Genomic DNA, 55,343 nt, shown 5'->3' on the forward strand with positions numbered 1-55,343 from the left:
TTTGGTCGGTAAAGCAGGGAGGGTACCGGCGCTGGCCCTCCTGCTTCTACCGGGTGGTCCAAAGTGCTGCGGTTATTCTATGAATCTAGGGATACAACTCTCACTAGATCATCAACCACACTCACAACTGTATGCTCTAGCTCACAATACACATCCTCATCAATACCATCTTTAGCTGAGCCGTGAGCAACATCATTTCTCCTACGGAGTAGGTGCTGAATAGTTCCAGTCCATGGATCAACTAGTGATGGCTCCAAACCCAGCCTAAACAAAATCTTTCTTAGCACCACAGGCTTAAGGTTAGACTCAGTATCAACTATTGAGTCAACATCAATTGAGACAGCACGTTGATAAAAGTCATGAAGTGAAACAAGAAACTCTTTATCACGTGCAAATCGATGGACCTTAGCATCATCCGGAAGGTCTTTCTTAAACACCCTACATTTTGAACTAGGATCTCTCAAAGCCTGAAAAACATCTGCCAGAGAAGCAGCTGATATTGCTTCATTAGCTTGCTCTACAAGCAGGCCAGAAGCATTAATAGAATTAACATAAGTAAACAAAATCGCTTTTGACACACCTTCAAAATGCGAATAGAGCATTACAACCAATGATTTTCTATATATTTTCCTGTCAGTCTCGCTATCGATATAGCTCAGACGATTCTTAAGAAACCTAAGCTCTGATTCACGCCACTCTCTTTCTACCTCTATCTGGGCTCGTATATCTTCAAGGTCTAACATAAGCACTCAGCGACCTTCCTTTCAACAAACTCGACCCTTTGATTTAGGGCAGCCGAATAGTTTTTCCCACCTCCTGTCGTCAACCTCTTAAACTCAGGGTCGCTTTTTATGGATCTCAGCCCTTCGAAGACCACTTCCCTCTCATCTTGATCTAGCGCACTTATTTCACCAAGATACTTCTGCAGACCTAAAGAAAACGCCTCGAAGTGTAATGATGAAAAGTATCCCATCGGATTCCCGCGACTATTATATCCAGAGAACGCGCCATTCCCAAACGCTTCATTAAGAAAGTCGAAGGTTGTTTCAAAGGCAGCTTTCTCAACCCTATAATCAAATGAAACTGACTTACTTGAGTCAGCAACAGACTCCATGTAAGACGTCAGAAACTCGCCAACCTCCTTTGAGTACCCTTCACGATTATTTTTTAATGCAAAAAACCTTAAAACATATTCTTCAAGGTACATTTGCTCTCGCTTTTCATCCGTTAGTTGTTCCATGCACTCTAGGTAACTTGGCAGTTTAGCCATATCCTTGAGAAAATCATTAAAAGTATTATCCAGAAGCCTGATAGTACAATTCCTAATCTCTTGAGGACTAAGTATCTCCCCCCCAGTATTGAGGCGCTTAAACATATGGTAACGGAACTGGTTTTCCGTTTCTCTACGAAGAACCTCCATTCTAATAAAATGCCGCTTTAGCTTTATCTGTATCGCTTGTGGAAGGCTTTCGTACGTGGAGCCATTCAAGTCAGGAAGCACATCACAACCAGTTAAAACCAGCCCCCCGCCCTCATCATCTGACTTATTTGGGTGAATACCCCTAAAATGAAAGTAAGAAGAGATCCTCTGCAAACCATCAATCAGCTCGTAAATCCCATCCTCAACCTCTATCAAATAAATAGGCGGTATAGGAAGCTCTAGGATAAGTGACTCTATAAATTGCGACTGCTTGCTTTCTGGCCAACGAAATAGCCTTTGGTATTCCGGAGATATGACAAGCTCGCCACTTCGGTACATATCAAAAAGTTCGTTGAATGAAACATCAAGAGCCCTTGTCCTGACACGCGTAACCGCAGAGTCCACGGCCGTTATAAGCTGCGCGGGAGTGGCTTTATCATCAGTCATATTGCCTCCATTATCACCACTGCTTCAGAATGTTTTGTTTTTTCCCTATACTTAGAAGACCGCGAGTTGATCTGGGACAAAAAGCGGCTAACATCATAACTCACTGCGATCTCAGAGTTTAAAGAAAGCGATTGGGCCATTTCGACATAAAGCTCTGGCAAGTTCACATAAACGTCCTTATAGTAGGAGCTTTGCACAACAAGCGCAGCAACACCCCCGGGTTTCAAGACTCTTCTCAATTCTTTTATCGAAAGCATTGAGTCAGAAAAATACTGAGCGTACGTCTTAAAGTAATAGCTTTCAGAAGACTTACTTGGGTGTCTTTTAATGCTCTCCAAAATGCTAGCAACACCATCTGGAAAAGATGCTAAGCTGGGAGAAACGCAACCCTTTCTTGCAAGCGGGGTCCCCATGCTTTTACGTCGCAACATGTCATAATCACTCTTATCACCATGAACTCCAAGAGCTGCCAGTTCAAAAGAGGTACTAACCACGTAATCAATCCTAGTACAATAAGGCGGCGAGGTAACAACCAGATCAATAGTGGAATCCTCTAAAGGTAGTAGCCTAGAATCGCCAAGGCTCACCTTTGAGCCTATAGAAGGCCTTTCTTCAACCTCTATAAGATTTTCACCCATTTCCCTGAGATTGGCGATCCACTTGACACATAGGTCTTCTGGCCTATATTTAGGAGGACGCTCTCGCTTCTTCATCCAAGTCGGATTAGATGTTTTTTGGACGCCAGAAAGCTCACGAGCAGAGCGCAGAAGAGCCAACATAAGAAACGAAGCTAACGGAGGCAGGGCAACTTCTGAAGGTTTAAGAGCCTTACCATCACGATCAGCCAGATTCTCTAGAACCCCACGCTCAATCGCACGATATGTGCGTATTACTGCAGGGCACAACCACCCCCTGAGGGGGTCATTGTTTTTCACTCTACCTTCTTCCAAAAAGCTGCCTTTTGCTAGCCGAGATGCTAGACCGATCACATATAGCGCATCGCTAGCTCGAGCAAGCTTTGCAGAGGCCACTAATGTAGCAACAGGGTTTATATCAAACCCTATTGCAGAATATCCCAAAGAGTCGGCCACCTTCGTTGTGGTACCACACCCATTCCATGGATCAAGGATTTTAGAGCCCACTGGAAGCTCAGCTGCTAAAATTGCAGACTTTGCAAAACCCTCAGTGAAACCTGCATAGTATGAGTACCAAGATTCAACCCCGACTTCCTTGCCTGGTCGCCTTTTTGCGTTAAATTCATGACTGGAAAACCCTCCAACCATTTTAGAAGATAAAGAGAGCGCACTACCTGCCTTTGTCAATTCCCGCATACCCATTGAGCTTTACTCATTAAATAATATTACAAATGCGCCCGACACGAACGCAAAGCCCCTACATTACACTTTCGCTCCAAAAATAACAAGCATAGATAAAGCATTATGTCAACAGATGATTAGCCAATACCTCTTGCACGATCAAGTCGTTCCGATATCGAAATTACCGCCTCGAGTTCCGAGCAGCCCTGCTCGCGCATCACCCGCATGCGCTCGGCCTTCTCCTCGCCCTCGGTGCCGGCCAGGGCCAGGTAGAGGCTGGGGGGCACCACCCGGAACAGTGCTTCCAGGCGCCCTGACAGCACCACCCCCTCGGTGTATTTCTTGGAGACCTTGGTGGCGGAAGCCATCAGCTTGCGCTGGGTGGCGGTGAGCTCCTTGAAGCGGCTGACCTGCTCGATCTCGTCCGGGGGCATGTAGAGGCACAGCCAGAACTCGATCATGTTGAGCAGCTTGCGGGCCGCGTCCGGGAAGTCCTCGAGGTTCTGGGTGGCCATCCAGATCCAGTGGGAGAGCTTGCGGCCCATCTTGCCCACCTTAACCAGATAGGGGCTGAGCAGCGGGTTGAAGGTGAGCAGGTGGCACTCGTCGATGACCTGGACGATGGGCCGCCCGCTGTACTGGTCGCGCTCGGCCAGGTTGGTGATCATGTTGGTCACGCTGATTACCGCCAGGGCGAGCTGGGCCTCGTAGCCCTCTCGGGCGAAGTGGGCCAGATCGATGATGGTCACGTCGCACTCGGGCCAGGCGGTACCGGGGCGGTTGAACACCTCGCCGTCGAAGCCGTCGCAGAACAGCCCCATGGCCTCGCCCATGTCATAGGCGCGGCGCTGCCGCTCCTCGGGAATCTCCGTATCGCATGAGATCGCATAGAGCGCCTCGCGCACGTCCTGGGTCATGCAGTCGCGGCCCTCTTCCCGGCAGCGCTCCGCCGCTCGGTAGATGGCGTCGCGCACCATGCGCCGGTCGGCGCGGCGAAACTCCCGCTCCTCCTTGGGGTCGCCGCCGGTGATCATCAGCCGGGCGGTGATCTCCATCTCGCCCAGCAGGTCGCGCTCCTCATCGGGCTGCTCCTCGTCCTCCTCCAGAGGCGCCTCCTCAAAGGGGTTGGCGTCCTCGGTATCCCGGGCCAGACGCCGCTCCTCCACCTCGTTTTCCAGCAGCCGCGTGGCCGCCGCGAACGGCGGCAGCCGGGCCCCGCAGCCCGGCGAGAGTTTGACCTGGTTGACGCTCATCCCCTTGCGCTCGAAATACTGGCCCAGCAGCCCGAAGCTGTTGCCCACCTCGATGATGAAAAGCCGCGGGCGATGCATGGCCATGACCTGGCTCAGCACGCCGTTCAGGGTGGCCGACTTGCCGGCCCCAGTAGGGCCGAACACCAGCATGTGGGCGTTGGCCGAGCGGTCCTCGAGGTTCAGCGGGTCGAAGCTGAAGGTCTCGCCACCGCGGTTGAAGAAGGTCATGCCGGGGTGGCCGGTCCCGCGGCCGCGCCCGAACACTGGCGCCAGGTTGGCCAGGTGGTGGACGTAATTGAACTGGGTATACCAGCGGTTCTTGCGATCCTGCTCCGGGTCGAAGTTCATCGGCAGCCAGCGCAGGTAGGTGTTCAGGCCGGCGACCTCGTCTTCCGGGTCCACCGGCGAGAGGTTCACCTGCAGCAGCTGAGTCGCCAGCTCCAGGCTGCGCTGCTGAAGATCCTGCTCGTCCTCGCCCATCAGGGTGAATGCCAGAGTGCTCTGGTAGAGCTTGTGGTTCTGTCCCAGGTAGCGACGGGCGGTGTCGCAGTCTTCGCGTACCTGGCGAGCCAGCACGCTGTCGCCCACCGCCTTGCTGTGTAGGCGGTTGATATGGTCCTCCAGGGGTTCCTGAGGCGTCGCCACGATGGTCAGCACCGCCTCGGTGCCCTCGGGCAGCTTGTCCATCAGGGCGTTGCTCGCCTGGCCATCGGAGCGGCGCACCTCGCCGGTGAGATGGCCCACCACCGGGGCCCGGCGCATCTCCTCCACCACCACGCAGCACTGGGGCAGCCCATCGAACCACCAGAGCCCGGTCTCCACATCGCCTCGGGGCGAGTTGAAGAGCATTCCCTCGGCCAGGTCGTAGTTCCAGGCCACGTCACCGGCGTACTCGGGGTAGTCGCACAGGACGTAGAAGCGCGCCGGGTCATCGGGGGCCAGCCGCGGCCGCGGGTTGAAGCGCGGCAGCAGCCAGCGGTGAAAGGCGCGCCCATCGTAGCGCTCCAGGCGCAGGCCCGCGCCGTGCAGCGCGGCGGCCAGCCGGTCGTAGACCTGATTGGCGGCCTGTTCGGGGGAAAGCCCCCGCTGACGCTCTCCCGCCTGGCGCTTCTTGCCGAGCCAGCTGTAGAGCACCAGGCGCGTGCGGCGGGTCTGGCCCCGCCAGCGGGTCTGGGTCACCCCGTCATCCTGGAACAGCCCGCCCGGCTTGGAGATCGCCTTGAGGTGGGCGCCCATGCTCGCCAGCCAGTCCTGGGTGAACTCGGTCTCCCGGGCCCGGGGGCGCACATAGTCGCGCATGCGCTCCAGGTCGGGGCGGGCGTCGACCTCATCCTTGACGAAGAGCTGCACCACCCAAGGATGCTGCTCATACTCCGGCAGGCTGTCCTGAAAGGCGGCCTCGATCTGGTCGCGAATCGCCTCCAGAGACTCCGGGGCGCGGCCCTCGGTGGCGATGGGGAAGACCTCGGCCACCACCCCCACTGAGACGCCGTCTTCCAGCAGAAAGCAGCCCGACTCGGGCAGGTACTCCACCCAGGGCAGGTAGTTGCTGAACGAGGGCGCCCGGCGGAAGTGCGCGCGCAGCTCGGCCACGGAAGGCGCCTTGCCCCGGGGCAGGGCCAGCGGCCGGCCGTGAACGTCGCTGCTGAGCGCGGCCAGCGCCTCCGGCTCGGCCGCTGGCGTATCGTACTGCTCGGCCTCATCCCGGCCTGAAAGCACGGTTTCCTGCGTCTGGCCGGGCTCGCTGTCGCCGGCCGGGGCGCTGCCAAACAGCCGGTTCATCAGGTCGTCGAACTTGGACATCAGCGCGCCCTCCCCTCGTCACCCTGGCTCTCAAGCGTTGCGCTTGGGCGGGCGCTCTCGCCGGGCATGGCGTACTGGGTGCGCTGGTAGAGGGGAAACACCGTGGAGTAGCCGGGTACCGGCACCTGCTCGGCCCCCGCTAGATGGGGAAAGACGTACATCACCAGATCCGGGTTGGGCAGGCGACGAAACTGGCTGTAGATCTCGTTGCTGGCGTCGCGGCTGTAGCGCAGCTGCTCGCTGACCAGCTCCGGGCTCTCCAGGGGCCGGCGCAGCTCGCTGCGCACGTCCAGCAGGCGGCGTTCGCCGGTGCTGTGGCCGGCCTGGTTCTGCCAGATCTCCATCATGGTGGTATCGCCCACCGGCATCAGCTCCTCCTGGGAGGTGGCGCAGCCCGCCACCAGCAGGGTGGCCATCAGCGCTGCCAGCGGCCTCGCGGCGCATTTTGCAGCACTTCTCGCAGCGCTATTTCCGGCGCTATATGCGACGCTATTTTCTGCACTACGGCAGATCGAGGACATCCGCGCCCGTGCGGTCATATCGCACCCTCCTTCCTTGTGTCTCGTAGTCGATGGGCAGCTCACGCTCGATATGGATGGCCACCGGCTGGCCGGGCGGCACGTACACGGCATCGAAGGTCTGGCCGAAGCGCTCCTGCACCCACTGGCGCACGTCGGAAACGCCGCCGGCCAGGGCCTGGCTGGCCGCATAGCGGCCGGAGCTGCCGGTGAGGCCGCTGACCACGCCGCCGCTGTCCACGCTGGTGGTGACCTCGCCCATGGCGACGGCATTGGCGCTCTGCTCGGCGGCGCCGAGGATGAAGCTAGTCAGCAGGAACTGCTGGGCATTGGTCTTACGCTCCCCGGGGATGCAGGGCAGGCCCCGCGGGTCGGAGAGCCAGCCGATGGTGGTGCGTCCGGAGCCGTCACCGGAATTGACGTCCTCAGGGGCCGGCAGGGTACGCACGGTGCCGTCCTCGAAGATGAAGGTCATCGAGTTGACCTGGCCGCGCACGCAGGAGAGCGTCCAATCCCCTGTCGCCGTACCGCTGACGATGGCGCTCTCCACCTCCGGCAGGGTGACGCCGTTGGCGGTGAGGTTCTCGCGGCCGATCACCACCTTGAACGGGTAGGGGTCGTTGACGGTGCCATCGATGGGCACCCGGCCCAGCAGCGCCGTCATGGCCACCGAGCCCATCAGGGTGGAGTTCTCCGGCAGCGTATAGACGGGCTCTACGCTGGCTTCATCGGGGCGGCCGGTCACCCGGCTCTCCACCGCACTGGAAGCGCGCTGGGCCGCTTCGCCCAGCTCACCGGCGGCATCACCGAAGCGGGTCGGGAAGGTGGTCTCGCCGCGCCCACGCTCATCCTCTTGGGCGTCCAGGGGCTCGACCCAGGTCAGCGCCTGCGCCGAGCCGGGGCCCGAGTAGGCCGTCCCATTCGGTCCACCGCCACCTTCCAGCCCTAAGCCAATGGGCAGGTCGTCGTCGCGCTGCCCATCCACCTGGCGGCGCAGCTGGTCCAGCTGACGCTGCAGGGTGCCAAGCATGGAGCTGTCCGGCTGGGACTGGCCGATCTCCTGACGCAGCCGTTCGCGCTCCCGGCGCAGCGCCTCGTCGATGGCGCCGTCCACGTCCTGGTTGCGGGTCATCAGCCGCTCGTTCTGGTCGCGCAGCGCCTGGGTTTCCGCCTGGGCCTGCTCCAGATCGCGACGCATGGCCTGCACGTGGCCAACCAACGTGGCCACGGTATCCCGCGGGGTATCCCCCTCGATGCCGAGCGCCTGCAGCTCGTCGTCGCTCAGGGTCAGCGTCGGATCTGCCTCCGCGGTCTCGGCGTCCGTGCCGGCATCGCCGCCGCCGCTCAGGCCGCGCACCACGATCAGCAGCACGATTACCAGCAGAGCCGGGACCAGCACCTTCAGCAGGGTGTTGCTGCGCAGGGTCATGAGGTGCCCTCCTCGGCCTGATTCATCTCCTCCAGCGGTATCAGTGCCCTGTCCAGACCGCCGCGCCGGGTGACCAGAAAGACCGTGGTGGTGTCCTCCACGGAGCCCCGCGGGGCCAGGTAGGGGTGCATGAAGGTCGCGGAGTAGAACTCCCCCTGCAGCCAGCGCGGGTCGAGCTCGAAGGCGCGTCGCCGGTCGTTGTTCTCGAGCTTCACCGCGGTGACCGTCCAGCCATCGAGCCGCCAGGCGCCCAGGGGCGTGGCGGTCACCGGCAGCGACGGCAGCAGGGTGCCAAGCGACTCGGGCAGCCGCATGGGCACGCGAGAGACGCCGCGCAGGGGCTCGATGGTCCGCTGCGGCGCATAGAGGGACTGGGCGGCATGCCGAGTGAGCAGCACGGGCACCGGCGTGGCGGTGGCCCGTTGGGCCTCACCGTCTGACGCCTGAGCAGAAGGCCAGGACGCCTCTGACGCCTGCGCCCCGCTGCTACCCGAGGACGAACCCGTCGAAGCACTTGCCCTGGCCGGCGACGCCTCGCGGCTGTCCACTACCAGGATCTCCTCGCTGCTGGCTCCCTCCCGGGCGGAGAGGTCCAGCAGCAGCACATCTCCGCTCTCCACGTCCTGCACCCGCACGCGCTGGGTCTCGAAGGCCTCGAAGGCCTTCAGGTAGAGCACGCCCCCGGCGCTCTGGACGCGCAGCACCTCGGGGTTGGCCAGGGCCGGCGGCAGCCCCACCCGCACGTTGCGGTCCAGGGTGACGATGCGCTCCTCATCCACCGGCAGCGGTATCTCCAGGGGGCGGCGCTCCCAGGGCATGACCTCCACCGCCAGGGCATCGCCGGCCAGCGCCGCGCTCGCCAGGCAGGCCAGTATCACGCACTTCATAGCAGGTCTCCTTCCTCCTCACGGCCGGGCACCGCCAGGCGCTGCGGAGTGCCCTCGAAGCAGTCCACCTGCAGGCCCCAGGGGTTGCGCTGGGGGTCCACGTCGGCGCGCACGATGCGTAGCGGATAGCGAATGAACAGATCACGCACAGGCGTGCCGGCGTACTGCTCGTCGATGGCCATATCCAGGGTCACCACCCAGGCATCGCGGCTCAGCACCTCGACGGCACTGGCGCGATAGCCGCGCCCGGGGATCTCGTAGATGCCGCGCACGCGCCCGGAGAGCTCCTGACGGCGGTTGCGGGTCTCGTAGTCGTTGTCCAGGTAGCGCTGGCAGGAGGGGGTGAGAAAGGGCGAGTAGGCCTGCAGGTTGCGTTGATAGTCGCTCTGGCCGTCGGAGGGCCAGCGGTTGATCTGCTGCCAGACGTAGAACCCGAAGGCGTAGACGCTCGAGGGGTCGACCTCCCACCAGGCGCGGGTGCTGCCGGAGCGCAGGTCGGGCGGATTGTGGATGGTCAGGTTCTCAGGGGCCGACTTCCAGCCCCACCACAGGCCGGCGCTCAGCAGGGCCAGCACCGCGATGACCAGGCGCAGGGTGGTGATATGGGCATCCCGGGCGCTCAGGGCGTGACGAAAGCGACTCATGGCCGTCCTCCCGGCTGGTAGCGCATCCGCCGCCGCGAGTAGGGGCCGGAGCGGGTGATCAGGGTATCGCCGCCCCACAGTCGGATGCCCTGCCGGGCCAGGCGAAACTGCAGGCTGCGATAGAGCCAGGAGGCGGGACGGCCGCGACGCAGCCGCCGCATGACGGCCCCACCGAAGTAGAGCGCCATGCCGGCACAGGCGAAGGCCACGGTGGGCACCATGGCGATGGCCCCCAGCAGCCAGGCGCCGATCGCGCCCGGCAGCAGGCCCACGGCCAGGCCGCCCAGGGCCATCATCCCAACCTCATGCCCGGTCATGCCCCGGAACACCACCGGCGCGGCGTTGAGGCGGGTCGGCAGAAAGTCGAGACGGTTGGCCATCAGAGGATCTCCGACGCCTTGGTGGCCAACCAGATGATGGCGATGATCAGCACCACCCCCACCACAACCACCACGCCGAACTTCGACCATTCGCCGCGCACCCGGGCCTCGTTGAAGGTGGCGATGGCAGCGATGGCCACGATCAGGAAGGCCACCGTGGCCAGGATCAGGCCGCCCAAGGCGCCGAAGTCGAACAGGTAGTTCTGCAGGGTGGTGAGCAGGCCATCCCCCTCCCCTCGCGACGGTGCCTCCATGGAGGGCAGCCCCTGCGCCATGGCCTGGGCCGGCAAGAGCCCCGCCGCAGCAAGCGCGGCAAAGCCCCGGGGCTGGGCATGAGCACGAGCACGAGCACGAGCACGAGCACGAGAGAAGAATGAACGCACGGCAGTCATAACGAGCTCCTTTTTGAATGACGAATTGCTGAATGACGAAGGTGCGAGGCCTGCGGCCTCAGAGGAAAATCCAGAACATCACCACGACCAGGAAGACGGCGCGCAGGGCGGCGAAGCCGAAGTCGTCGCCGCTGACGCGCCCCTTGGCGTAGCCTCGGTAGGAGGAGATGGCGCTCCAGCACGCCCAGAGCAGCACCACGGTGCAGCCCACCCCGGCAATCAGGACGCCCAGGGGTGGCGCCTCGAAGCCGGCACCGGCGGCGAAGGCCTCCATCAGTACCGCTCCCGCAGGTAGTCGCCGGCGAGCGGCGCCGGCTGCCGGGGCGGCAAGCGGGGAGGTTCGAGCACGTCATCGATGCCCTCGGCCACCGCCTCGAGGTCACGGCGCAGGCGCGGCACGTCCAGAAAGACGCGGGTGGTGTGGGGGTCGAACTCCCCGACGCGGCCCTCGAGCCGGTCCACAATGCGCTGGATCTGGGCCAGCTGGTCCTGGATCAGGGCCAGATCCTGGCGGGCGATCTCATCGCGCAGGCCGTCGCGCTCGGCGGCATGTGCAATACCGAAATGGGCGGTCAGCAGCGTCAGGAGCAGGGGCGTCAGGGCCCGTGGCAGGCGGCGAAGCGTCATGGCAAGACAGTCCATCCGTTGGCTGGCATTGCCGTCATCCTGTCGCCCGCCGGGGTGCAGCGCAGCAGGAAACCATAAGCGCCGCACACGACGTTTATCTCTGCCCGCTCAACACCCTGGACACGCAAGCACCGGAGCCCGTGCAGGCTCCGGACGATAGCCGCGAGGCCGCGGAAGGCCAGCGACGTGAGGCCTCAGAGGTACTTCTTGAAGCTCCCCGTGGCGATGCTGACCAGCAGGCCGAAGAGTGCCGCGCAGGGCAGCAGGAAGGCGTTGGGGTGAATGGCGAAGGGCACACTCAGGTAGAGCAGCCAGCCCACCACGAAGACCGGCGTGATGGCCCGCTTGGCATGGTGGTAGATGAAGGCGGACTCGCGCCCCGCGCCGAAGCGGCGCAGGTCACGGCGCACCAGACCGTCGACGAAGCCGACCAGGGCCGCCAGGGCGAAGAGCGGCGAGGTCAGCAGCAGGATGACCACCCGGGTCAGGGTCATCAGCGTGACGTAGAGCGCCGCCTGCACGTAGACGTGCAGGGTGCCGAGCCAGCCGCCGTGATGAGCGCTGGTCTCGAGCCAGGCCGAGATCCCGCTCCTCACGAACAGCCAGTCGTAGGCGCGACTGACCGCCCCCGTCGCCAGGGCGACCGGGTCCGAGACCAGCAGCGAGCGGGTGAAGGTGGTATCCAGCCGGGCCACCTCCGCTTCCAGGGTCTCCAGGGCGTGCTGGGCCCCGGGCTGGCTCCACCACTGCCAGTAGATCCCCGCCCACTCGATCAGCACCGACATCAGCAGCGAGACCACCAACACCGCCATGATCTGAAACGGAAGGCCGAACAGCGTGGAGAGCCAGCCGCGTCGGGTTTCCTGGGCGCGCTCCGCCGTGGCCATCTCAGTGCACCCTCACCGGCGTCAGCGAGCAGAGCAGCGACCAGCGGCGGTCGTGGTAGTGCAGGATCAGCCGCCCCTCATGGGGGTGCTCGCCCTGCTCCCACACCGGCGAGAGCCCCTTGCGGTAGGCGCGCTGGGTCAGCTCGACGCGGTCGATGCCGATGACCACGTAGTCAAGCAGTCCGTACAGGGCCGGCGGCAGCTCACTCAAAGAGCCGCTCTCCAGGGCGACGCTGGAGACGATGGCGGTTGCCGCAGTATCAGGCGTCATGGGCGTTGTCTCGGTGTTCATCACGGTTCTCCCTCTCTTGAGCCAGCGGCCACTCGTCGAGCAGCTGATCCTCGGCCTCCTCCCCCTGCCGGCGCGCTTTGGCCTCGTCCTTGTCCCGCACCTCCACTCGGGCTTCTGCCCGAGCAGGCGGCGGATCCTGGGCATCGCTGGCCCGCACCGGGAGCTCAGCCCCCAGGTCCCCCAGCTCCAGGTTCACCGGCGGCGGCATGACCGCGGTCCACCACTGCTCGCCGGTGGTGTAGTCGCGCTTCATGCGCTCGGCGAGCTCGGCGATGCTGCCGGGGATGTCCTCGTGCCTGTCGGGCAGCGGCAGCGGCATGCGCACCTTCCAGAGCTGGCCACCCTCGAGCAGGGCGAAGGCCTGCCCCTTGGGCAGCGAGACCACGTCCGCCGGCTCGATCATCGGCACCTGCACGGTGCTGATGCGGTCGCCGCCGGAGCTGGTGAAGTCGATATCGTTGGCGATGTCGCTGGAGTCGGAGGCCATGCTGACCAGCATGCGGGTGGCCACGTTGACCTGGCGCAGCTGTCGGGTCAGCAGCTCGGCGGTCTTCTCCTCGCGCACCCGCAGCATGACCAGGTTGTTGAAGTTGCCGACCACCTGGCCGGCCTTGGCGGCGTTGCCGATGCGCGCCTCGATGTCGGAGAGGGTCTGGGTGTAGGCGGTGACCTGGATGCCGGCACCGCCCCCCTTGTTGATCAGCGGGATGAACTCATCTCCCATCAGCTCGTTGAACTCGTCGCAGTGCAGGTTGATCGGCACCTTGCCCATGCGCTTGCCGTTCACCGCCGGCAGGCCGTCATCGATGCCGTGCTTGTAGATATGGCCGGCCACCGAGACCAGGTCGGCGAACATCGAATTGCCCACCGCCTGGGCCACCTCGAAATCAGACATGGCATCCAGGCCCACGTAGACGATGCCGCGCTTGCGGATGATCTGCTGCCAGTCGATGATCGGCCGGGGGTCTTCGATGTCGTCGTAGTCCGGCGAAAGCAGCTCGGCGATGCGCCCGGTGGTCAGCTTCTCCAGCAGCGGCAGCAGGCTCGCCACGATCTTGTCGAAGTAGGTCTTGTCGTAGCGCACGGCGCTGCGCAGCCCCTCGAGCACGGCGTCCACCACCTTGACCTGCTGCAGGTACTGCTCGATGGCCACCACCCGCTTGTCGCGGCCCTGAAACTGGCGGGGAATGTTCTTCTCGTTGAGCTTGCCCTCGATGGTGGTGATGCGCTCCCAGGCGTGCTGGTCGTGGCGGGTCAGGGTCTGCTGGGCGTACTCGATCATCAGGCCGTCGATGTTCACCACGTCCGAGAGGATCTGCTCGTAGGTGGGGCGCTGCCCCAGGGCATGACGGGCACGGGCCACGATGTTGACGAAGCGCCAGGCAAACTCGCGGAAGGCGGCGCTGTTGCCCTCACCGGAGAGCTGGCCGGCGAGCCGGGTGGCCACCTCGGAGATGCGCCCGAAGCGGCCCACGGCGTTGTAGCGGGCCGAGATATCCGGCCAGCCCAGGTGGAAGACGTAGAACGCATCCCCGCGGCCCGCCCGCTGCGCCTCGGCATACATGCGGATCATCAGGTCGGCGTCGCCCTTGGGGTCGAAGGCGATCACCACGTCGCCGCGATGAATGTCCTGAGTGATCAGGATCTCGGCGAGCCGGGTCTTGCCGACCCGGGTGGTACCCTCCACCAGGGTATGGCCGACCCGCTCCCCCAGGGGCAGGTAAACGTCGCGCTCCTTCCACTCCACGGCGTGCAGTGCCGCCATGCCACCCACCGGCGGCAGCGGGCGAACCGGGTTCCAGGGCACATCCGCGGCGAGCAGCTTCACCAGCGGCCGACCGGCGCCATAGCGCTCCAGCCGGTTCTCCAGCTCCCGGGCGACGCGGTAGGCGGGCCCCGGGCGCAGATAGCGCTGCACGTGGGGCTGCTGGCTCTCATGCAGCCGCTGGGTGTGGCGCGCCTCCCACTTGAAGCCCTTACCCATCCACAGCAGCCGCTGGCTGACCGGGATCTGCCGGCTGCGCATCGCGAAGCGCGGCAGGCGCTTCATGTTGCGGCGGTAGCGCAGCACCACCCAGGCCTGCCGCGCACGCCACAGCCCGAAGGCGGCAAAACCCGCCGCCATGCCGTAGCCCACGCTGGGCGACAGAGCCAGCGACCAGGGCGCCATGATGCAGAGCACCGCACAGGCCAGGCAGACCAGGGCAGTGTTGAGCTCTACCGCCGGGCGCAGCAGCGCCTCCAGGGGGTGTGTCTGGTTCATCGTGCGCTCCTACTGCTCCAGCCCCTGAGCCGTCACCAGCACCGGGTAGTGGGCCAGGCCCAGCCGGCCGGCCAGGTCGTCCCCCGGCGTGGGGCGCAGCTCGAGCCCCGGCGCCGCCTCGCGCAGGCGCTCAAGCCCCTCGGGTGTGGCCACCTCGACGATCAGCCCCACCGCGTTGAGCTCGCGCAGGGTCTCTCCGCGGGCCTCCAGCCAGCGCAGCGACAGCGCATCGTCGCCGACCAGGAAGAAAGGCGTCATGCGGCTCGGCAGCTCCAGCGGTCGAAAGCGCACCTCGCCGGGCGACAGCCGCTCGCTGGTCACCGGCAGCATATCCGCCTCGCTGAAAGGCACCGGCGCACGCGGGTCCGGCGCATAGCCCTCCTCCTCCGGTACGTCGGCCATGCCGATGGCGACGAAGTAGGGGCGTGCCGGCTCGCCGCCATGATCGGCAAGCACCTCCAGGGCAGGCCGCTCGGCCAGGGACATTGGGGGCATGGTCTCCGGCTGGGCGCCGGCGGCGTGCAGCGCGAAGAGCCCACTGATCACGGCGGGTAACATCCAGCGGCAGCGATTACGTTTCGCCATCGGTCGCATCTCCCTTAGTTGGCTGCCAGCTGCCGCTGGCGAGACGTGTTCAGCCGCTCGAGCTCGGCGGCGACGATGCGGCGATAGCGGGCCGCTGGCTCTCCGCCAGCGGGACGGTGGTAACGCCCAGCCGCCTGCACCCAGTCGCCGGTGGCTTCGAAGTGGCCGCGCAGCAGGCGCGCCGCCTCCTCCAGGTTGGCGTAGGGATCCAGGGCATCGCAGGGGTGGGGAAAGCGCTTTCCGGCGCCGAACAGCTGCGGCTGCCAGCGCACATTGAGCTGGGCGATGCCCACGTCCACGACGCGGGTTTCCCGGAGGGCCAGCACCAGGGCGTCGCAGGCCGCCTGGCGCGTCGCGAAGTGGAAGCCCTCCCCCGCCACGTTCAGGGTCCAGGGCCAGGGCCGGCGACCCGCCTTCAGGCTCACCACCGACTCCGCCGTGGCCACCGCATAGAGCACCTCGGGCGGGACCTGATGCAGGCTTGCGGCATCGAAATAGGCCGGCGGCACCGCGGCTGACTTGGCCAGCGATGACACCACCGCCAGGGCACAGGCAAGCGCGCCGCTCATCACCAGGCGTCGGCATGCTGTCAGCCTCATGTCACCCCCCCTCACCTCGGATAGACCTGGGGCAGCGACCCCACGGTGATGCCGTGCTCGGGGTCCGGCTGGCCGTGGTTGAGGGTGATGTCCCGCGCCCGCACGCGATCCGCTGGCACGCCCACGCGGCTCGCCCAGTCGCGTATCACCGCGTCGTCGCCGTCGCTGTCGAGCACAAAGATGTCCATCTGGGCGCCTTGGGCCATCAGCTCGCTGACGGTGCTGTCGCAGCGCTCGCACGCCTCGATTGCCACATACACCGTCAGCCGCGCCTGCAGCGCGCCCTCGTCGGTGAAGTGAAAGGCCTTGCGCGGCCGCAAGGTGAACTCGTCCACCGGCATCTCGTCGGGATAGAGGCGCTGCCAGGCCTCGTCATAGGCTCGCTGGAAAGCCAGCTCCCGCTCGGTGCGCTCGCGCTCCACGGCTACCAGCAGCTCCGCATAGCGGCGGCGTTCCTCGGCGCTGCGCGCCTCCACGCCCAGGGCGGTGATGGGATCGAGGTTGGGCGACCAGATCCCCCGCGGCCCCTCCATCAGCGTCTCGTAGCGCTCCCAGTCGCGCTCGGTCAGCTTCCAGGCCTCGGCTCGCTGCGTGCGCGTGGTGGTACGTTCGCTCTCGAGCAGCCGCTGCGCCTCCTGAATCACGGCGGAGGCATCGGGGCGATGCTCCGGGGTGGAATGGGTAGAGGACTGGGCAGCGGCCTGGCTTGCCAGCAGGGCCACGGCAACGGTCATCGCGGAAAGCACAGCAGGTTTCGGGTTTGTCATCGCAGGATCTCCGGTGGGCTCAGGGAATCTGGATGTTGGCGGAGCGGCCGTTGCGGCTGAAGACGGCGTGAGTGCTGCGGATACTGGTCAGCTCCCAGCCATCCTGGCGATCCCCGACGCCCAGCAGCCGGATATCCCGCAGGCTCGACAGGCCGTTGGGCGAAACACCAACGTAGGGGCGCCCGCCCCGGGACTCGACGCCGGTGACCTGGAACGGGGGCGACGGCGGGGCCGCTGGCCGCGGCGCCTGGCGGGCAGGTGCCGGGCGTGACGCCGCCTGCCGGCTCTGCTCGAGGCGCTCTTCCAGCGTCTGGATCTGCTCGTTCTGGGCGGTGACGCGCAGGTTGAGCTCGCTATCCAGGCGGCTCAGCGCCTCGGAAAGCTCAGACAGGCGGGGCCCGAACTGGTCCAGCCTCTCCAGCTGAGCCCGTGTGGCCGTGATGCCGGCGGCATTCTCCTCCCCTCGCTGCTCGGCCCGTTCGAGACGCTGTAGCAGCTCCGTCAGGCGCTGCTCCAGCGCCGCCTGCTGTGATTCCACTCGGGCGAGTGCCTCCTCCAGCGGTACCAACGCCTGCTGCACCTGGGACTGCACCAGGGATTCCATCGGCACCTCCTCAGGCGCCGGCCTCAACAGCAGCGCCCCTGACACCACGGCACCGGCCAGGCTGACCGCCAGCAGGCCGTAGAGGGTCTTCCTGCCGCCCTTCCCTGCCCCGTGCTTGGGGCGATGCTGCGGCTCCGTCGGCTTGTGGTCGGGCGACAGCTCGGTAGGCTCACGCATCGCTCACCTCCGCCACCGCTTCGCTGCGCTCGTCACGGCTGTCGTCGCCGTGCCCCGGCGCATAGCGAATATCCCGCACCTGGTAGCAGACCTCTCTGGCGACGGGGTCGACCTCCAGCTCCCAGGCGTCACCGCCCAGCACCTGGAGGGCTTCGCGCAGCGGCATGGGACCCAGCCGGTAGTGGGCCGCCGGCAGCGGCTTGCGGTAGAGGGTGTGCTGGGCGGGACCGGGTGCGGGGCAGAGCGAATAGCCGGTATGGCGCAAGGTGTGATGCAGCGCGTCCTCCACGGTGGTGGTCATGGATGCCGGAATGCGCACGTCGATGGTCTGCTCCAGGAGATAGCGCTGCCCCAGTGAGGCCTGAGTGGCCACCAGCTGATAGCGCCCGGTGCGAATCACCTCGACGGAAGGCAGCTCATCGCTGTAGATGTCCGGAGTCACGGCCTCGGTCGTCGGCGGGTTGGGGCCGGTGACCACGGCCCGATGCCTCTCGCCATCGACGTCGAAGTACGGCAGCGAGAGCACGAGAGGGTTGGCGTTCGAGGGCTCGGTAGCCTGTGGCGGCTGATGGGCACAGCCCGCCAGCAGCGTGGTGGCGATCAGCGCAGCCGTCGAGAGGGTGGGAAGGTTGAGCATGCGTTGCCTCAAGGGAGTCCATTCAATGGCGTTGAGGCAGGAGGTTCTCGGGTTTGCGGGGGCGGGTCGATTGGAAAGCGTAATCAGGCGGAGAAAGGAAAAACGCCCCGGGGTGGGGCGTTTTTCAGGGTTGGGAATCGTCAGTGTCTTGGCATGACGCTGAGCGCCTCGAGCTCTCGGCGCACATAGGGTCGATAGTAGTGGTCCAGAGCCAGCTGCAGCCGCAGGCCTGCCGCCCGCTCGCGAAGCCAGCGCGCTGAACTGAAATTATCGGCCAGGGCAATCTCCTCTCTGGCCCGCTGCTCCAGTGCCTGCTCGCGCTCGCGTAGCGCAGACGCTTCCTGAACGGTGGGCGGCATGAGCCACTCGAAGGCACCCGTCGTAAAGCGCGCTGCTGCCACAAGGCGACCGTACCGGTCTCGCACCTCGGCGTGAGACAGCATGACCTCCGGGCCGATATGCGCCAGAAGGTCGGGCTCTGCATGGACGATCTCGGTGACCGTCGCAAAGCTGCCAGCGTCGATGACGGTTGTCTCCTCGAACCAGGGGTCCGAGGGAGCGGTATCGTCATACTCCCAGCGCGTGCCATGCACCGTGAGACGAAACTGCTCGCGCAGCACCGTCTCCCGAATCAGCGCACCTTCGACCGCATAGGGGTTGGGGACAAAGTGTTCCATCGTGGTTCTCCCGTTCATGACAACTCCGGGGAGAACCTTCCCAGCGGGGAGGCATTTCCCCGGCTGGGTGGCGATGAGTAATGTGGTTAGTCGAGGGGCAGGCCTGGCCATTTACCCCCGTGAGTCAGGATGAGCCGGATGCTGCCATCCGGGTCGTCGTGGCGACTCATGATGACCTCCGGCACTCGTCGGCATCTTCACGCGCCTCGGTTCCGAGCCAGAGCGTCTCCTGATGCCAGGCCTTGAACGACACGGCACCGATTAGCTCTCCCATCACCAGCGATGGCCATGAGAGATCAATGCCGAGTGCCTGCGTCAGCCCCAGAAGGCTCACTGCGCCGAGCAGCAGCCAAACGAAGCGTCGACCGGCTGGCAGGCTGCCAATGACGCAGAACGCACGATAGGTCAGCCAGAGCAGCGCCGGTACCCGAGCCTGTTGCTGCCAGTGGCGCATCTCGGTAGGTAGTGGCCTGGCTACCACCTCAAGTGAACGCAGTCGGGCCAGCTTGGATGTGATGGATTTCACGGTGCTCTCCTTGTTGATATGTCGGGAGAGACACCTACCCGTTGGGGAGGCGACTCCCCGACAGGGTGGGTGAATGGAAACGCTGTGGATCAGTGCATGGTCGACGAGTCAAAGGCGCCGACCGCGTCTACTACTTGGGCAGCGGCGTAGCCCTTGCCGGTTTTAGACGACTCCGCTGAGGCAGCGGGTCTGTCATTACCAGCAGTCTGCTCGTCGCGGCGGGGCGCCTGGTAAACCATCTCGCCGTTCACCTTGATCCAGCTGATGAACAGCAGGCGCGCCTTGAGACTGACGCCGGTCTGGCCAGCCTTGTCGCCTCTGGAGTAGACGAAGGTGTCCGTCCAGAGGTCGCCCAGCTTGAAGCCCACCAGCACCTTGCGGCCCTGATATACCGCCTGGCGGCAGCGTTTGACGAGCGCTTCAGCCTCACGGCCGCTGATCCGGCAGTCGAAGCGGGTATAGCCCACATCGTCAGCGGGGCCGTTGAGGGCGGCGATATCGCAGGCCCAGAACGCGTCTCCACGCTTCGGCCTGACCTCTCGGATGCGGTTGAGATAGCCAAGGCCGGTGATATGCAGGTCGAAGAAGCCAGTGGTGGCACTCTGGTGAGTGGAGTTCGTCATGGAGTGTCTCCTCGGTGGGTTGCAGTGTGCGCCCGGAAGACACTCGCCCCCTCTGGGAAGTCGAGTGGCTTCCCGGGTGGGCAAGGGGTGGTTTCAGACGCTGGCTCAGCCCATCAGCACGCAGTGGTGCCGAGCGCCCGCCAGGTGGGTGTGGCAGCAGTCGCAGGATGAGGTCGAGAACGCTTCGTCGTGCTCGCTATCGCCGACGACGAGGGTGTTCCCGTCGCGCTGCGCTGCGTAGATGGAATCACGCACCTCCCTTTCACGGGCGGCAGCGCTCTCCTCATCCAGGAAGTGATCCAGCCCGGTGGCATCGTCATTGGCGATGATCATCAGGCAGTCGTCACAGACCATGACATGGTCGTCGACAATCGTGGCCATGAGGCCTTCCTCCAGGTTCCAGGGGGTCCGCCCCCTGGGGAGGCATCTCCCCGAATGGGTGGTAATCGCAGTGGCATCCAGCCCGAATGGGCGGCCTCGTCTCGGGATGCGCGAGGCCTTGGGAGATGGCGTACCGCCAAGCGGCGCACCCTTGAAACGCCTGGGTGCCTGGGGTGTCTCGGTTGGAGCCGGTCGAGACCACCGGGCCGCCAGCGGCGGCACTTGCCCGCTGGGAGGCTGCTCACTGCTTCGGCAGCGTCTCCTCGATATCCCCACTCGCAAGACGCGGCACGCCACGTCTTGGGATTGAAGACCATAGAGGGCATCAACAGGGTCGTCGCCGTATCGACAAGTACCAGGATGTCCGCCATGCAACTGGAGCCAAGGCATGTCCCTCGTTGCCATGCTTCGCTCACGGTGGCACCCGAATCTCTTCGCGGACGCATTCGGTCGATCAAGCACAGATCCCTGTACAAAGGGCTCCCGTTGGTGATGCGGCGGGCTCCGCAGAAGGGCAGGCGTTTCCAGCGTGGAAACGTCAACCGGCCTGGCCGCTACCCTGGATCAAGGTAGCCGGCAGGCCGGTCGTCGTATGAGAGAGGTGGCCAACCAACCAAGCTGGCCTGAGATAAAGGAGCCTCGTATCCCGGTGGAAGCAATGAAGTCAGTGGCTCTGGCTTCAAAGGTAGGGAATGGGACGCGACAGTCTCGCGAGGCGCTGTCGCTTTGGGGGATTGAGCGTTAGCGCTCAAAGGGCGTTGCGTGATGACCGTCAGCAACCAACGGGGTACGGCTCTCATTATTGAGCCTACCCCTCTTAGGGTCAAGATGATGACGCCCTGCGCCGGCTTCCGGCGCCTTTTCCTGGCGTCTTGTTCTTTGGCTGAGGCATCGTCACCGTAGACTCTCGCGCATGCTGCACCAGCTTCTCCACCATGCCGGCCTGACGGCCCATGAACTCTTGCAGCGCCAGGCGCCCTGCCGCTACGTCATCCAACGCCTGTTCCCAGAGCGCCGTCATGCCGGGATTGGTGATGACGGTAGGCAGCGCATCGATCAGCTGCTGACCGGTCGGCGTCGAGACCAGGGCACGCTTCTGCCGCTTGATGAAGCCCCGCTTCAGCAGGGTCTCGATGATGCCGGCTCGCGTTGCCTCGGTGCCGATCCCAGCTGTCTCCTTGAGACGCGCCTTCAGGCGCTCGTCTTTCACGAACCGAGCGGCATGCTTCATGGCGGCGACCAGGGTGCCCTCGGTGAAGGGCTTGGGCGGTGTCGTCTGCTTGGCCAGCACCTCAAGCTGACCAGCCTGGCAGCACTCCCCCTCGCTCAGCGACGGCAGCGGGAACGCTTCCCGCTCCTCTTCACCCTCCTCTCCAACCGCCGACCGGGGAAAGAGTTCGCGCCACCCTTCCACACGCACCTGCCGCCCTGAGGCCACAAACGCTTCGCCCTCCAGGTCCACTCGCAGATCGGTCCGATCGTACTCATGAGCCGGCAGAAACTGGGCCAGGTAGTGGCGACGAATCAGGTCGTAGACGTTGCGTTCGGCATCGCTCAACTTGGTCAGGTCACAGGCTGCCGTCGGGTTGATGCCGTGGTGGGCAGTAATCTTGCTGTCGTTCCAGACACGGCTCTTGCGGCTCGTGTCCAGGCGCTGGCGAAGCGCCGACAGCGCCTCATCCGAGCGCAGCAGCAACGTCACGATGCGCTCGGCATCCTCGCGCTGCGACTCCGGCAGATACCGGCAGTCAGTACGGGGATAGCTGGTCGCCTTATGGACTTCGTAGAGTGCCTGGGCGATGTCCAGTACCTGCTGGGCACCGTAACCAAAGCGGCGCGACGCTTCCTGCTGCAGCGATGAGAGATCCATCACCAGTGGCGCCGCCTCCTTCTTGCGACTCGTCTCGAGGTGGCTGACACGTCCCTGCTGCCCAGTCGCCCGCTGAGCCAATGATCGGGCGGCTTCCTCGCTGACGCAGGGCCCCACGGCGTCCTGGATCGAGGCATCACTCGGCTGCCACTTCGCCTGAAAGGTCCCGCCCGACGCCTGCAGATGCGCCACGACTTCCCAGAAGGGCTGGGGAACGAAGTTGGCAATCTCCCGGTCGCGATCCACGACCAGGCGCAGCGCAGGCGTCTGTACACGTCCCACCGAGAGCACTCCCTGATGGCCCTGTCGCTGGGCCAGCACCGTATAGGCCCGGGTTAGATTCATCCCGACCAGCCAATCGGCCCGGCTACGCCCGAGCCCAGCCAGATACAGCGGGTATGTCGCCTCGCCTGGCCTGATGTCGGCCAGAGCCTTGCGGATCGAGGCATCATCCAGGGCCGAGAGCCACAGGCGGGCGACCTTCCCCCGATAGCCGCAGTAATCCAAGATTTCGCGGGCGATGGTTTCCCCTTCGCGGTCGGCATCGGTGGCAACCACCACTTCACTCGCCTGGCCCAGCAGCTTCTTCACCACTCCGAACTGCTTGCGGCCGCTCTTCTTGATCTCCACCTTCCAGGTCGAAGGCAGAATCGGCAGCGCTTCCAGCGACCAGCGCTTGAGCGCCGGGTCGTACTGCTCCGGCGGGGCCTGCTCGAGCAGGTGCCCGAACCCCCAGGTCACGACACACCCCTCGCCCTTCAGGAATCCCTCGCTGCGCTGGCCGGCACCAATCACGCGGGCAATATCTCGGGCCTGCGAAGGCTTCTCGCACAGGAATAGACGCATTGGCACACCTCCCTCATAAGCGTGGAGGGCAGCATGGCAAGGCAGTGAGAGGGAGCGAAGCAAGAAAGGGAACATCAGCGATAGGGCTTTGCACCGCCGTCTTCAGGGGTTAGCCATCAGCTCGGCGACGTCCATCACGTCGCCCAGGAAAAACAGCATCTGAGTGCCGGATGAGCCGGCGCCTCTGACAATGGGCTGGGGTGGCGCATGGCCGCGCAAATCGCGGCCATGCCGAAGGGCATCCTTGAGCTCGGTCACACGGACGCCCAGCAGCTGAGCCGCGTGGCCAATGCCGATCCGCTCTTGTCTCAGTGCTGGCGATGTCACCGAATTCCCTCCTCTCTACGCTAACGGAGCACCATGCGGAAACGCTCCTCGAGCGCCTCACCCATGGCATCACCATCGTACCCGGCATTGGTCGTCGGCAGGTACTCAACGTTGATGCGAGAGCCGCTGCCGTCGCGCTGGATTTGTGCCTTCAGCACCAGGGAGTGCTCGGCACCGTTGACGGTCTGCCTGGCATAGTCACTCATCTGATAGAAGGCGCCGGGCGTGGCATCGAAGTGCCAGGCGTTGTCCATCATCGCCCACTGGTCAGAGTTGCTGTTCGGGTTGAAGTCCGCCTCGGAGCGGAATCCGAACTCGGAACGCACCCGAGCATAGGCCGTATCCACATCCAGCGGCGACGCCATGCTGAAACGCCCATGCCGGCTGCTTGCCGATACCTCCTGGCCGCTGCTGGCTGCCACAGCCTCCTCGTCGATAGCAGGCTGCTGCTCGGGATCGTAGTTGATCGGCTCCCCGGTCACCGGGTTGTTGATGCAGGTCAGGCAGCGGCCTTGAGAGTAGAGATGGTCCTGTGTGGTACAGCCCGCTGCCAGCACCGCAGCAGCACCCAGGCCCATCCAGCACAGCACCCTCCTGGCTCCCTTCATCGCTCTCCTCCTTGATTCATCCATGATCACTCAGCGGCTAGTCCCCGTAGCCTTCCTGGCTGGCCCCCGGGCCACTGGCATACTGCTCAGCCGGCTGCTGATGGCTATGGGGGGTATCCATGATTACCTGAGCTACCCGATGAGGCAAGATGGCCACTCGCTCAGCCTGTACCTTGAAGGCCGTGCGCGTCTCGCCGTTCTGCTCCCAGCTGTCCTGAATCATCTTGCCCACCACCACGACCCGCATCCCTCGCTGATACAACCGCGACCAGCGCTCTGCTTCCCGGTGCCACCACTCCACGTCTGCCCAGAAACCACCGCGATCCACGACCTCTCCGTCCTTGGGGACCAGGTTATCGAACCGCACATTGAGCCTTAGCAGCGTGCGGGGCGGCTGGTTGTCACGCACGGGGAAGGTCCGAACCTCCGGATCGCTGCCGATATTCCCCTCGCCGTAGAAGCGTGTGCCCATGGGTATCCTCCTTGGTCGTTATCGCTGAAATGAGACAGCATGCTCGATATCGGCCAGCGCCTTGCCGATTCGCTTGATCGACCAGTTGATCGTGGCCGCCTTGGCATTGAACACGCAGCGCTGCACCTCGAGATCAATGACGGACTGCCGCATCGCCTCGGATATGTCGTCACGAGACAGGAACGCTTCCAGCAGCCAAAGCCCCATGCTTCTCTGCCTGTTATCGCGCCACTGCAGGGTTCTGGCTGGGATGCCTGACTTACCCCATGGGGTAAGCCAGAGGTCGGTCGATTTCAGCAAGCCGCCATTCGCTTGAGATGCCATATCGATCGCCTCTTGCCGCGCCGCTCTTGCCGCCTCTTCCAGCTCGTCACGGAGCCGAATCAGCTCCCCCTTACCCTTAAAGGGTTTTAAAAAACCCTTTGCGTAGCTGTTGAATGCGTCTTTGCCATAGCTATTCGATGCGCTACTCACCCTGCCCCCCCTCATGCTCTTGTTGTGATGCCGGTGACATCACCACAGACCTCCTCGGCACCGCCGCCCAAGTGATTCCAGTGGAATCACCCCGGAGACCTCCTCCGGCACCGCCGCCCAGGTGATTCCAGTGGAATCACCCCGAAGCCCTCTCGGCACCGCCGCCCCAGTGATTCCAGTGGAATCACCCCGGAGGCCTCCCCGGCACCACCGCCCAGGTGATTCCAGTGGAATCACTCCGGGAAGCCAAGCCGCTACTCCTCGGCGGAAGGGGCTTGGTCACTCTCCGCCTTGCTCCCACCACCGGCGACCTTGGACTCTCCCGGCTTGGAAATCGGCGGTGCAAACTCGCTGCGCCGCTTGCCGGAGAGCACGTCGTCAGGCAGTGCGCCGAACTTCTCGATGGCGTCTCGGGCCTTGGCATTGTTGGCGGCGAAGTCGTCCCGGGTGGCACCGCTGAAGCCCGGGTACTTCTGGGTGCTCGCGCATAGGCTACGCAACAGGTGGCCACCGCCCCGGACGTACTCCTCCATCTGTCGCCGCCCAATCAGGGCGATATGGTGGGCAAGCATGACGCGCCTGACGAAGCGGTCGAAGTCGATCAGCAGGCGCAGGGCGAGCCATCCATGCTGACCGCCGGTATAGACAGGAATCTTCAAGGGTTGCTGATTAAGGTTCTCCTCCACGTCTAGCTCTGGTGGAAGCTGTGCCATCAGGCTATCGAGCTCATGGAGACGCTGGTCCAGCTGAGTACGAGTCTCGGCAAGTTTGGCATCCAGCTGCAGCAGCCAGTGATCCGCATAGGGGTCATCCTTGGCTGCGTTCTGCTTGATCGCACCGCAGATCAGCAGGAACTGCCGCATGCCGATTATCTGTGGGCGACCCGTCTCGACCCCACGGCCCTTCCAGATCCGTGCAGCGTGGTGGGTATGGAGCGTCAGTTCGATCTTGCTGCGCAGTGCTCCCAGGCGATCAACGGCCATGGCGCGTCGTCCTCATGCTGATGTGTGTCTGCGGTATGGCAGGCACTGTCAATCAGTTGAGGTGGGGGGGACAGCGGAATTGTTAATGGCTATTGAGTGAGTTTTTGTCGCCAGCAGGCCATAGCCCCAGCTTGCGCAGGCACTGCTCTCGGGCCGCTCGGGCCTCATCAGGTGACGTGGAGCTCGGTGGCGTGGGCGCCGGCGCCTGCGTGGATGGCTGAGCCGCGGCACGGGGTTCAGACAGATGCTTGGCCGGTGAAGCGCTCTGGGTCCTGCTGCCCGCCCGGCATTCGGCCTGGGTCTGGGCATAGCCGGTCGCCACGAACTCGCCCCTGATAGCGCGCTTGATCAGCCCCCGCAGGAAGCCCTTGGGGTTTCTCACCGAACCGCTGCTCACACGACCCGCCGCCTCATCGAGAATCGCTTGCTGGGTATCGCCCGATAGGCCCGACATCAGGAGTTGAGTCGCCTGACGTTCACTCCCATCCAGCGAGAGACACGCCGGCCAGTGCAGCCTCGGGGCTGACGTACCTGTAGGTTTTACACAGTGTGAAGTACGTACTGTACGGGAAGAACTGCCCGAGTTTTCATCGAGAACTGCCTCGACAGCCCGATAAGCCTTTGATTCCAGACTTGGTTCTCTCTGAAAACCAGGGGAGTTCTCTCGGCTCACCCGGCCGGGTTCTCGCTGAGAACTCGGCTGCCTGCCCTGGTTCTTCTGCTCAGTCGCAGCGGAGAACTGGGCAGCGTCATGCTTGGCAGGCGACCGGCACTGGGCCTGCCTCGGCCGAGACGCCAGGGTATCGAGACGCGTCGGCAGCTCATGTAGCGCCCCGGCCTCCTGGAGCTCCTCGAGCACCATGGCAGCAACGGCCTTGACCACCTTGTTCTGGTGATCCAGGCAGCGACACACATACTCCACGTAGTCGGCATCCAGCACCGAGGCTTCCGCAGGCGAAAGCGGCTCGTCGTGCAGGATATAGACGTTGCCGATAATGCGGCCGTTCTGCGCGTTGCGCGCCCGATGACCGAGACTGACCCAGCGGGTCAGGCGAAGCACAGCGATAACGCGGGCGACCGTGGCCCTCGACGCCTTCTGGCCCGGCGCCCCCCGCAGCAAGGGCTGCAGCTCGTCATAGGTCGGCACCGCCGTGGTTCGGTCCGGATTGACCAGCATGCGCATCATCTGCCAGCCAAGCTTGTCGACGTGCCCGAGGCGGGGATCCAGCAGCAGAGACCGCGGCACGGTCTCATGGGGGTTCCCGAAAAACAGCAGGCCATCGAGGCCTGACGAAGCCTCCCCTGACCGCTCCGTCTCGCCGTTCACAGCGCCAGACGCCGGGGGCTCTCCCCGGCGCTGGGTCATCTCGGAAGCTGCCTGGCCGATCAGGCGATCCAGCCCCTGCCGAGTGGCGTCCCGCAGCTGCACCATCACCGCTCTCCCGCAGGGGACGTCCACTCTTCGGCCGGGGGCGCCGTGCGCGGCTGGCCGGGATCGACCCACTGCTTGATCAGGTGCCACACCACCGCCAGCGGGATATCGGTCTCCTCGGCGAGGGTGACCATACCCTGCAGGTCGTCGGTCGCCTTGGGGTCCAGGGCGATATGCTGCCAGCGCTCCCAGGCATCATGCTCTGCCTGCTCCGACGGCATCGCCAGCCGCCCCTGGCGCGGCGCAATGCCCAGCAGCTGGCGACGCGTCGAGCAGTCGTTGCCGGTCAGGCCGAAGAAGGCTCCCATCATGCTGACGCTGGCCCCCAGCCTCAGGCAGCGGTCGATCAGGGTCTCACGATCCTGGTCACGATCGATGCGCGCCAGAACACCGCGCAGCGCGGCATGATCCACCGAGAAGCGCGCTACCACCGGCCCTGCGCAGGCCAGCGAGTCGATATCGCTCGCCCTCAGCCGTCGCAGGGTGCGCAGCTCATCCTCACTGAAGCCAAGGGCCAGCGCTCGGCGCATATTGCCCTCCCGAAGAAACCCCATGACCTGGCTGAGCAGCGCCTGGTTCAGGTTGGCGGATGAAGAGCTCATGACTGGGCCTCCTGTTGTCCCTGCAGGTGTTCACGAAGGCGGCGAATCAGCCGCACCAGACGGAAGAAACGAAGCAGTACCGCATCGTCCCAGGCACTCTCATCGCCCTCTTCCCGATGGGTGCCCAGCAGCGCTCCCCATAGGGTGGCGTCAGAGGGGTACTCGGGATTGAGTTCACCGCGCAGGCTCGCCAGCGCCTGCCAGGCGAAGCGTGCACGGCGGTCGGCGGCGTCCGGCAGCGGGTTGAGGTCGAAACCGATGCCGTCGTCATCGGCGACCACCACGTCGCTGCCGCCGAAGCCTCCCCAGCGGGCAATCACCTGGACCAGCTCGCGGATACGAATACGCAGTGAGCGGGGCTCATCCTCCACCCCTTCGATAAACCAGACGTCGGCAATGGGCGGGGTGGTTTCGCCGGAGAGCACCGGCGCCGCCAGGGGGGCCAGCTGCTCGAAATCGAAGCTGGGCACGCCGAGCTCGCTGGCCAGATGGTGGCGGTAACCGCGCTTCCCCGGACTCTCCTGCCAGCTGGACTGGGTCAGCCCCTCGAGGCGGGCGGCCCGCTCGGCTTCTGTCCGAGCAGCCCCCTCTGGCCAGTCGACCTCCTCCTCTGGGGTCGCAGCCATGGGCACAGGGCCAGGCTCCGACGCCGGCTCACCGATTCCTCGCAGCACGGGAGACGATGATTCGCTCAGCTGCTCCTTTTCACGCTCCAGCGCGGCAACCTGCTCACGCAGCCGAAGCAGCTCGGCGCTCTCTGTCCTCTCGTCGTCGGAAAGCGCGTCTCTGCCCAGGGCCCGTGGCGATGGCAGCTGCTCAGCTTGGGGCTGGGATTGGGGTTCACGGCCAGAGTCGGAAGCAGACACCTTCGCCACCGGCGCACCGCCCGCGGCGGGCTCGGCAGAGGTCTCGGGCAGCGGTGGATAAAGCGAGGGCGGCTGGGCGTCGGGGTCGCGCATCTGCTGCAGCTCAACGTCCAGGGCTTCGAAGGCCTGATGCTCTTCCAGGTCCCAGCGCCGCTTGCGATAGGTGACGATGTTATCGAGGGTCAGCTCGCAGACGTTGAAGTGCACGCCGGTGTGGTCGGCCAGCATGCCGCACAGCCGATCCACCACGATGCTCCAGTTCATCTCTGTCTGGCCCTCGTCATCGAACCAGGCCATGGTCTGGTGCCAGGCCTCGGCAAAGCCCTCGGGCGCGACCTCCTCGGTGCAGCGCTCCCAGATCAGTCGGCAGGCTTCCCGGTAGCTGATCAGCTTCTCGACCTGTGGCCGCCCTAAGCCGCTGTAAAGGGTGTTGGGCAGGGTGGGCAGCAGATGCTCGACGGTATAGAGCATCTTGCTGATATGGCTCTGGGCAACCTGATAGCCATCCTCGGCCAGGCGCTTGACCAGCTCGCGCTGCGAGAGCGTGTCGCCGCTCTCTTCCTCGTACATCGCCTTGGCATCCACTACGCCCTTGGCACGCTCGATCCAGAGCAGCTGGCCGCGGTTGTCGTTCTCGCTGAGATGCCCTGTCAGCATCTTCACTTCCGACTGCCAGGGTCGGTACAGGGCATAGAAGGCGTGGAAGCGCGACTCGCCGGTCTCCTCAAAGAGCTCGCGCAGGATCTGCAGGCGGGTATTGCCGCCATCACAGATGGTGTAGTGCTTCTCCCCCGGCCGCTGGGTCACCGGGGGCTTGTGCTTGAGACCCGCGGCACGGATCGAAGCCTTGATCTCCTCGTACTTGGGATTCCGGACCTGCCGGGGGTTGTGCTCGTAGGGCTTGAGCATGTCCAGCGTGACCCAGACGGCCATCTCCTGGTCAGGAGGAGTTACGGCATCCACGGGCTGCCCCTGACGCTTGGGGCCCGGCTGCATCAGGCGTTCGCGAAGCTGCTGGTCGGTAGGACGTTTCATCGGGTGACTTCCTTGGTGACGGTGCTGACAGAAGCGGCGCAGGCATGCGGCGCCCTGGTGCTGATGACAGTGGCATCACTCGTCATGGCGGCACCTCTGCTGCCACTCCGCCCGACGCAACTGGGAGCGGGCATTGAGCTCGGCGCGGCGGTCCTTGGTGGTGAAGGAGGTGAAGACCGGCGCACAGCCCGGCTTGCTGAACCGCAGGTGACCGCCGCTGGTACGCTGCACCTCCCATCCCTGAGACGCGGCATAGCGAATCAGGCGCTGCATCCCCTTGCACCCTCGCGCTACAGAAGACGACTTACTCATCTTCGGCCTCCTCGATCTCCCAGAAGCGTTTCAGCAAGGCATCACCGCCCTCGATGAAGGTGTGGATCTCGTGGCCGCTGTAGGTGGCCATCCGGATCACCGTGAGGGCATCCGCCTGCAGGTCCGCATCGAGCCCCCGCAGCCGCTGCATCTCGAAGGGCCAGTGGTAGCCGTTGTAGAGTCCGAGCAGGAGGCGACGAAGATGGTGGGACTGGCCGCTATGGCCCTCGGCCACACGGATCAGGTGCTCGAGCGCTGACAGGCCCTCCCGTTCCGCCTCGAGCTGCCGCTGGCGGGTCTCGTGCATGACCTGGGCAAGGGCCTGTGAGAGCCGGGAGCGGGGGTCGGGTGTGCGTACACGATGCTGGCTCATGGGGTCCCCTCCTGGTGCTGCCACGCCAACGGTTTGAAGCGCGCCGACTCTCCCTGGAACGCCAGGTGCACGGTGCCGGTCGGCCCGTTGCGCTGCTTGCCCAGGATCAGCTCGGCCAGGCCGTGGCTGTCTTCGTTCTCGGGGTGGTAGACCTCGTCGCGGTAGATGAAGGCGATCACGTCGGCGTCCTGCTCCAGCGCACCGCTGTCACGCAGATCGGCCATGCAGGGGCGCTTGTTGGGGCGGGTTTCCAGCGAGCGGTTGAGCTGCGACAGGGCAATGACCGGAGAGCGCAGCTCCTTGGCGGTCTCCTTGAGAATCCGACTGACCTTGCCCACCTCGAGGGTCCGGTTCTCGCTGCCCGGCTCCTGAAGCAGCTGCAGGTAGTCCACCAGGATCATGGAGGGGCGCCCGAAGCGGCGCGTCATGCGGCGTGCGCGAGCCTTAAGGCTGGAGGCGGTGATGCCTGAGGCATCATCGATCAAGAGCTTCCCTTCCAGCTGGGTGAGCCGATTGACCGCAGCGGTCACCTTCGGCCAATCCTCGTCCTCCATCTTTCCGGTGCGCAGCTTCTGCAGGGAGACATTGCCCAGGCTGGCGATCAACCGCAGCATCAGCTGCGACTCGGGCATCTCCAGGGAGAAGATAAAGACCGGACCGGCAACCTCCTCTGCCGTCAGCGCATGCTCCGCGAAGCCGAGCCCCATGGCGGTCTTGCCCATGGAGGGGCGGCCGGCCAGGATAATGAGATCCCCGGGCTGCCAGCCCGCGGTCATGGCATCCAGCTCGCTAAGTCCGCTCGGGATACCCGTCACCCCGCCCTGCGCATTGAAGGCCTGATCAATGACGTTGATGGCCTCCCCCAGCATCTCCTTCATGGAGCTCAGCCGCTCATGCCGGTCCTCCGTCAGGGCGAAGAGCTTCTGCTCGGCCTCCTCGATCAGCTCGGCGGCCGAACGGCCCTGGGCGTTCAGGGCCTGCTGGTTCAGCGTGAAGCAGGTATGGATCAGCTGACGCAGCGCATGGCGATCCCGCACGATCTCGGCATAGGCCACGACATTGGCCGCGCTGGGCGTATTGCGGGCCAGCTCTGCCAGGAAGGCGAGGCCTCCCACCTGCTCCAGCTGACGCGCCTCCTCCAGCGCTTCGGAGACGGTCACCACATCCATCGGCTGGTCACGCTCGGCCAGCCCCTGAATGGCCTGAAACACCAGGCGATGGGCCTGCTGATAGAACATTGCCGGCGCCAGGCGGTCGGCGACCTCGTCCCACATGGCGTTATCCAGCATCAGGCCGCCCAGCACCGACTGCTCCGCTTCCAGGCTGTGCGGTGGCAGGTAACCCGGCTCGGAGCGCTCTTCCACACCTGGCAGCACCGCCAGATTCTCAATGGCACTCATCGTGGCAGCCTCCCTGCATGGCGGTGGTGCTGACCATGGTGTCGATCAGCGGCTGCCAGTCAGGATTGAGCTCACAGGCCATCGCCTTGACCTGATCGGCAGCGGCGGGCGACTTGCGGCCGGCGGGCTTGCGCGGCTCGAACTGGTGAGCCGGCAGGCCGGCGCTGGCGGCCTGCCGGAAGGCCACACCGGCGCGAATGGTGTTCTGCATCACGGTGACGCCCTGCTCACCGGCGGCGAACATCTCCGCCAGCGTCTGGTGAATGCCCCGCGCATCGGCGGTTTCATCCAGACGGTTCACGAGTACGGAAACGGGGGGAACGGAGAGGTGGGTGAACTGGCTGAGCGCCTCGAGATCGCGCAGCAGGCCGACAGTGCCGCGCACGAACTCGCGGGCGGAGAGCAGCTCGGGGGTGATGGGAGAGAGGGCATGATCGGAAGCCAGGACCGCCATCTCCAGGGTGATGGAGCGTGCCCCCTGGGTATCGATCAGAACGAGGTCATAGCCCGATAGGCTGGAGAGCAGCTGGGCGAGCCGGAAGCGGCCGTCCGGGGCGTTGAGCAGCAGCTGAGGAAGCTGGCCGGCGTGATCGTTGGAGATCACCACATCCAGGTTGGGATGGGCCGTTTGCGATATGACGCGGTCGGGAGCCGTGTCGCTGAGCGCGATCAGCTCATAGGTACCGCCGGAGGCCTCGGTGCGAAGAGGGTAGTAGCTGGAGAGGGTCGGCTGGCTGTCCAGGTCGATGAACAGGACCCTGAGGCCCGCATCGGCCAGGAGGCCGCCCAGATTGGCTGTGACGGTGGTCTTGCCGACGCCGCCCTTGGTGGAGATAACAGACATGATGCGCATTGATTGTGCCCTCGTGTGGTAACGAGTGGCCTAAGGGTCGAACCTCAATCAATGCAGTGCGTACTTGGTGGGCCCAGCTGGACTCGAACCAGCGACCAAGGGATTATGAGTTTGCACGCAACGCTGCAAGCCCAGCAAAATCAAGGGTAGCCCACCGTAAGCCAGATAAAACAAAAGTATTTGCGTGACAGTAACTTAGCGTAATTATGCGAAGGTGGCCAGAACGGATGAGTGTACCGCTACTGTACCGATGAGCCTTGCTTTTTGGTAAGTCCTAGTCAAGCAGTCCCTTCTGGCTGTCGTCCCGCTCATTGCGTTATAGCGAGTTTTTTTAGATTGCTTTTAATTTGGTATTCGGCAAGTTCAATTGGAAGTTGCCACAGTGATGCTAGCTGGCGTGTGGCCAAATCGCTATCCCATGGCATAAGCAGCTTTCCATCGCTCTTTGCAAAAGGGCCGTCTGTCTCTGTGAGGACACGGTCTTTTGGCATCATTGATGCCAACTGGCGGCCAGACTTGGTCAATAGCATGGCAGGACCTACAGAAAACCAGCATCCGATATCAATGGCTTTTTTAAGCTGCGCAGGTGTTCCTGTAAACCAGTGAAGTATTGGCGTGCCATTTATACCTGTGATTTCATCAATCACGACTTCTGCACTTGCTCGGCTATGTATAGACATTATCCTTCCGCCGTTACGATGGACGCTACGGAGGATATGGCGGAAAACGGAAATCTGAACCTGCCAGTGCTCCTTGAAACCTTTTCCTCCATCCAGCCCCACTTCCCCTACATATCTCGCCTGAGAGATTAGTGCATCAAACAGCTCCACCTCATTTCTACGTTGGTGGGCAAGTTGTGGATGCAACCCAAGGGCGGTCTGGATTCTTGGGGCATCCTCAGCCAGTTTGGAGGTCCCATTCCAGGCTTTCGGGGTGGTTGTCACTGACAATACGTATGTTCCCCTTCGCCTACACTCTTCAGCAATGTTGAATGGCTCCGAATACAGATCGAGGTGGCAATGCATATCGACGGTCATAGGGATCTTTCGGCTCTCAGGAAAGCTTCAACCTCGCTCAGCCCATCTAGAAATACGTTTTTATATTCATCGAATGTCGCGGCAGGAAGTGGGCCACTGTCAACAATCCAAGGGCCTGGATTCCTTGTCGCTTTTTGTTTGATGGCGATACGGAGAGCCTGTAGGTCATCCCGACGGACGGCTTCACTCAAAACCCCAGTTATGGTGTTAAAAGAGTAATCAGTTTTTTCACTGATCCCTGCCGCAAGAATTGCTGCTCGGCGAATGATACATGGTACACAAATGCCGCATTGTTGGTTTGATCGCTTCCAATGACTGCACGACACCGTGTTGGCCACGACTCTTTCTAGCAACTTTCTATTTTGACAATCAGCGGCCATTTGCCCTTTCGTTTTGAATTGATATGGATTGATAATTCGACATGCGATACCCACAGCATCAAAAAGACTCTGTATGCTTTCGATAAAATATGGGTGGGTGGTCCGCGTACTCAATGTGCCGATTCGCCGGGGGGTTAGTGGTGCATTTAATGAAATAAAACCATTTTCAGGTACAAATAGGTCAACTGTTCGTTGCTGAGATACAGCTTGCACAGCAAAGGCGCCTGCAGCGGCAAACGCTAGGAAGTTGAGGCTTCGCGTCCGCATCGTGATGTCAGTCTTGCCGCTGCACAAGTGTGGATCAGCGTTTATCTCAAAGCGAGAGTACTGCCCTTTGAGTACTTGTGAGATTCTGTCCTGATGTGTTTTATCTCCCTTGTATGCATGGCTTACCAGCAGCGGGGCGCGCCCTTTTTCTAATAGGTCAATTGCTCCAATGGCTGAGTCTAGACCTCCTGAGAACAGGCTTACACAATCAAGATCTCTCAACCGAATAAGCTTAAATCGGTCTTTCTGGTGATATGGTGCTGGAGGAGGATAACCACCTTCGATGAATTCGAAATCCCACATATCACCACTAAGGAAGTGAAGAGCCCGCTCTAGATCTTTTTTAAGTGGAAGCCAGCGTGTTGGCTCATGGAGTGGAAGGTGGACGGAAAAACGGCGAGTCCAGCCATCTTCAGTGTCCGTACGCTTTACAAAGGTATCTGCGGCTGTTACAGCAAGAGCAATTGTCAGAAAATCCATAACTTGACTGGGTAGTTGTACTCCCAGACGCCGCACCTTATCGATAACCTGATTTCCGATGTATGATATATCGCCTCGACCCTTCCCGCTTAAACCATATATCTGAACGGGTAATAAGCCATCACTGGCAGGCGGGAGATGAAGGTGATCGTGATGAAATACTAGTTTCGTCATTGGTAAGCCTCCCACTCTTTCCACGAGTCGATAATGGCTTGACGTTCAATTTGAACCATTTGCTGCCGATTAAATGCTCTCACATTCTTGGAAAGCTTAGGGGCCATATGTTTGTCGACTACAACCTTTACCAGCTCGCGGAGCTCCGTTTCCGCCCGCATCGCTTTGGCAGGGGTATCTGCTTTATTCCAGGCTTTGTCTGAATCCATCACCATCTGAAGAAAGATACTTTCAGCCAGATACCCAATCATAGTGTCAACAATCACATCGTCGGTGATACATTGAGGATCAAAGACCTCCACACCATCCAGCGCCTCAACCAAAGCATGATTCATTGCTGCTCGGATCTTTTCCGAATCTCCGTCTTCTGTAGTCAGAGCTTGGGATATAGCTGAAATTGCAAGTTCGCAAGGTAGGCCAGCGAGACTGCCAAGATCAATACTAGTCTCACCTGGGCCTGCAGGAGCTCCAGTCAAGGCGGCAAAGAGTCCTGCGCCTGCAAGGGTTACGCTTCCCATCCTCCTAGCTGCGCTTCCGCCTCCACCACTTGCTTTACGTGCGTAGTGCCCAACAGCTTTCCTAAAATCATCTCGATTGCCGCTAGACACCGCACGACCCAGGGATGTTCGGAATGGAGCAAATCTGCTTGCCTGCGGTGGTTGTATTGACTGTTGTGGTTGGTCATCCGCCCATGGCGGTACCAGTGGTGAGCCGCTCCCGGGACCAGTGCTTGATTGTGAAGTTCCCATTACCTGTCCTTATGCCATTTTTCTTCTTTTAGGGCCGCTGTCATCCATGGTGGAAATTTCTCACCTCCATTTATTTCCTGAAGATATCTAACCAAGATTTTGGCAGCATCGGATGAGTGACGAGCTAGCAGGCAAGCCCCCGCAAACCCTTTCGGCTGCTTTGTCCAGTCGGTGAACTGTCGCAGATGGGTTATAACACCCTCCATTACTGGGATCTGGTCTTCCAGCGGCAAAGTATCCAAAAACTTTTCTGCTGTAGGTGAGCTGGTATTTTTGGTATCAACTAGGGCCTTGAGTGCTTCCCGACCAGTTGGTGACAGTCCAACCACATAGGCGCCAATCGGCATTGTTTCACGAGACAGGTAAATTGCGGCTCTTAGGTCGATCCCACTAAGCCGCGGATCGAGTTGCGCCCACTCTTTTAAGAAAGATTTTGTGGTCGGATTGTCTGCCCATGTTTTCGGGGTATCAGAGGGGATTTGACCGTCCATCTCCTCCAGGTTTTTGAGCAGTGTTGGCGTTCCATGTTCGGAATCAACCAGGCGATACAAGTCCGCAGTTGCCTCTACACCCATACACCGCTCAAAAATAACCAGTTTAGTGATGATCGCCTCGTCTAGAGGCATTGAGCGGCGCTGTGCAATCCGTGAGCGCATTTTCACAACATTTAACAGCCGCTTCACGATCCTAGGGTTCCCGTGGATGATAGGAGAGTTAGCTAGGAGAGGGGCAATACGGTCTGCTCGGGCAAGCGCCCTAGCTAGTTCACCATCCTCAGACTCCCCTGTCAGAGCGAGTGCATCTTGCCGAGTTATTGGCTCGTCTTTCCATGACTGCTGAAGGGCCTGCTCTAGGCCATTCCGGAGTTTCTCTAGTTTGTCTTCGGGCAGACGGTAATCGATGGCATAAAGCATAAATAAGTAAGAGCGAATCTCTCGGACACCGGCTTTAGGTACGCGGATAGGGACTTGAATTAGTTTGTCCAAGTAGTCTATCTGATGCCGGTCAGACGCCCCTTTGAAGTAATCGGCCACTGATGAACGGATCATTTCTTCATCAGCGGCGATGATAAAAGCAGTATTCGTTAAGAAGAGGAATAGCCGGATGGCTTCAAGCGTGTGAATGGCGTTGCTTGGCAAGCAGCGATCCAAATTATCGATAACAACCACAAGCGGCTTACCGAGCTCTTCCAGGATCTCCCCGTACTCTTTCCGAAAGGCATCAATCTGCTGCGGCGGGCTTTTCTGCTCTTCAGGCCTTAACAGCCCACCGAGCTGTGCCTTTGCCTCCATACCGGTTTTACAAAGGCTCTGGTATTCATCCTGATCCTGAATTCCGTCAGTGGCATTCCTTAAGGCGCCAACACTTCTAGAAATGAGACCACCGGTGGGAATCCCGGCGAACAGTGCAGCGCCTTCAGTCAGCAGCCCCATGGCCCGGAAACCGTCAACTCGGGCAAGGAGTTTTCTGGCTTTTTGGGCTAAGCTCGCGTTCCCATCTGCAGCATCAGTAAGCGCAGTTGCAATGACTTCCAATAGGGCTGCTCGTGCGTCGTCATAGCCTTGATAGAGCCAGGCATCAAACTTGATGACAATCCATTCTCTCTTATCCTGCTCAAGCTGCTGCTCGATCAATTTCAATAGCGAGGATTTACCAGCACCCCAATTGCCAAAGATCCCAACCGAGACTGGCAACATGCCGTCTGCAGTAAGTATGTCAACAGCTAGTTGAGATACTTCCCCAAAATTGAGGTAGTCCTTTTCTGACTCCTGATCTGTCCACATATGCTATTCCATTTGCATGATAACGAATGGGTGCTTCGACCCGTATCAGCGGTTCTTTGAAAATTCAGTCCATAATAAGCAGCTTGGCTTTACTTGGTTCGTAAACTACGGATGTAATAGTACCATTACAAACCCGCTGCACAGCCTCATCAATAACATGCAGTGGCACCAAGAACCACTCTCTAGGCTTGACCGGGTGCCCGAAGCGATCCTGGATCGTGAGATCAAGCTGAGCTGGGGCAAAGATGCGGTGGAACAGCGCTTCCAGTTTCTTACGATTGATACCGGCCAACTTATAAGTGGCAACCACTTCTACATCGGCTAGCAGGTAGGTGGCGTCGTGTGCGGCGTTGCCAATGCGGGTTTCAACCTTGCCACCTGTCACGCCTATCTTGTGAATCAGTTCGCGATGCTCGGCAACGAACGGATGTTCAGACAGGCTGCGCAATACATAGATTGTTCCGCTTTCTATGTCATCATCTTCCCAGGTTTCACTGAACAATGGCCCAGCATCAGGTTCTGTGATGCGGCGGCTGGATTCATCCTTGTAAAGCGCCCTGACTAGGGACAGACGCAAAAGGTTGCTTTCCGTGCCGTTGGAGAAAATCACGCGCAGTCGAGCATCTTTCTTGCCTTGGGGGGAATCGAATTCCTCACCCTCATCAGCCACGTAGGCAGTTTGCCCATCCAGGATGAACCACTGGCCCACCTCGATAGTGGAGTTCTTGCCGAAGGGGCGCGTGATACGCACACCGGCTTTCAGCTCGCGATCTACCTGCTCAAACAATGGCTCGAAGGTCGCAAAGTTCTCGCACTTCTCTCGGTTCGCGATTTCTTCAGCGGCGCGCTTCTCGGTAGTGGAGCGAACGTGTTTCAGCTGAGTCAGCTCCGGTGCACCTACAGCACCGGCCAGCTCAGCAAGCAGTGCATCATCGTCCATGGCATCTATGGTTTCAGCTTCATTGGCATAGGTGCCATCGAGCAGGCCCTGATGATCAAGGGGTGTTACCAGGTCGCGGCATTCCTCAAGCGCTCGAATGCGGTCCAGCCGCACGGCGTAAAGCCGTTCAAAGATGTCATTGTCTTCGCCATGCTGAGGGGCTCGGCCATGCTCTTCTACAAAGCGCTGAATCTCTTCAAAGCCGGCAATGATGCGCTCTTCCTTGGCGGACAATCCCTTCTTTTTCTCCGGCTGGGCGAACTCATCCAACTCGGAGCGCAATTCGTCCAGATCAATCATAGCGACCCTCATCTTTAAAGCGAACGAATGCGGCAGCACCTTCGGCCATGCGCTGTTCCCAGGCATCCTGAGAGCTGACTGACGGCAATCGGCCTCGTTCTTTCTTGAACTTCACCGCCCGCAGGGCTAGGTCTTTCGCCTCTTCTGGCGTCAGGTTCGTGCGTTTACCTGAGATGGCCGCAGCCACTTGCTTGAGGCTCTCTTCACTCATGGTCTTGGCCAGGATTGCGTAAGCCTCACTGAAGGGGTTAATGCGATCAATCAGGTCAATATCGAGCTCCCGCACGTCCATGGCGAACTTGCGCACACCAGCAATCAGCGCTGTGTTTGGCTTGGGTTCGTTGCTTCCGATATCAATAGCCTCACCACCGACGAGCAATTGCTTGGCCTGCTGGGTTAGGTTCAGGGCGGCAATGGCGTGTTGACGCACAGCCTCCTGGTCTTGCTCGTCCAGGTTGGGGTAGCGGTCCTTGATGATCTTGCCCATGCGTACCTGGGTCAGCTCTTCAGGCACCAGTTCCTCGTCGAACAGCCCGCGCTCGATGGTCGTCTTGTCCTGAACGAAACCAGCAATCACCTCGTTCAGGTCTTCCTGGCAGATTCGGGTGGCTTCCTCACTTTTGGGCTCAGCCAGCCCCTTGATCTCAATCTGGAACTTGCCGGTTTCCTCATTCACGCCCACGTTGCATTTGCTGGGGTCATAGCCACCTTCACCATAGTCGAAGCCTTCCTGCTGGCCGCTGGTTGGGTTCTTTGGCTTGAACTCGAAGCGTGGGGCCAGTACCTGCTCCATCAGCAGGCTGGCGGCAATGGCTTTCAGCGTGTCGTTGATGGCTTCCGTCACGGCCTGCTCGGCAGCATCCGGTTCGGCAATCAGGTTAGTGAAGCGGGCCCGCGTTTTGCCCGGCGCATCCCGCGTGGCGCGGCCGATGATCTGCACGATTTCAGTCAGGCTGGAGCGATAGCCCACAGTCAGCGCGTGCTCACACCAGATCCAGTCGAAACCTTCCTTGGCCATGCCCAGGGCAATGATGATGTCCACGTGGTCACGGTTGTTTTTCTGCGTTGGATCTTTCAGCGCGCTGGAAACACGGTCACGCTTGGCCTGATCATCATCCACCAGGTCGGCGATTCTCAGCAGCCTGCCTTCGCTGGTTCTAACCAGCTGAAAGCCTGTCACTGGATCAGCCCCTTGCCACTCCCCCAGCTCCTCGATGATGTGCTCTACCTCACGGATCTTGTCCTTGGTGCTTTCACGGGAATTGACGTTAGGGATGTGAACAATGGTCTTCTCAGCAGGATCGAGCACCTTGAGGATGTCATCGGCGTAGGAGCCGGAATAGAAGTAATAGCCGATATCGAGCTGCTTCAAATGCTCGTAGCCGTTCAGCTGCTCGTAATAGGTGTAGGTGACGGTATCAAAGCGTGACTCATCCTGTGGTGCCAGAACGGCTTCGGCATCACCTCGGAAGTATGAGCCGGTCATAGCGACGATATGCACCTTGTCGCGGGCTATGAAGTCGCCAAGATGCGCACCGAGCTTGTTATCTGGGTTGGCCGAAACGTGGTGGAACTCATCCACGGCGATCAGACGGTCATCGAAGGCTGCAACGCCAAACTGGTCTACCGCAAAGCGGAAGGTAGCATGGGTGCAAACCAGTACCTTGTCATCGCTTTCCAGAAACGCGCCCAGGGATTTGACTTTGCCGCCATTGTCGGAGCCCGGCGCGTTGCACAGATTCCATTTGGGTTCTACATGCCAGTCCGCCCAGAAGCCATAGTCACTGAGTGGTTCGTCATTGAAGCTGGAACCGATGGACTTTTCCGGTACAACGATGATGGCCTGTTTCAGGCCCTGGTTGTGCAGCTTGTCCAGGGCAATAAACATCAGGGCACGGCTCTTACCCGAGGCGGGCGGTGACTTGATCAACAGGTATTGTTCACCCCGGCGCTCGTAGGCACGCTCCTGCATAGGGCGCATACCCAGCGCATTCGACTTTGCTGAGCTGCCATTGCTGGCATACGAGACGGAAACTGAGGGTACTATTTTGGTCATAATGCGATACCTGTCAGGGCTTCTTGCCCTTGTGTTTGAGGTCTTGTTCCAGTTGTTCGATTTCCTTCAGATCAGCGGCATCGGCGGCCTGGGCCTCCGCAATGCGCCGCTTCTGGTCGAAAACCTCATAACGTTCACGGGCGATCCGCTCCATGTTCTCGCGGCTGACGGAGCCTGCACCTGCAAGAATGGGTTGATCATTGAATGCCAGCATCTTGTCGACGTTGTTGCGCCAGAAGTCCAAGGTCAGCTCTTTCTGCTGCTTGACCCGCAGTTCCGCTTGCTCCAGGAAGATCACCACCAGCCGGTTGAGTGTGTCGATCTCGTCAGCTGTCAGATAGTTCTTGGCCACGATGACATCCTGCTTGCGTACTCGTGAACCGCTCCAACTGGTCAAGGCCATGTTGGGCTGGTCGGGGTCCGAACGCTTCAGGATCAGCTCGGCGGCGGTATGGCCGGTGGTGGCGTACAGCAGTTTGTTCTGCACCTCGGCAAAGAACTGGGAGGTCTCTCGCTCACGGGCCTGGTAATCCGAACTGAGTGCAAAGAGATCACGGACCTTCTGATAGAAGCGCTTTTCCGAGGCCCGAATGTCCCGGATGCGCTCCAGCAGCTCATCGAAGTAATCCCAGCCACCGGGGTTCTTCAGACGCTCGTCATCCATTACGAAGCCCTTCAGCAGGAACTCCTTGAGGTGCGTACTGGCCCATTGACGGAACTGGACGCCGCGAGACGAACGGACGCGATAGCCGATAGCCAGGATAAGGTCGAGGTTGTAGTAACTGATCTTCCGATTGACCTGGCGGTTGCCCTCGGATTGAACTGTCAAGGATTCCTTGACAGTTGCCTCTGGATCTAACTCATTGTCTTCGAATATATTTTTGGCGTGCAGCGAGACATTCTGCTTGGTGGTCTGGAACAGCTCGGCTATTTCCAGCTGACTGAGCCAGATGCTGTCACCCTCCACCCGAAGGTGGAGTTGGGTTCGGCCATCATCCGTGGTGTACAGAATCAGCTCGCTCATGGGTTCAGGCCTCCTTGTTGGTGACTCGCAGTCTGCTGGTCAACCGAAATGGCTCTTGCGAACCAATCAGGCATTTCCAAGTCTTCATGATCTAAAATATCTTTAGGTACATTTTTCCAGAAGGCGACGATGGCATCAGAGAAGCCCTGAAGCTGGCTCTCGCTCACTACTAGATGCGTGTAGTCCAGATAACCCAAGCCTAAAAAATCCTCGCTAATCTTACTCAATAGGTCGGGAAGATACTCAGGGTACTTTTCTTTCAGTTCGTCGAAGGAGTTGCCCTTGCCATGCTTATACACGTTGACCACCAGGCGGCAGGCATCAAGTTTTAGAAAGTAAGCCTGGTCACGAACCCTCCAGCCAAGGCTGTCCATAAGGTCTGCCAATTTCCCAAAATCGACAGTCCATACTTTCCCAGAAACCGCTTCACCAGAATGCCAATGACGGATTTCGTCTGTGAGCCATTTACGCAGGTGCTTGTCCCACTCGTGATACATACCAGCGACAACACTTAGCCGGGTGCGGTCGCGCATTTCATAGAGAAGCTGGTAGAACTCAATTCCTTCATCCCGAGCACTTTCATAAAAGTCACCTGGGTCATGAAAGTCAGGGTCAAAGCGGGTTTTGTTTGCATCAAGCCAGGATTCGGCGGCTTTATCTGCTTCACCCTCGATATCATTAAACTGTGATAAAAGCCGCTTCCTTGCTTGCTCCACGTAGAAAAGATGACCCTTGATTAGGGACTGTCGGTGAGGTTCCCACATTTGAAACAGCGAGTAGTGACCCATCAGGATGCTTCCCGTTTCGCCTTGGCAGCTGAATTGGGCGTAGCCGTCATTTTAGTGTACAGGTCAAACAGCTTTTCCAGGCGCTCTGTATCGTTCTTGAAACGGCGCCCAATATAGATCCGTTCCAGCACCTCATCGTTCTGCTCATGGGCGTGGCGCAAATCGGCGGGCATTTTTTCCGGGTCGTAAAGATCTGCAATGGTGGCCGGGAAATGGGCTTCTCGTGCCAGTAGGATGTTCTCGGCGCAACGGGTGAGATCGGCTTTATTCTTCTCGGTCAGGGTTGGCACTGGGAAGGTGTTCCAGCCCAATGTGTTGGAATAGCTAAATCGCATTTCTAAACGTACGCAGACTGCTCCAATCCAGACCCAATGCAGACGAGAGACTATCAGTGCCAAGTTCCAAAGCGGCGCATCGTAGAGAGCGAAAACCTTATCGGACATAATTGCACCCGGCTCCATTATTGCACATGGAAGGTAATCACGATTTTCGGAACTAACTCGGGGGACAACAAGGAGGGTCTCATCGCCAGTTTGCCGCACCTGTTGGAATGCATGAGGCCGCTCTGCGGTATCCCGCGTCATTTTTTTAGTGCTTCTTAAGCGCTCATCACGCACAAGAGCGATACGCCTGTTAATTGATGGAATATTTTCCGCCCGTTCCCGATTCGCATCAGTTATCCAAATACAATATCTCAACCTCCCATTTATCAATTCCTGGGACCCTACATAGCGGCGTATGAACAGAGATTTTTCTTCTTCGTTTAGAAGTAGGATAGGTACTTCGTCGGGCTCTAGCAGAAGATGCCCTCCATCAACCGGCTTGTTTCCATTGTCCATTTTGCTCAGCCCACTCATTATTCTATCGGTCGGGCAAACAATGATATTTTTTCCGGCAACGAGATAAGCATTTATCGTATCGACTTCTTTTAGGGCGGTTTGGTTCGCATTCGATAGCGAGTAAATTTTTTTGGTGCTTTGAAGGTTGTTTGCAATAGCAACAATGGCAACAGTCACGCCTGCGTTGTAGCTGGCTAAATTAGCCCACTTGAAACTGGTATGAGCAAATACAATCTCATGCCCTGTGTCAAAAATTAGCGGCCAAAGGATTGAAACTTGCTGTCCTTGGCATATCGAATTCGTTGTGACGAAGGCGGCTACAGTTGGCGTATGCAGGCCATAGTCGGCGGCCTTCATAAACCAACCAGCCACATAATCTAGAGTCTTCCAAGTTTTGGTACGACTGCCAAAAATGCGGTCAAGGTCCTGTTTTTGCTCTTTGGTCTGCCACGTTGACCCAAGATAAGGAGGGTTTCCACAGATATAGGTCTCCCCTCCCTCATTCTCGAAGTCAATTTGAGCTTGATCAAGCGGGGATTCAAAGAGATCATCTGCATGCAGCTTGACGCCGGTTCCTGTTGGCGGGCAGATACTCAGCCAGTCCAGGCGTAATGCATTGCCGCAGGTAATCCAGTTTTCCGAATCCAGCGGTAAGAACTCGGCCAGTGCCAATTTTTTGCCGCGATACAGCAGGTCACACTGGTATTCGGCAATAATCAATGCAAGCCGGGCGATTTCTGCGGAAAAATCCCGCAGCTCGATCCCTCGGAAGTTGGTCAACGGAATGTCTGTTGGCCGGTTTGGCTCGCCGCGACGTTGATTGATGTCGGCTTCGATGGCCCGCATTTGCTTGTAGGCGATAACCAGAAAATTTCCCGAGCCACAGGCTGGATCGAACACGCGGATCTTGGCCATACGGTTGCGTAAATTCAGTAACTTGCGGGGGTTATCGCCCGCTTCCTCAAGCTTTTCACGCAGGTCATCCAGGAACAACGGATTCAGCACTTTCAGGATGTTGGGCACACTGGTGTAGTGCATGCCCAGGGAGCCACGCTCTTCGTCGTCGGCAACTGCCTGGATCATGGAACCGAAAATATCGGGGTTAATCTGGGTCCAGTCCAGGCCGCCGATGTGTAGCAGGTAGGAGCGAGCAATTTTGCTGAAGCGCGGTACTTCAACACTGCCCGAGAACAGGCCACCATTAACATAGGGAAAGCCATCAGCCCAGCGTGGAATGCCTGCTGCGGCACGCTCGGCTTGTTTGGTATTCATTGCATGGAAGATTTCGCTGATCACCTCGTGGGTGTTGGCAGAATCCCGGGCGCTCATTCGCGCGACGGTATCGGTAAACAGGCCGCTACCGGAGAAAATATCGGTGTCCTCTGCAAAAAAACAGAAGATCAGGCGCGCCATGAAGTGATTCATCTCGTGGCGTTGATGCTCGGTGCCCCAATCCGGGTTGTCCTTCAGCAGCTCCACATACAGCCGGTTCAGGCGACTGGTTGCGCGAATATCAAAAGAGCTATCCCGTAATTGCTTAACGGTGCTTATACCGGCAAGCGGTAAGAAGAAGCCGAAATGGTCAGGAAAGGCTTCGTAGGTGCAGGCGACTGTTTCCCCGTTCTCCAAATCTTCAGCTTCGAAGTCCACGCCATCAGTAGCCAGGATGAAGCGCGCCTTGGCCCGGCTGGTCGCTGGGCTGGCCTTGAGAGCTTCAAGTGTTTGCGTAACTGCTCCGCCATCAGCCACAGCGATATGGATATTGTTTGTCTGCAACACGCCGCCAAGATCGGACTTGTTTGATGCGCCCGAGCGGAGCCGCTTGATGGTGGTAGCCTTGTTGCCGAAGGCCTCCAGGAAGGCATATGGGAACTCAGCCGGGTCAAAGGGCTGCTGTGCCAGATCGGATATTGCGGCTTCGATTTCTACTGCGTTCATCCCGCTTCGCCCCATGGATTAATCACTTCTACACCTGCCGCCTCAAAAGGGCCGGTATCTCGTGTGGCCACCGCAAGGCCGTTGGCTGCCGCTGTAGCAGCAATAAAGCCGTCAGCCGTAGCAATCGCCAGCCCGGCCTTTTGAGCCTTGGCGATAAGCTCGGCGTAGGTTTGGGTACAGGGGAGATCAAACGGAAGTACACGCCCGGTAAATAGCGGCAGCACTCTCCGTTCCAGGCTCTCAAGCAAGCCGGTACGGCGCTTTCCTGCCGGAAGCAGGGCGATGCCCGACCGTAGCTCTGCCACTGTGATGGCGGACAGGTAGAGGGTTTCCAGAGCCTGTGCGTCGATCCACCCGATAACACCAGGCTCTGGCTCCCGGCGCAGTGGCTCGGAGATAACGTGGGTGTCGAGCAGGATCATTCAAAGTTCACCGGTTTGGCTGGCGTCTTGTCACGGACTTGCTCAAGCACGGCAAACTCGTTGTCGGTTAGCTTGGCCTGCTTACCTATGTCGGCCAGCAGAGAGCCCAGCTTGACCCGCCCCTCGGGCGCGACAGCAGCCTCCAGGATCTCGCGTACCTCGGCTTCCATGCTATGCCCATGCAGAGCTGCACGGACGCGCAAGGCACGGTGTACCTCATCAGGAAGGTTGCGAACAGTCAGCATGGCCATTGGAAGCGTCTCCCATTGCATTCAATGCATTCATTGTATGACCCTGACTGCATCTTAACAAGGCGTGACGCGGCAGCGGTATTCCCCCTCGGAGAGCAGGATAGCGTCGAGCCCGTCAGGGCGAGTAAGTTCATGGATTTGCTAGGCCGACGCTTGCGGCGGTATAGCAAATACCTATCCTGCCCGCATCCAACGCGACCTTATAGCGACGACATACGGACACACTCACCAAAAAAAGACAATCCGGCCAATACATCTTCTGCAATATAGAATATTTATCAATATAAAAAGACAGATTGATAACTATCACTCCACGTGTGTCGCTAAAGTGTCCCTGCACTGTCGTTAATGTGTCCTTATTGTGTCGCTAATGTGGCGCAACCTCTTTTTGTTCAATAACTTGCGATATGTCGTAAGTGCTCGAATCGCCCCCAGCATTTATCATCCCAGTGGTGTGACACGAGGATTACGCCTATGGGATTGTTGGAAGAACTTAATGCTGCCAAAAAGAAAAGTTCACTGGGCAGCGGGAAAGTTGTTTTCTTGAAACATATGGAAGAGATAGAGGAAGCCTTGAATCAAGGTTATACCGCCATGGATGTTTGGTCTCTTCTGCACAAGAAGGGTGAACTCCAAATTAAATACAACCAGTTCTCTGTTTACGTAAGGAAGTACATCAAGGAGAAAAACGATGTTTAAGCGAGCGGCTATTTTTTTATTAATTGCGACTTTTACTGCTTCACCTCCCGCTTTTTCAGGTGGCGGCGGCCTGACTGGTGGGGCTACGGAAATAACACAACTTCTGAACAACGCCGAGTTGCTGGATATAGCCATCAAGGAAGCGGAAAACCTGGCCTATCAAATTCGGCAGTATGAAATTATGTATGAGAACTTCCGTAACCTGCCCAACCACATCAAGCAACAAGCTTTGGCGGATCTCCAGGCACTGGCCAGCATCGTGGCCACAGGCCGGGCTGTGGCTTATAGCTCTGGGCAGATCGACGAAGACTATCAGCGAGAATACCGCGACTTCGAATACTACGCTCAACGCCAGCAAGGCAACCATGATGCATTGGCAGAGCGGTACCGGGATTGGTCTCAATCTAACCATGACAGCGTGCGCGGGGCGCTCCGGGCGGCTGGTCTCCAGGCCCAGCAGTTTGACCGGGAAGACTCCGCGCTTCGCACCATTGAAGCGCAAATGGAAAGTGCAGCAGGTACTAAGCAACTGCTCCAGGCGGGGGGCTCTATCGCTGCCATGCAGGTGGAACAGCTCCAGAAGCTCCGGCAGCTTCAAATGGCTCAAATTCAGCTACAGGCCACCCATGTAGGTGGTCAAGTGGACCGGCAAGCAGAGGACGATTCTGCCTGGCATCGCGCAGTTGCGCCGCGTAATAACAATCCTGATACCCAGCAGCCGATCCAGGCCAATGACTTGTTTTGAGGAGTGAGCAATGAATACCAATACCAAAATTCTGATTGTGATTGCTGGGCTCATGGCGTCTATCGCAACCGCAGCGGCCTTGTGGCAGACCGATAAGGCGGAAGAAGATGCTGCCTGGGAGCGTGCGACAGCTCCGCGTGAAAGCCTGCCATCTTCGCAGCGTCCTATCACCAGTGATGATCTGTTCGGCTCAGGAGCCGGGGAGGATGGGCAATGAGACCTTGGCTATATCCGTTGCTCTATGCTGGTCTGGTGCTGCTTAGCGGGCCTGTGGCCGCATCTGATGGCGATATAGTCCGCGACCTTCAAGAGGGGTTCCGAGACTCTGTAGCTTTGTGGTACGCCCCGTTGCAGCAAGTAGCGACCTGGCTGCTGCTATCGCTTGCGGTGATTTCATATACCTGGTCAGCCAGCCAGATGGTGCTGCGAAATGCCGATTTGGGCGAGTTCGTGGCTGAGTTCGTCAGATTGGTGATCTTCACCGGGTTCTTCCTGTTTCTGATCCAGGGTGGCCAGCAGTTGGCGGAAACCATGATCAAGGGCTGGATATGGATCGGCGGTCAGGCTACCAGTACCAGCTTGAGCCTGAGTGTGCCGGAGATCCTGGAGCGCGGCTTTACCCTCGGGGGCGATGTTATTTCGGCAGGCAGTGGCTTGAGCCGGATTGCCTACACCATCCTGGCGTTACCCGTTGTGATCTTGTACACGCTGATTGCCGCTTATGCCTTCTTCGTGCTCGCTGAAATGTACGTGGTCACGGCTGCAGGAATTGTTCTGCTAGGCTTTGGCGGTTCGCAGTGGACGGCGGATTACGCCAAAAAGTACATCACCTACACCATCAGCATCGGTGCCAAACTCTATGTCATGTTCCTGGTCATCGGCGCGGGTGAGCAGTTTATCCACCAGTGGGCTGTGAATCAGGATCACGAGTCGTTCCGGGCCATTCTCGCCATCATTGGTGTGCTTTTGATGATGGCCATTCTGGTGAAGATGATTCCTGACGCGGTTCAGGGAATCATCAACGGGGCTTCTCTCGGCAGTGCAACGCCGACTGTAGGCGGTATGGCAAGGGCTGCCGGGTCTGTCGCTGTAGGGGCTGCTGTAGGCGCGGCGGGCGGCACTATGGCCATACGTGAGGCTTCAAAGCTGGCTGGTGAGCAGCTCGGCGGCGGTGGTGCGCTCGCTTCGGCGGCAGCTCCCGGTGGTGGGTCATCGGGCGGCAGTTCATTCCTGGGCGCTCAAGCAGGTGGTTCGTCAGCCGGTGGTACCTCACCAAGCGCTGGAACAGGGCCGCTTTCCATGCCTGGTGGTGGTTCATCGGCGGTCAGTGCTACATCGGGGGCTGGGCGCATGGCCCACGCCGGTCAGACCATGAAGAACCTGACGAAGGCGGCAGGTGAAACCCTGGGGGGCAAGATCATGGGTGACTACAACGCCAGTCATGGTTCCTTCGGTGGTTCGATGGCGCAGAAGCTTCGGGCTGAACGGCTCGGCATGTCGGAAGGCGGCGAGCCGGCCCATACGGGTGGCCAGCAGGGCAACGGCCAGACCGGTGCCATGAGCGGCACTATCCGAGGTGCATCGCCTTCTGATGGCGGCAGTACGCATAATCAGACCCCCCAAGCCACGCATAATCGCCCCCCCTTTGAATCGGCAAGTAGCGAGCATGGCGGCTCAGAGCAGCCCTACATGTCACCTGCACGGAGACTGAACGATGATCAATGAACGCCCGCAAGCCCCTGTTTGGTATTTGCTAGCCTGGTTGGGGATAGCGCTTTTGCTGGTCGGCTTCGCTATCACCGGGTCATGGATTGCCTGGCTGATGCTGCCGGTATGCTATCCCTTCATTATGAAAGCCGTCTCCTGGCGGCCAGAACCCCAAGATCGCCGCAGCAACCTTGATGCCTGATCGTGGCCATTGAGGCTATCTGGCGCGTAGGGGCGGTACGCATAATCGGACCCCCCTACGCATAATCGCCCCCTCCTCGCTGAAAAACTCTTCACCAGTACTGACTGTGCCGGGCGCTGCCCGGCGTTTTAACGCCAAAAAGGGGGGGGCTTGCCTTGGCGTCGAAATCAGCATGGTCAGCCCATCCATAATAATAAGAAGAATAATATTCTGATTATTCTTATGGTAAGGGTGTGCTTTCAGCGCCGTTTCACCTGCTCACGAAACAGGCCGGGCAGTCATAAGGGCTCGGAGTGGGCGCGGGGTGGAAGCCTTCTTTTTGGCGTTCAATCAGCAAGGCCAGCTCGCGCCTTCCAGGCGCGGGCTGTGCCGCGCAGGTAGTAGTTCTTAGTAACTACTAGTACGGATTTTGGCGAGGTCGCGGAAAGCCAGTATTGGCGGGCTTTCCAGCGATTTTTTGGAAGCCTAGACGTGACCGTTAATACGGTAAAACGTGACTGTTAATACGGTAGAGCGTGACCGTTGATACGATACTACTCGCGCTCGATTGACCGTGGGCGTTTGATGGTCGCTTTCGCAGTAGCTCCCCGGCCCTCGATCAGTACCTGCCAGCCATGCAGTTTGCCGATATCATATAGCGCTTTGCCGATTCGTTCTCTGCGTTTGCGGTTGGTGGCAATAGACTTGCTGGGCGGCCCCCAGACCTTTTCAGCCAGCCGGTCAAGCCGGATACTGTTGCTGGCTCCCTGTCTAAGCCATGCCGACAGCCACGCATGGGTGAGCTGGGCGGCATCACTAAGCAATGCCCGGCGCTCAACCAGCGACACATAGACATGATGCCCGGACAGCGCCTCGGCAAGACGTGAATTCAAGGCGATATGTAGCTGCCCCTCGGGCGTTTCAGCGTAGGACAGTAAACGCATTGACCAGTCGTAGTCGTCCTTGCGGACACGGCAGCCCACCATGCTAAGGCGCTCCAGACAGTCCTCCAGCCGATTGTATTCGGCCTTGCCGTCTGCCATACCTGCGGCCTGCAACAGCGCGTAGCGGGTCGTTTTGACCACTATAGCCTGATCCATTAGCGCCAGATCTTCGGGTTGTAGCCGTTGCCAAAGCTGCTGTGCTCTGCAATGACGAATACCTGCATGTAACTCCTGCCTGCCTAGCACGCCTGCCAATGCGATCGTTGCCAGCAAAACAGATTGATCGCGGGCATCCAGTGCCCGCCAGACATTGAACTTCAACTTAAGCCCGTTGTGCTCATGTTCGATTGTAAGGCCGCCAGGGCGGCGACCGCGATACATGGTACGAAACAATGAAACAAGCCATAAAGCCGGGTCACAGCGGGCATATTCAACGCGAGTGAGGTTTTCAGCCGGTGTAGACATTCGTGGCCCGCCCCTTTTTGGCGTTTTCTTGTTTTGCAGGGACTAGCTCGACTGGTATCAACACGCCTTCTGCCTGGCGCTCGTACCAACGTTCATCCAGCTCTTCACCGTAATTGATTTTGCTGGAACCGAACCGCAAGAAATATTTACGCCGGTCATTACCAATTGGGCGACGATCAAAGGTGCGATCACTCAAAAGCTCGGCCTTCTCCTCCGTCATCCGTTCGACAAAGCCGCACCAGCGAGCATTGTCGATCAACGCTGAGGCACCTCGGGCCGCTTGCTGCTGTCCGGTTTGGCCGTCACGGGCGCTGTTCTTGTTTACATGGTGCAGGTAGAGCACTGAAGCGCCAGTGAGATAGGCAATCTGTTCCAGACGAGACACCAGTTGGGCCATTTCACCATTGCTGTTTTCATCGAGATGGTGAACCCGACTCAGGGTGTCGAGGACAATCAAGCGAGCGCCATGGCAAAAGTCCAGAATCTTCTGCATGTGGCGTTCATCCATGATGTTGAGTCCCTTACCCATTATTGATTCCAGCACCAGATTCTTTGCTATGGCTGCTCTGGCGGCAGGGCTCAGATGCTTGCCTATAGCATGGATACGCCGCAGCAATACGGGCTCTGGATCTTCGCCTGCGAGGTAGATCACCCGCCCTGTTTTGGATGGATTTAGCTGCAGAATGTCGCCACCAGGAACACTGCTTGCGATACACATTGCCGCCTCAAGCGCCCAGTAGCTTTTTCCTGTCGCGCCAGGCGCAACCAGAGCCCCCACGGTGCCTGATAGAAAGCCGGACCAGATGAAGTCCAAGGGCGGCGGTTCATTCTCAAAAGCCCACATCAGATCAATCGCCATGTCTCACCCCCTATCGCCGCAGAGCCGGTCACTGTCCAGCAGCTCGGCAATTTGCGAAGTGCGGAAATAAACACGCCGACCGACTTTCAGCTTTGCCTGGTTGATTTCTGTTGCCCAGGGGTTGTTTGTTCGCAGGCTGATGCGTAGGCCGTCTGGTGAGCGGTCAAGAACAGTGGCCAGTTGGGGAAGGCTCAGTAGTGGGCCAAAACGGTCGAGAAGGGAATCCTCGATAGTCATTGTGTAATCCTCCGTAATTGATACTTGCCTTACGAAGGTTATGAATATCGGGCTGGTTTGTATACTTACGATATATCGTAAGTTATTGAAAATAAAGCACTAAAGACACATTAGCGCCACATTAGCGACAGGACAGGGACAGATTAAAGACACTCAATAGAACGAAACGATTAAAAGCATGGTTAATATGCAAAAATATTATAAATATTCCGTATTCTCGCTCATTCCAGTAAGTGTTGCTCTCCAAATTCCGGCTGTGTCGCTGAAGTGCTGCCTTGCCAGCGGGCAGGATAGGCATTCGTCAGACCGCCAGTAAACTGGGGCCGTTCCGAATGCTGTAACTTACTCGCCCTGTTGGGCTCGACGGTGTGTGGCGTTCTGGTAGGGAAGGCTTTACCGGCTCGGGTTGGTCATCCCTTCCTGGGTTTCTGCGAGCGCCGCTGCTCGATGGCATCGAGTTGGTCTACCAGATCTTCGGCCCGTAGGTGGGTATAGCGCTTGAGCATTTGCATGGACTTGTGCCCACTGATCGCGGCAACCTGCTGATCGCTCAGCCCGCCTTCGACAAACCGACTAACAGCCTCATGGCGAAGGTCATGAAAGCGGAGTTCTTTCAGGCCAATGCTTTCTTTGGTGTTCAACCAGACCTTGTTGAAGTTGTAGGGTCGCCGCTGGCCGTCTTGGCCCGGTTCTCCAAAGAACACCAGGTCAGTGTCAATGGGGCGCACCGGGTTGGCCAACGCCTGCCGGAAGACCTCCACCGCTGTATTGCTGAGGGGTACCGTGCGGGGCGTGGTGTTCTTGGTCTCCAGAAGGCGCACAATGCGCCGTTTCAGGTCTACCTGGCTTCTGCGTAGGGTGGTGATCTCCGACGAGCGCATGCCCGTTTCCAAGGCGATACGGACGATCCACCCCAGCATGGGGTTGGTGTGTGCATCCACGGCAGCCAGCAGGCGCTGCTCTTCCTCATGGGTCAAGCGACGCTCCCGGCCTGGCGGCGGCGAAGGCCGCCGAATGCTTTGCACCGGGTTGTAGGTCAGGCCGATACCCCATTCCTTCATGGCTGTGTTGAACATGTGGCCCAGCAACGCCAAATCGAGTCGAACAGTGTTCGGGGAGCGGGGCTTGGGATCTGGTTTTCCTTTGGCGTCCTTCCTATCCAGGCCCGCCAGTCTCTCATCCCGGTACTTGGCGATGATCTCTGGCGTCAGGGCGGCAAGGGAGTATTTACCAAGGTGCTTGATCAGGGGCTTGGCGTGACGGGCATCGCTGGCTGCCGAGGTGGGGCGTTTGGTCGGGGAGACTTCAGCCAGGTATCGCTTGAGGGCATCGGCAACGGTGAGTCGCTCGGCAGGAGCCCGCTGGATGTATACGCCTCGCACCATTTCGTCTTCAGTTCGACGTGACCAATCCTCCGCATCCCGTTTGGTGCGGAAGGTCTTGGTTGCGGTGGGAAAGCCGCTCTTGCGGATGACGGCTTTCCAGGTGCCAGAGGGGGTCTTGACCAGTGTTGCCATGGGGTCTCGGTACAGTCCTTTTGATTCAGCACTGTACCGAAACTGTACCTTTACGGCAATCCTGTGGTGTTTGGTGGGCCCAGCAGGACTTGAACCTGCGACCTACCGATTATGAGTCGGCTGCTCTAACCAACTGAGCTATAGGCCCTTTTTCTGATTTTACCTTCGCAAGCCAAGGCTTCGAAGGTGGTAATTCTAACGCTTCCTTCAGGCCTCGACTAATCGATTATGAGTCCCCTGCTCTAACCAACTGAGCTATAGGCCCATCAGGGAGGGGCGCGTCGGCGCGCGGGCGTATGATAGCGAATGCCGATGGGTGAGGCCAGCATAGGCGCGCGTGGATTGCGGGAATGGGGCACTTTTCCGGCGCTGGCGTGTCTTTGCTGTGTCATCGACCGGGAGACTCATGTGAAAGCCTATCTTGCCCTGTTTGCCCTGCTCATCGCCCTGCCCGCCCATGCCGACTGGCAGCTCGACCCCGAGCGCTCGCAGGTCGAGGCGACCATCGTCGAGTTGACCGATAACGGCCCGGTGGAGCATCAGCACCGCGTGCGCGAGCTGCGCGGCGATATTTCCGCGGATGGCATCCTGACGCTGCCGCTGCGCCTCAACCAGACCGACGCGCTGGATCGCCTGGGGCCGCTACCGCCGTGGCTTTCCGGCATCACCGACATGCCGCTGGCGACCCTGAATACGCAGCTGCCGCCGGAGCGTCTCGACGCGCTGGATATCGGCGAATCAATGGTCGAGACGCTGATCTTCAGCGTGCGCGCCGACGGCAATCTTCAGCAGGAGCCGGTGGACCTGCGCTTCACCCGCGAGGACCTCAACACGGTGCGCGTAACCACCGCCGAGCCGGTGGCGCTGGACGGCCAGGAGATCATGGCGAACTCCACCATGCGCAGCGTGCTTAGTCTGCTCGGCTATCAGCGCATCGGCGACGAGGTGCCGGTGGCGCTGAACGCCATCCTGGTCAATCGCTAGCCGCTTGCCTGCTGGCTAGGCGAGCGGCACGTCCTCGGCACGGGCCGCGCCAGTCTGCACCCGCCACTGGGCGGCATAGAAGCCGTCGCGCTCCAGCAGCGCAGCGTGCGAGCCGCGCTCGACCACCTGGCCACGATGCACCACCGCGATCTCGTCGGCGTGGACGATGGTCGAGAGGCGGTGCGCGACCATGATCACCGTGCGGCCGTGGGCAATTCGCTTCAGCGAGCGCTGAATGGCGGCTTCGGTCTCGTTGTCCACCGCGCTGGTGGCTTCATCGAGGATCAGGATCGGCGAGTCCTTGAGCAGCGCCCGGGCCAGCGATAGCCGCTGGCGCTGGCCGCCCGAGAGGCGAATGCCGCGCTCCCCTACCGGCGTCTCGAGCCCCTGCGGCAGCGCCTCGATAAACTCCCAGGCCTCGGCGGTGCGCGCCGCCTCGAGCACTTCGGCGTCGCTGGCCTCGGGCCTGCCGTAGGCGATGTTGTCGCGTATCGAGCCCTCGAACAGGTAGACGTCCTGGCTGACCAGACCGATGGCGCCGCGCAGCGAGGCCAGGCTGACGCTCTGCACCGGCTGGCCGTCGACGCGCACTTCGCCCTGTTCGGGGTCGTAGAAGCGCAGCAGCAGCTTGATCAGCGTCGACTTGCCGGAACCGGTGGCGCCCACCAGCGCCAGGGTGGTGCCCGCCGGCACCTCGAGGCTGACCGCCTCGACCCCTGCCCCGCTGCTGGCGTAGTGGAAGCTGACCGCATCGAAACTCACCGCACCGCGTACCGGCTGAGACAGCTCGCGCGTGGCGTTGTCGCGTACGGTGATCGGCACCTGGAGCAGGTCGAGAATCCGCCGGGTGCTGGCCATGGCACGCTCGAACAGGTCGATCACCTCGGCTAGGCCGGTTAGCGGCCACAGCAGGCGCTGGGTAAGGAACACCAGCACGCCGTAGGCGCCAATGTTGAGGTCGCCGCGCAGCGCCATCATCCCACCCACGG

59 protein-coding genes and 1 tRNA gene (1 of these 60 running past the window's edge) are annotated in these 55,343 nt (G+C 60.3%); 6 read left to right on the plus strand and 54 right to left on the minus strand.

Annotated elements, in window-relative coordinates; all coding sequences use genetic code 11:
* Nucleotides 1–77 precede the first annotated feature (77 nt).
* From QC821_RS04165 to QC821_RS04400, 48 genes are all read right to left on the minus strand, one after another.
* A complete protein-coding gene (locus tag QC821_RS04165; RefSeq protein ID WP_309718277.1) occupies nucleotides 78–743 on the minus strand; it encodes an MAE_28990/MAE_18760 family HEPN-like nuclease in 666 nt (221 codons plus the stop codon).
* Nucleotides 737–1,867, minus strand: a complete 1,131-nt coding sequence (locus QC821_RS04170) for a GmrSD restriction endonuclease domain-containing protein (RefSeq protein WP_309717427.1) — start codon at nucleotides 1,865–1,867, stop codon at nucleotides 737–739. The genes QC821_RS04165 and QC821_RS04170 overlap by 7 nt, the downstream gene beginning before the upstream one ends.
* A complete protein-coding gene (locus QC821_RS04175) occupies nucleotides 1,864–3,204 on the minus strand; it encodes a DNA methyltransferase (protein WP_309717430.1) in 1,341 nt (446 codons plus the stop codon). Before QC821_RS04175 ends, QC821_RS04170 begins: the two co-directional genes overlap by 4 nt.
* 116 nt (nucleotides 3,205–3,320) lie before the next feature.
* Nucleotides 3,321–6,239 carry a conjugative transfer ATPase gene (locus QC821_RS04180; protein ID WP_309717432.1) on the minus strand — a complete coding sequence of 973 codons (2,919 nt, stop codon included), beginning with the start codon at nucleotides 6,237–6,239 and terminating at the stop codon, nucleotides 3,321–3,323.
* Complete coding sequence (locus tag QC821_RS04185) at nucleotides 6,239–6,655, minus strand: TIGR03751 family conjugal transfer lipoprotein (RefSeq protein WP_309717436.1); 417 nt, start codon at nucleotides 6,653–6,655, stop codon at nucleotides 6,239–6,241. Before QC821_RS04185 ends, QC821_RS04180 begins: the two co-directional genes overlap by 1 nt.
* A gap of 85 nt (nucleotides 6,656–6,740) precedes the next feature.
* Nucleotides 6,741–8,186 (minus strand): TIGR03752 family integrating conjugative element protein, encoded by a 1,446-nt coding sequence (locus tag QC821_RS04190; RefSeq protein ID WP_309717438.1) that lies wholly within the window; start codon nucleotides 8,184–8,186, stop codon nucleotides 6,741–6,743.
* A complete protein-coding gene (locus QC821_RS04195; protein ID WP_309717439.1) occupies nucleotides 8,183–9,073 on the minus strand; it encodes a TIGR03749 family integrating conjugative element protein in 891 nt (296 codons plus the stop codon). Before QC821_RS04195 ends, QC821_RS04190 begins: the two co-directional genes overlap by 4 nt.
* The gene (locus tag QC821_RS04200; RefSeq protein ID WP_299313160.1) at nucleotides 9,070–9,717 is read right to left on the minus strand and encodes a PFL_4703 family integrating conjugative element protein; all 648 of its coding nucleotides are present in this window, start codon (nucleotides 9,715–9,717) and stop codon (nucleotides 9,070–9,072) included. The genes QC821_RS04195 and QC821_RS04200 overlap by 4 nt, the downstream gene beginning before the upstream one ends.
* Entirely contained in the window at nucleotides 9,714–10,097 is a 384-nt protein-coding gene (locus tag QC821_RS04205) for a TIGR03750 family conjugal transfer protein (RefSeq protein WP_309717444.1), read from the minus strand. Before QC821_RS04205 ends, QC821_RS04200 begins: the two co-directional genes overlap by 4 nt.
* On the minus strand, nucleotides 10,097–10,489 hold the full coding sequence (locus tag QC821_RS04210) for a TIGR03745 family integrating conjugative element membrane protein (protein WP_309717447.1): 393 nt from the start codon (nucleotides 10,487–10,489) through the stop codon (nucleotides 10,097–10,099). Before QC821_RS04210 ends, QC821_RS04205 begins: the two co-directional genes overlap by 1 nt.
* Nucleotides 10,490–10,547: 58 nt before the next feature.
* The gene (locus QC821_RS04215) at nucleotides 10,548–10,763 is read right to left on the minus strand and encodes a TIGR03758 family integrating conjugative element protein (RefSeq protein ID WP_023005028.1); all 216 of its coding nucleotides are present in this window, start codon (nucleotides 10,761–10,763) and stop codon (nucleotides 10,548–10,550) included.
* Nucleotides 10,763–11,203, minus strand: a complete 441-nt coding sequence (locus QC821_RS04220) for an integrative conjugative element protein, RAQPRD family (protein ID WP_309717450.1) — start codon at nucleotides 11,201–11,203, stop codon at nucleotides 10,763–10,765. The genes QC821_RS04215 and QC821_RS04220 overlap by 1 nt, the downstream gene beginning before the upstream one ends.
* Nucleotides 11,204–11,310: 107 nt before the next feature.
* Nucleotides 11,311–12,003 carry a TIGR03747 family integrating conjugative element membrane protein gene (locus QC821_RS04225; RefSeq protein ID WP_253447969.1) on the minus strand — a complete coding sequence of 231 codons (693 nt, stop codon included), beginning with the start codon at nucleotides 12,001–12,003 and terminating at the stop codon, nucleotides 11,311–11,313.
* A gap of 1 nt (nucleotide 12,004) precedes the next feature.
* Nucleotides 12,005–12,295 (minus strand): hypothetical protein, encoded by a 291-nt coding sequence (locus QC821_RS04230; RefSeq protein ID WP_309717455.1) that lies wholly within the window; start codon nucleotides 12,293–12,295, stop codon nucleotides 12,005–12,007.
* On the minus strand, nucleotides 12,264–14,558 hold the full coding sequence (gene traD, locus QC821_RS04235; RefSeq protein WP_479691075.1) for a type IV conjugative transfer system coupling protein TraD: 2,295 nt from the start codon (nucleotides 14,556–14,558) through the stop codon (nucleotides 12,264–12,266). The genes QC821_RS04230 and traD overlap by 32 nt, the downstream gene beginning before the upstream one ends.
* A gap of 9 nt (nucleotides 14,559–14,567) precedes the next feature.
* Nucleotides 14,568–15,143 carry an integrating conjugative element protein gene (locus QC821_RS04240; protein WP_309717458.1) on the minus strand — a complete coding sequence of 192 codons (576 nt, stop codon included), beginning with the start codon at nucleotides 15,141–15,143 and terminating at the stop codon, nucleotides 14,568–14,570.
* Between the two features lie 14 nt (nucleotides 15,144–15,157).
* Nucleotides 15,158–15,742, minus strand: coding sequence for a transglycosylase SLT domain-containing protein (locus QC821_RS04245; RefSeq protein ID WP_309717461.1), 585 nt, complete (start codon nucleotides 15,740–15,742; stop codon nucleotides 15,158–15,160).
* An 11-nt stretch (nucleotides 15,743–15,753) separates the two neighbouring features.
* The gene (locus QC821_RS04250; protein WP_309717464.1) at nucleotides 15,754–16,509 is read right to left on the minus strand and encodes a TIGR03759 family integrating conjugative element protein; all 756 of its coding nucleotides are present in this window, start codon (nucleotides 16,507–16,509) and stop codon (nucleotides 15,754–15,756) included.
* Between the two features lie 19 nt (nucleotides 16,510–16,528).
* Nucleotides 16,529–17,290 (minus strand): hypothetical protein, encoded by a 762-nt coding sequence (locus QC821_RS04255; protein WP_309717467.1) that lies wholly within the window; start codon nucleotides 17,288–17,290, stop codon nucleotides 16,529–16,531.
* Nucleotides 17,283–17,927 (minus strand): PFGI-1 class ICE element type IV pilus protein PilL2, encoded by a 645-nt coding sequence (pilL2, locus tag QC821_RS04260; protein ID WP_309717470.1) that lies wholly within the window; start codon nucleotides 17,925–17,927, stop codon nucleotides 17,283–17,285. Before pilL2 ends, QC821_RS04255 begins: the two co-directional genes overlap by 8 nt.
* Nucleotides 17,928–18,067: 140 nt before the next feature.
* Nucleotides 18,068–18,604: a hypothetical protein gene (locus tag QC821_RS04265; RefSeq protein WP_309717473.1), complete on the minus strand. Its 537-nt coding sequence runs from the start codon at nucleotides 18,602–18,604 to the stop codon at nucleotides 18,068–18,070.
* A gap of 166 nt (nucleotides 18,605–18,770) precedes the next feature.
* Entirely contained in the window at nucleotides 18,771–19,130 is a 360-nt protein-coding gene (locus QC821_RS04270; protein ID WP_309717475.1) for a hypothetical protein, read from the minus strand.
* Nucleotides 19,131–19,219: 89 nt separating this feature from the next.
* Nucleotides 19,220–19,753 carry an STY4534 family ICE replication protein gene (locus tag QC821_RS04275; protein WP_309717476.1) on the minus strand — a complete coding sequence of 178 codons (534 nt, stop codon included), beginning with the start codon at nucleotides 19,751–19,753 and terminating at the stop codon, nucleotides 19,220–19,222.
* Between the two features lie 105 nt (nucleotides 19,754–19,858).
* Nucleotides 19,859–20,134 (minus strand): hypothetical protein, encoded by a 276-nt coding sequence (locus QC821_RS04280; protein WP_299313364.1) that lies wholly within the window; start codon nucleotides 20,132–20,134, stop codon nucleotides 19,859–19,861.
* A gap of 823 nt (nucleotides 20,135–20,957) precedes the next feature.
* Nucleotides 20,958–22,850, minus strand: coding sequence for a DNA topoisomerase III (locus QC821_RS04285; protein ID WP_309717478.1), 1,893 nt, complete (start codon nucleotides 22,848–22,850; stop codon nucleotides 20,958–20,960).
* A 102-nt stretch (nucleotides 22,851–22,952) separates the two neighbouring features.
* Nucleotides 22,953–23,177, minus strand: a complete 225-nt coding sequence (locus QC821_RS04290; protein ID WP_089684740.1) for a hypothetical protein — start codon at nucleotides 23,175–23,177, stop codon at nucleotides 22,953–22,955.
* Nucleotides 23,178–23,197: 20 nt separating this feature from the next.
* Nucleotides 23,198–23,785, minus strand: a complete 588-nt coding sequence (locus QC821_RS04295) for a hypothetical protein (RefSeq protein WP_143005083.1) — start codon at nucleotides 23,783–23,785, stop codon at nucleotides 23,198–23,200.
* Nucleotides 23,786–23,822: 37 nt separating this feature from the next.
* On the minus strand, nucleotides 23,823–24,257 hold the full coding sequence (locus tag QC821_RS04300) for a single-stranded DNA-binding protein (RefSeq protein ID WP_089684744.1): 435 nt from the start codon (nucleotides 24,255–24,257) through the stop codon (nucleotides 23,823–23,825).
* A gap of 18 nt (nucleotides 24,258–24,275) precedes the next feature.
* Entirely contained in the window at nucleotides 24,276–24,731 is a 456-nt protein-coding gene (locus QC821_RS04305; RefSeq protein ID WP_176761484.1) for a DUF3158 family protein, read from the minus strand.
* A 254-nt stretch (nucleotides 24,732–24,985) separates the two neighbouring features.
* Complete coding sequence (locus QC821_RS04310) at nucleotides 24,986–25,714, minus strand: PFL_4669 family integrating conjugative element protein (RefSeq protein ID WP_089684748.1); 729 nt, start codon at nucleotides 25,712–25,714, stop codon at nucleotides 24,986–24,988.
* An 82-nt stretch (nucleotides 25,715–25,796) separates the two neighbouring features.
* On the minus strand, nucleotides 25,797–27,146 hold the full coding sequence (locus QC821_RS04315) for an STY4528 family pathogenicity island replication protein (protein ID WP_089684750.1): 1,350 nt from the start codon (nucleotides 27,144–27,146) through the stop codon (nucleotides 25,797–25,799).
* Nucleotides 27,146–27,748 carry a DUF2857 domain-containing protein gene (locus QC821_RS04320; RefSeq protein WP_089684752.1) on the minus strand — a complete coding sequence of 201 codons (603 nt, stop codon included), beginning with the start codon at nucleotides 27,746–27,748 and terminating at the stop codon, nucleotides 27,146–27,148. The genes QC821_RS04315 and QC821_RS04320 overlap by 1 nt, the downstream gene beginning before the upstream one ends.
* Nucleotides 27,745–29,649: a ParB family protein gene (locus QC821_RS04325; RefSeq protein WP_089684754.1), complete on the minus strand. Its 1,905-nt coding sequence runs from the start codon at nucleotides 29,647–29,649 to the stop codon at nucleotides 27,745–27,747. The genes QC821_RS04320 and QC821_RS04325 overlap by 4 nt, the downstream gene beginning before the upstream one ends.
* Nucleotides 29,650–29,724: 75 nt before the next feature.
* Nucleotides 29,725–29,961 carry a type II toxin-antitoxin system HicA family toxin gene (locus QC821_RS04330; protein ID WP_089684756.1) on the minus strand — a complete coding sequence of 79 codons (237 nt, stop codon included), beginning with the start codon at nucleotides 29,959–29,961 and terminating at the stop codon, nucleotides 29,725–29,727.
* Nucleotides 29,954–30,334: a DUF7673 family protein gene (locus QC821_RS04335; RefSeq protein ID WP_089684758.1), complete on the minus strand. Its 381-nt coding sequence runs from the start codon at nucleotides 30,332–30,334 to the stop codon at nucleotides 29,954–29,956. The genes QC821_RS04330 and QC821_RS04335 overlap by 8 nt, the downstream gene beginning before the upstream one ends.
* Entirely contained in the window at nucleotides 30,331–31,734 is a 1,404-nt protein-coding gene (gene dnaB / locus QC821_RS04340; RefSeq protein ID WP_089684760.1) for a replicative DNA helicase, read from the minus strand. Before dnaB ends, QC821_RS04335 begins: the two co-directional genes overlap by 4 nt.
* A complete protein-coding gene (locus tag QC821_RS04345; RefSeq protein WP_089684762.1) occupies nucleotides 31,721–32,587 on the minus strand; it encodes a ParA family protein in 867 nt (288 codons plus the stop codon). The genes dnaB and QC821_RS04345 overlap by 14 nt, the downstream gene beginning before the upstream one ends.
* A gap of 308 nt (nucleotides 32,588–32,895) precedes the next feature.
* Nucleotides 32,896–33,624, minus strand: a complete 729-nt coding sequence (qatD, locus tag QC821_RS04350) for a Qat anti-phage system TatD family nuclease QatD (RefSeq protein ID WP_309717500.1) — start codon at nucleotides 33,622–33,624, stop codon at nucleotides 32,896–32,898.
* Entirely contained in the window at nucleotides 33,621–34,925 is a 1,305-nt protein-coding gene (gene qatC, locus QC821_RS04355) for a Qat anti-phage system QueC-like protein QatC (protein ID WP_309717503.1), read from the minus strand. The genes qatD and qatC overlap by 4 nt, the downstream gene beginning before the upstream one ends.
* Nucleotides 34,922–35,443, minus strand: coding sequence for a hypothetical protein (locus QC821_RS04360; protein ID WP_309717506.1), 522 nt, complete (start codon nucleotides 35,441–35,443; stop codon nucleotides 34,922–34,924). Before QC821_RS04360 ends, qatC begins: the two co-directional genes overlap by 4 nt.
* A 230-nt stretch (nucleotides 35,444–35,673) precedes the next feature.
* Nucleotides 35,674–37,458 (minus strand): KAP family P-loop NTPase fold protein, encoded by a 1,785-nt coding sequence (locus QC821_RS04365; protein ID WP_309717507.1) that lies wholly within the window; start codon nucleotides 37,456–37,458, stop codon nucleotides 35,674–35,676.
* Nucleotides 37,459–37,522: 64 nt separating this feature from the next.
* Nucleotides 37,523–38,698 (minus strand): GIY-YIG nuclease family protein, encoded by a 1,176-nt coding sequence (locus QC821_RS04370; RefSeq protein ID WP_309717510.1) that lies wholly within the window; start codon nucleotides 38,696–38,698, stop codon nucleotides 37,523–37,525.
* On the minus strand, nucleotides 38,691–40,754 hold the full coding sequence (locus tag QC821_RS04375; RefSeq protein WP_309717513.1) for a DEAD/DEAH box helicase: 2,064 nt from the start codon (nucleotides 40,752–40,754) through the stop codon (nucleotides 38,691–38,693). Before QC821_RS04375 ends, QC821_RS04370 begins: the two co-directional genes overlap by 8 nt.
* 13 nt (nucleotides 40,755–40,767) lie before the next feature.
* Nucleotides 40,768–41,778 carry a virulence RhuM family protein gene (locus QC821_RS04380; protein ID WP_309717516.1) on the minus strand — a complete coding sequence of 337 codons (1,011 nt, stop codon included), beginning with the start codon at nucleotides 41,776–41,778 and terminating at the stop codon, nucleotides 40,768–40,770.
* Nucleotides 41,775–42,566, minus strand: coding sequence for a hypothetical protein (locus tag QC821_RS04385; RefSeq protein WP_309717520.1), 792 nt, complete (start codon nucleotides 42,564–42,566; stop codon nucleotides 41,775–41,777). The genes QC821_RS04380 and QC821_RS04385 overlap by 4 nt, the downstream gene beginning before the upstream one ends.
* Nucleotides 42,566–45,343, minus strand: coding sequence for a class I SAM-dependent DNA methyltransferase (locus tag QC821_RS04390; RefSeq protein ID WP_309717523.1), 2,778 nt, complete (start codon nucleotides 45,341–45,343; stop codon nucleotides 42,566–42,568). The genes QC821_RS04385 and QC821_RS04390 overlap by 1 nt, the downstream gene beginning before the upstream one ends.
* Nucleotides 45,340–45,765, minus strand: a complete 426-nt coding sequence (locus QC821_RS04395; RefSeq protein WP_309717525.1) for a type II toxin-antitoxin system VapC family toxin — start codon at nucleotides 45,763–45,765, stop codon at nucleotides 45,340–45,342. Before QC821_RS04395 ends, QC821_RS04390 begins: the two co-directional genes overlap by 4 nt.
* Complete coding sequence (locus QC821_RS04400) at nucleotides 45,762–46,016, minus strand: FitA-like ribbon-helix-helix domain-containing protein (RefSeq protein ID WP_309717528.1); 255 nt, start codon at nucleotides 46,014–46,016, stop codon at nucleotides 45,762–45,764. Before QC821_RS04400 ends, QC821_RS04395 begins: the two co-directional genes overlap by 4 nt.
* A gap of 474 nt (nucleotides 46,017–46,490) precedes the next feature.
* Between QC821_RS04400 and QC821_RS04405 the strand changes: the two genes are divergently transcribed.
* The 5 genes from QC821_RS04405 to QC821_RS04425 are packed head-to-tail and all read left to right on the plus strand — an operon-like array spanning nucleotide 46,491 to nucleotide 49,369.
* Nucleotides 46,491–46,715: a TraK family protein gene (locus QC821_RS04405; RefSeq protein WP_309717531.1), complete on the plus strand. Its 225-nt coding sequence runs from the start codon at nucleotides 46,491–46,493 to the stop codon at nucleotides 46,713–46,715.
* A complete protein-coding gene (trbJ, locus tag QC821_RS04410) occupies nucleotides 46,708–47,460 on the plus strand; it encodes a P-type conjugative transfer protein TrbJ (protein ID WP_309717534.1) in 753 nt (250 codons plus the stop codon). Before QC821_RS04405 ends, trbJ begins: the two co-directional genes overlap by 8 nt.
* Nucleotides 47,461–47,470: 10 nt before the next feature.
* Nucleotides 47,471–47,677: a hypothetical protein gene (locus tag QC821_RS04415; protein WP_309717537.1), complete on the plus strand. Its 207-nt coding sequence runs from the start codon at nucleotides 47,471–47,473 to the stop codon at nucleotides 47,675–47,677.
* A complete protein-coding gene (gene trbL, locus QC821_RS04420) occupies nucleotides 47,674–49,185 on the plus strand; it encodes a P-type conjugative transfer protein TrbL (protein WP_309717540.1) in 1,512 nt (503 codons plus the stop codon). The genes QC821_RS04415 and trbL overlap by 4 nt, the downstream gene beginning before the upstream one ends.
* Nucleotides 49,175–49,369, plus strand: coding sequence for a hypothetical protein (locus QC821_RS04425; protein WP_309717543.1), 195 nt, complete (start codon nucleotides 49,175–49,177; stop codon nucleotides 49,367–49,369). Before trbL ends, QC821_RS04425 begins: the two co-directional genes overlap by 11 nt.
* Before the next feature lie 533 nt (nucleotides 49,370–49,902).
* Here the strand turns inward: QC821_RS04425 and repC are convergent.
* The 5 genes from repC to QC821_RS04450 form a co-directional block, all read right to left on the minus strand.
* Nucleotides 49,903–50,757 carry a replication protein C, IncQ-type gene (repC, locus tag QC821_RS04430; RefSeq protein WP_309717546.1) on the minus strand — a complete coding sequence of 285 codons (855 nt, stop codon included), beginning with the start codon at nucleotides 50,755–50,757 and terminating at the stop codon, nucleotides 49,903–49,905.
* Entirely contained in the window at nucleotides 50,741–51,616 is an 876-nt protein-coding gene (locus tag QC821_RS04435) for a helicase RepA family protein (protein WP_309717549.1), read from the minus strand. Before QC821_RS04435 ends, repC begins: the two co-directional genes overlap by 17 nt.
* Before the next feature lie 3 nt (nucleotides 51,617–51,619).
* Nucleotides 51,620–51,853, minus strand: a complete 234-nt coding sequence (locus QC821_RS04440; RefSeq protein WP_044387770.1) for a hypothetical protein — start codon at nucleotides 51,851–51,853, stop codon at nucleotides 51,620–51,622.
* Between the two features lie 410 nt (nucleotides 51,854–52,263).
* Nucleotides 52,264–53,370, minus strand: coding sequence for a site-specific integrase (locus QC821_RS04445; protein ID WP_309717556.1), 1,107 nt, complete (start codon nucleotides 53,368–53,370; stop codon nucleotides 52,264–52,266).
* Nucleotides 53,371–53,441: 71 nt separating this feature from the next.
* Nucleotides 53,442–53,518: transfer RNA gene (locus QC821_RS04450), tRNA-Ile, on the minus strand.
* A 260-nt stretch (nucleotides 53,519–53,778) separates the two neighbouring features.
* On the opposite strand from QC821_RS04450, the gene QC821_RS04455 reads away from it, so the two are divergent.
* Nucleotides 53,779–54,354, plus strand: a complete 576-nt coding sequence (locus tag QC821_RS04455) for a hypothetical protein (RefSeq protein ID WP_309717559.1) — start codon at nucleotides 53,779–53,781, stop codon at nucleotides 54,352–54,354.
* A 15-nt stretch (nucleotides 54,355–54,369) separates the two neighbouring features.
* On the opposite strand, the gene QC821_RS04460 is transcribed toward QC821_RS04455, so the two are convergent.
* Nucleotides 54,370–55,343, minus strand: partial view of an ABC transporter ATP-binding protein gene (locus QC821_RS04460; protein ID WP_309717561.1) — the 3' portion only. The gene runs 844 nt beyond the window's last position; only the last 974 of its 1,818 coding nucleotides appear in the window; its start codon lies off the right edge, out of view; it ends in the stop codon at nucleotides 54,370–54,372.

Source organism: Franzmannia qiaohouensis (genome assembly GCF_031451695.1).
GTDB lineage: Bacteria > Pseudomonadota > Gammaproteobacteria > Pseudomonadales > Halomonadaceae > Franzmannia > Franzmannia qiaohouensis.

Bases quoted from the DNA above. Each gene is read 5' to 3' on its own strand.
- traD (WP_479691075.1), bottom strand. From the start codon at position 14,558: ATGAACCAGACACACCCCCTGGAGGCGCTGCTGCGCCCGGCGGTAGAG.
- QC821_RS04210 (WP_309717447.1), bottom strand. From the start codon at position 10,489: ATGACTGCCGTGCGTTCATTCTTCTCTCGTGCTCGTGCTCGTGCTCGT.
- qatD (WP_309717500.1), bottom strand. From the start codon at position 33,624: ATGACCGTCGATATGCATTGCCACCTCGATCTGTATTCGGAGCCATTC.
- QC821_RS04425 (WP_309717543.1), top strand. From the start codon at position 49,175: ATGATCAATGAACGCCCGCAAGCCCCTGTTTGGTATTTGCTAGCCTGG.
- QC821_RS04165 (WP_309718277.1), bottom strand. From the start codon at position 743: ATGTTAGACCTTGAAGATATACGAGCCCAGATAGAGGTAGAAAGAGAG.
- QC821_RS04395 (WP_309717525.1), bottom strand. From the start codon at position 45,765: ATGATCCTGCTCGACACCCACGTTATCTCCGAGCCACTGCGCCGGGAG.
- QC821_RS04245 (WP_309717461.1), bottom strand. From the start codon at position 15,742: ATGAGGCTGACAGCATGCCGACGCCTGGTGATGAGCGGCGCGCTTGCC.
- QC821_RS04440 (WP_044387770.1), bottom strand. From the start codon at position 51,853: ATGACTATCGAGGATTCCCTTCTCGACCGTTTTGGCCCACTACTGAGC.
- trbL (WP_309717540.1), top strand. From the start codon at position 47,674: ATGAGACCTTGGCTATATCCGTTGCTCTATGCTGGTCTGGTGCTGCTT.
- QC821_RS04435 (WP_309717549.1), bottom strand. From the start codon at position 51,616: ATGGCGATTGATCTGATGTGGGCTTTTGAGAATGAACCGCCGCCCTTG.
- QC821_RS04345 (WP_089684762.1), bottom strand. From the start codon at position 32,587: ATGCGCATCATGTCTGTTATCTCCACCAAGGGCGGCGTCGGCAAGACC.
- QC821_RS04360 (WP_309717506.1), bottom strand. From the start codon at position 35,443: ATGGGAAGCGTAACCCTTGCAGGCGCAGGACTCTTTGCCGCCTTGACT.
- QC821_RS04300 (WP_089684744.1), bottom strand. From the start codon at position 24,257: ATGGGCACACGCTTCTACGGCGAGGGGAATATCGGCAGCGATCCGGAG.
- QC821_RS04200 (WP_299313160.1), bottom strand. From the start codon at position 9,717: ATGAGTCGCTTTCGTCACGCCCTGAGCGCCCGGGATGCCCATATCACC.
- QC821_RS04175 (WP_309717430.1), bottom strand. From the start codon at position 3,204: ATGGGTATGCGGGAATTGACAAAGGCAGGTAGTGCGCTCTCTTTATCT.
- QC821_RS04405 (WP_309717531.1), top strand. From the start codon at position 46,491: ATGGGATTGTTGGAAGAACTTAATGCTGCCAAAAAGAAAAGTTCACTG.
- qatC (WP_309717503.1), bottom strand. From the start codon at position 34,925: ATGACGAAACTAGTATTTCATCACGATCACCTTCATCTCCCGCCTGCC.
- QC821_RS04250 (WP_309717464.1), bottom strand. From the start codon at position 16,509: ATGACAAACCCGAAACCTGCTGTGCTTTCCGCGATGACCGTTGCCGTG.
- QC821_RS04185 (WP_309717436.1), bottom strand. From the start codon at position 6,655: ATGGCCACCCTGCTGGTGGCGGGCTGCGCCACCTCCCAGGAGGAGCTG.
- QC821_RS04400 (WP_309717528.1), bottom strand. From the start codon at position 46,016: ATGGCCATGCTGACTGTTCGCAACCTTCCTGATGAGGTACACCGTGCC.
- QC821_RS04195 (WP_309717439.1), bottom strand. From the start codon at position 9,073: ATGAAGTGCGTGATACTGGCCTGCCTGGCGAGCGCGGCGCTGGCCGGC.
- QC821_RS04310 (WP_089684748.1), bottom strand. From the start codon at position 25,714: ATGGCCGTTGATCGCCTGGGAGCACTGCGCAGCAAGATCGAACTGACG.
- QC821_RS04390 (WP_309717523.1), bottom strand. From the start codon at position 45,343: ATGAACGCAGTAGAAATCGAAGCCGCAATATCCGATCTGGCACAGCAG.
- QC821_RS04230 (WP_309717455.1), bottom strand. From the start codon at position 12,295: ATGAACACCGAGACAACGCCCATGACGCCTGATACTGCGGCAACCGCC.
- QC821_RS04315 (WP_089684750.1), bottom strand. From the start codon at position 27,146: ATGGTGCAGCTGCGGGACGCCACTCGGCAGGGGCTGGATCGCCTGATC.
- QC821_RS04370 (WP_309717510.1), bottom strand. From the start codon at position 38,698: ATGATTGATCTGGACGAATTGCGCTCCGAGTTGGATGAGTTCGCCCAG.
- QC821_RS04325 (WP_089684754.1), bottom strand. From the start codon at position 29,649: ATGAAACGTCCTACCGACCAGCAGCTTCGCGAACGCCTGATGCAGCCG.
- QC821_RS04240 (WP_309717458.1), bottom strand. From the start codon at position 15,143: ATGGCGAAACGTAATCGCTGCCGCTGGATGTTACCCGCCGTGATCAGT.
- QC821_RS04205 (WP_309717444.1), bottom strand. From the start codon at position 10,097: ATGGCCAACCGTCTCGACTTTCTGCCGACCCGCCTCAACGCCGCGCCG.
- QC821_RS04285 (WP_309717478.1), bottom strand. From the start codon at position 22,850: ATGCGTCTATTCCTGTGCGAGAAGCCTTCGCAGGCCCGAGATATTGCC.
- QC821_RS04190 (WP_309717438.1), bottom strand. From the start codon at position 8,186: ATGACCCTGCGCAGCAACACCCTGCTGAAGGTGCTGGTCCCGGCTCTG.
- repC (WP_309717546.1), bottom strand. From the start codon at position 50,757: ATGTCTACACCGGCTGAAAACCTCACTCGCGTTGAATATGCCCGCTGT.
- QC821_RS04225 (WP_253447969.1), bottom strand. From the start codon at position 12,003: ATGGCCACGGCGGAGCGCGCCCAGGAAACCCGACGCGGCTGGCTCTCC.
- QC821_RS04380 (WP_309717516.1), bottom strand. From the start codon at position 41,778: ATGAGCGAGCTGATTCTGTACACCACGGATGATGGCCGAACCCAACTC.
- dnaB (WP_089684760.1), bottom strand. From the start codon at position 31,734: ATGAGTGCCATTGAGAATCTGGCGGTGCTGCCAGGTGTGGAAGAGCGC.
- QC821_RS04280 (WP_299313364.1), bottom strand. From the start codon at position 20,134: ATGGCCACGATTGTCGACGACCATGTCATGGTCTGTGACGACTGCCTG.
- QC821_RS04415 (WP_309717537.1), top strand. From the start codon at position 47,471: ATGAATACCAATACCAAAATTCTGATTGTGATTGCTGGGCTCATGGCG.
- QC821_RS04335 (WP_089684758.1), bottom strand. From the start codon at position 30,334: ATGAGCCAGCATCGTGTACGCACACCCGACCCCCGCTCCCGGCTCTCA.
- QC821_RS04180 (WP_309717432.1), bottom strand. From the start codon at position 6,239: ATGTCCAAGTTCGACGACCTGATGAACCGGCTGTTTGGCAGCGCCCCG.
- QC821_RS04375 (WP_309717513.1), bottom strand. From the start codon at position 40,754: ATGACCAAAATAGTACCCTCAGTTTCCGTCTCGTATGCCAGCAATGGC.
- QC821_RS04330 (WP_089684756.1), bottom strand. From the start codon at position 29,961: ATGAGTAAGTCGTCTTCTGTAGCGCGAGGGTGCAAGGGGATGCAGCGC.
- QC821_RS04365 (WP_309717507.1), bottom strand. From the start codon at position 37,458: ATGTGGACAGATCAGGAGTCAGAAAAGGACTACCTCAATTTTGGGGAA.
- QC821_RS04170 (WP_309717427.1), bottom strand. From the start codon at position 1,867: ATGACTGATGATAAAGCCACTCCCGCGCAGCTTATAACGGCCGTGGAC.
- QC821_RS04265 (WP_309717473.1), bottom strand. From the start codon at position 18,604: ATGGAACACTTTGTCCCCAACCCCTATGCGGTCGAAGGTGCGCTGATT.
- QC821_RS04295 (WP_143005083.1), bottom strand. From the start codon at position 23,785: ATGAAGGGAGCCAGGAGGGTGCTGTGCTGGATGGGCCTGGGTGCTGCT.
- pilL2 (WP_309717470.1), bottom strand. From the start codon at position 17,927: ATGCTCAACCTTCCCACCCTCTCGACGGCTGCGCTGATCGCCACCACG.
- QC821_RS04255 (WP_309717467.1), bottom strand. From the start codon at position 17,290: ATGCGTGAGCCTACCGAGCTGTCGCCCGACCACAAGCCGACGGAGCCG.
- QC821_RS04320 (WP_089684752.1), bottom strand. From the start codon at position 27,748: ATGAGCTCTTCATCCGCCAACCTGAACCAGGCGCTGCTCAGCCAGGTC.
- QC821_RS04215 (WP_023005028.1), bottom strand. From the start codon at position 10,763: ATGGAGGCCTTCGCCGCCGGTGCCGGCTTCGAGGCGCCACCCCTGGGC.
- QC821_RS04385 (WP_309717520.1), bottom strand. From the start codon at position 42,566: ATGGGTCACTACTCGCTGTTTCAAATGTGGGAACCTCACCGACAGTCC.
- QC821_RS04445 (WP_309717556.1), bottom strand. From the start codon at position 53,370: ATGGCAACACTGGTCAAGACCCCCTCTGGCACCTGGAAAGCCGTCATC.
- trbJ (WP_309717534.1), top strand. From the start codon at position 46,708: ATGTTTAAGCGAGCGGCTATTTTTTTATTAATTGCGACTTTTACTGCT.
- QC821_RS04275 (WP_309717476.1), bottom strand. From the start codon at position 19,753: ATGACGAACTCCACTCACCAGAGTGCCACCACTGGCTTCTTCGACCTG.